Origin of the sequence: Bacillus sp. T33-2, from assembly GCF_002860205.1 — a bacterium.
In the GTDB taxonomy this organism is placed as follows: Bacteria; Bacillota; Bacilli; order Bacillales; family Cytobacillaceae; genus T33-2.
On record NZ_PGVB01000022.1, the window covers coordinates 57,672 to 115,342 of the forward strand.

The window sequence follows — 57,671 nt, forward strand, 5'->3', positions numbered from 1 at the left end:
CATTTTTTCAATACGGGACTTTTGCCCTTCTGTAACAGGCTCGCTGGTCTTTTTCCTTGACAGGACGATCGTGATTTTGCCGGTGTCAAGGTGCTTTTGTGGTATTCCTGATCTGGCAAGACGGTTTAGCTTGCGGTTTACTTCCCAGAGGAACACGCCTTCGACTGTTTTCAGGGAATGTTTTATTTGTGAAATTGTGGTTTTGTATGTATCCCTTTTTTGCCTGAAATCATTCATCTTGTCCGTTTTCAGCTTAACGAAGAATCCTTTAAATGCCTCCATCTTTCCGTTCGGTCCGGAGCTGGGGGCAGCCGCTGTATTTTTTACATCCTGTAACATTGTTCGCCTCCAAATAAGTATTCCCATATATAATTATACGAAATCATTGATGGTTTTTGGGGGTTGTGGCGAGACTGCATTATTTGCCAATTCGCAAGATCCATGTGTTTGTCCTTCATTTTTTCGGCAAAAGCTTGAATAACCTGCGTGTGACAGTATCCCGCTTTTCACTGGTTCTTTTCTTTTTAATATATTGGTCAATCAAATGATTCAACCTGCCCAATTGGAAAGCGTAGTCAAAAATAATCGACCCGATGACGACCAGACGAAGCTTTTCTCCCTGGTCCGCCCGATATGCCTCCATAACTTCTTCCAGAAATGAGCCGCTGTCCTGGATCATTTCGTCCTCATTACCTGGCTGGTTGGCCTTGATTTTGCCATCAAATTTCAGCAGGATCATTTCGTGGTAGGAAATCAATTGCTCCAGCTGGCGGTCAAACAGCAGGCTCGCTTCCTCATCAGGATTGGTCTGGAAAAAATGGTCCTCTATTATATCTAATAGCTCGAGCCCCTGTTGCAGGCAGGTAAGCATCTGTTTGAACACGACAATTTCACGGACGTCCAATGGCTTCAGTTTCGAAATTTTTTCGCGTTCTTCATCAAGGATCTTATACAAATCTTCCATTCTTGATATATCGCTTCTCAGCTTGTCCCATTGTTCCCTGAATGATTTTTCCACCATTTCATTTGAAATTGCAGTACGCAGCAGCAGGGACATATTCCGGAACGTTGATTCAGCTTTCTCCATAAAGTTCTCTTTATAATTTGGAGGCGCCACAAGGATATTTACCAGGAACGCAGAACCCATGCCCACCAGGACCACAACCAGCTTTTCTGCTGCAGCCAGGAGCCCTTCATAGGCAGGAGCGCTCATCATCACCAGGACTGTAATTAACGTCAGGGAGATTGCACCCTCCATGTTAAGCTTTAAACATACCAAAATAACGATGATCATGACTAGGCCAATGATGATCGGGCTATTACCAAAAACATAAATCGATGCCAAGGCGATTGCAGCTCCCAAAACATTTGCCTGCACTTGTTCCAGAACCTGTTTCCATGACCGGTATATTGACGGCTGGATTGTAAAAGTGGCTGCGACGCCCGCAAACACTGGCTTTTCCAGTCCCAGCCATTGAGTGATATATAATGCCAGCACAACTGCCAAGCCTGTTTTTAATATACGGGGGCCAAGAGTCACCAAAAGCCTGTCCTCCATTCCTTACAAAACATCATCCAAAATTGGCTGCTCATATTTTTGCCTAAATTGCCGTTTGGGAAACAAACACGTCCAACCGAAAAGGGTCGTGCTTCACAGGAATGCCAGGTCGGTTGTGTTCGGATTTATTCTATTCGACGATTAATGATAGTACCCATTGAGTTATCCGCATCTTAATAAGCAGCGGGAAGCCCGTGCTGCGTGCCTGGTCTGCGTGCAGTACTACAGTACCCATTTCCTGATTGCTTGAGCAACTCCACTCTCATTGTTCGTCCCAGTTACCCAATCGGCTGCTTCCTTTACTGCTGGCTGCGCATTACCCATCGCGATCCCGAGCCCTGCTTCTTTGATCATTGCCATATCATTCAGGCTGTCGCCTACAGCCATTACATTGTCCATCGAGATGCCAAGCAATTCGCATACATTCCGCAGCCCTTTTGCCTTATTAATCCCAATCGCGTTCACTTCTATGTTGACCGGGCTGGAATTGCTTATTTCAAATGCCTGCCGTGCCGAAAGATCGTTCATGATTTTCTCCCGTATCAAATCGTCTTCGATATTGAAACCGAATTTCAGCCACTGCTTTCCATGGAAATCCTCTGGCATCTCATCGTGCCAGGTGCCATCTGTACTGATCGCCCAGAACCCTGTTTTATGTTCTTTTGAAAGATCCCACATCCATTGCATATGGTCTGTACTGACCTGATTTCGTTCTACCAGCTCACCTGACGGGCCCCAAATCTCGCTTCCATTCACGGTAACCAAGTATGAAGAGAGCTCAAGGGATACGGCGTAATCACGGCAAGTATTCAGGCTTCGGCCTGTACTGAGTACGACAGTGGCCCCTTTTGCCTCTGCCTCTTTGATGGCTGACTTGTTCTCTTCAGAAACTTCGTGATGATCATTAAGAAGAGTTCCATCCATATCAAGTGCTATCAATTTTACGTCTGCCAAATGTTTTTCCACAACAGTACCTCCCGATTAAGTAACAATCTATAATGTCTATAGTTAAAATATCATAACTTGACGAATTCTGCTAAAGCAGGGACTTAATGATCGCCCGCATCCACTCTCTAGCCAAGTGATTAATATCCAAATTGAGCAGATACAATTCCAATGCGTATCCGCAGCACAATAAATAAACCACTAAAACGCCTGGATCTATCTATTCATCCAAGCGTTCCACTCATTTATATGTGAATAATGTTAATTTTACTGGTTGACATTAAGGTTCAAGCTTTCGATTGCTTGCCTCACTGTAGCAAACGTCTTGATCGACGAAAAGTCGATTCCCTGCTGCACCGCAGTTTGAGCGACTTCCGCCCTCAGACCTGTAGCAATCGAATTGATCCCTAACAAACGCAGCACGTTATGGATATCAAAAATATGCTTGGCAACAGTTTCGTCAATCGTGATGATTCCGGAAAAATCAATGATCAAGCATTCTGTCTTGAGCTGGGCTACCTTTGGAACGGCCTTCTCAAGGATTAGGCTCGCCCGGTCATAATCTATCGACCCAACAAGTGGCAGAACGGCAAGTCCGTCCTGGATCGGGACTACTGGTGCCGATAATTCCATAACCTCTTGTTGCGTCCTTTTGATCGTCTTTTCTGTCTGGCGTTCAAAAGCGAAAATCGTTTCGTTCACGCTTAAATCAAGCATATAGTTGAGCCGCTTATTAAGCCATAACATGTCATCAGCAGTTAAATCATGCAGTTTCCACACCTCTGAGATCTTATCGACAAATACCAAACGGGTCGCGGGATAGCGAGTAATGACATCAGAAATTCTTCCCCCCCGGGCCGCTTCTCGCTCACCATTGGCCCTGCTCCATTCTACCAGGCCCTCTGGATCTTGTTTTCCATTTCCCATGAGTGATTCACCTAAAAATCCCAGGAACTCGGCGTACACTTGCTTTGCTCTGGCAATGTCGGAAGCGGGTATATCCATTTCAAGTTTCCGGATAATTTCTTCTGTAATTTGAATGGCTAATTCAGGGGCATGTTCTTTAAGATAGCCTGCAACAGCAGATATTGAGCTCAAACTTTACACGTCCTTTATGCTACTGAATGTTTTTTCTTTTTGTCCAATCTATTTTAGCGGAAACAATTTCATTAAATCAAATTATAACCAACAGGGGAAACAAACGACTGCACTGTAATGGGTCAAAGATAAAAGCCTGCCGAATTCAGCAGGCTTCATGAAGTCATTCCAGCATTTTAGTCGTGTGATAGTTTGCCATGAAGCTTTCAACAGCTTCCTCGGCAGTACCATTGGCATCGGGTATTTGAACAATCACCTCATTACGGTTCGGAATCGAGGTAACACTTGTATTTTCGAACCGGTAGATCGCGAGCTGAAGCCGCAGGTCATCTGCAATGATGTTTGCGTCGAATTGATCTTTCAGCAAATATCGATAATTTCTCAAGATAATACCATCCCTTCTTTTGGCTGTGATGGTATTATCGTTTCTCATTCTTCATTAATATATGAATGCATAAATATTATAGATGGATGCTCTTGCAAAGGTTTGCCATCTCGATAGCTGAAACAGCGGCATCCCAGCCTTTGTTGCCTGCTTTTGTGCCGGCCCTTTCGATCGCCTGTTCAATTGTTTCAGTCGTCAATATGCCAAAAATGACTGGTATTCCGGAATTCAGGGATGCTGCTGAAACCCCCTTTGCTGTTTCATTGCAGACATAATCAAAATGCGGGGTTGATCCACGGATCACTGTTCCTAATGTAATGATTGCGTCATACTTTTTGCTGCTTGCCAGCCTCTGTGCGACCAGCGGGATTTCAAATGCACCTGGCACCCATGCAATGTCGATATCTTCTTCACTTACACCATGCCTCTTTAACGCATCCTGTGCGCCGCCAAGCAGCTTTCCAGTAATGAATTCATTGAAACGGCCGACCACAACCGCCACTCTTAATCCTGATCCAACCAAATTCCCCTCATAAATGTTTCCCATTTTGTTTGCCCTCCTGAATTTTCTTTTTATTTAAAGTGAAGCAAGTGCCCCAGTTTTTTAAGTTTTGTTAAAGATGAAGCAAGTGCCCCAGTTTTTCAAATTTTGTCTTCAAATAATGTTCGTTATCTACCCGTGCTGCCATCTGGATCGGTACACGTTCGACGACTTCCAGTCCATAGCCCTTGAGCCCGGTGATTTTACGCGGATTATTGGTCAAAAGCCGGATTTTTGAAATTTCTAGATCTTTCAATATTTGCGCACCAATCCCGTATTCTCTCAGGTCCGCCTTGAACCCAAGCTTTTCATTGGCCTCAACTGTGTCAAAGCCTTCCTCCTGCAGCTTGTAAGCCCGCATTTTATTCAACAGGCCAATCCCGCGCCCTTCCTGCCTCATGTAGAGGAGGACGCCCTGGCCTGCTTCCTCTATCTGCCTTAAAGCGGAATGAAGCTGGGGTCCGCAATCACACCGGTAAGATCCAAATACATCGCCGGTCAGGCATTCTGAATGGACGCGCACCATCACTGGCACATCCGGATCGATATCACCTTTAACCAATGCGACATGCTCTTTGCCATCGACAACATTGGAGTATCCAACCGCTTTGAAATCCCCATATTCAGTCGGAAGCTTTATCTCCACTTCCCGTTTCACCAGCTTGTCTGTACGGTTCCGGTACTGGATCAAGTCCTTTATTGTAATCATTTTTAAATCGAATTGGTTAGCTATTCTTCTCAATTCAGGCACTCGGGCCATCGTTCCGTCTTCATTCATGATTTCACAGATGATGCCTGCCGGAGTTGCACCGCTCAATTTGGCAAGGTCAACTGCCGCCTCAGTGTGTCCAGCCCTTCGCAGGACGCCGCCAGCCTTCGCAACAAGTGGAAAAATATGCCCAGGCCTTTTGAAATCGGACGCAATTGAGTCGGGGCTGATTAATTCCCTGATTGTCGCAGCACGCTCGTGCGCCGAAATTCCTGTTGTTGAAAATTTATGGTCAACACTGACGGTGAACGCAGTGCCGTGGGGATCAGTGTTGAGGCTCGCCATCGGGCCAAGCTCAAGCCTTTCGGCAAGCTCCTGTTCAATCGGCACACAGACAAGCCCCCTGCCGTGTGTAACCATAAAATTGATGACCTCAGGTTCAGCCTTGTCAGCAAGCGCAATGAAATCTCCTTCATTCTCGCGGTCTTCATCGTCACATACAATGATGATCTTCCCGTCCCTTAAATCCGTTATCGCATCTTCGATAACATCGAACATATCCATCTCTCCTTATATAAATCCATTGTCCTTTAAAAATGCCTCTGATAAATTCGATTTTTGAGTGGCGTCCGGTCTCGCCGTCCGGCTGTAGAGAAAATGGCCCACATATTTGCCGATCATGTCACATTCTATATTCACAATATCCCCTGAGCCTTTTGAGCCAAGAATGGTTTCCGAGAGTGTATGGGGAATGAGCGACAACGTAAACCTTTTGTCCGAAACGCCAAATACGGTCAAGCTCGTCCCGTCCACGGCCACCGAACCTTTCAACACGATGTATCTCATGATATCCGGGGAGGTTTCGATTTCATAATAGACAGCATTTTCTACCTGTTTCCTGGATACAATAACCCCTGTTCCATCGACATGCCCTGTGACGAAATGGCCGCCAAACCTGCCCCCGGAAGCCATGGCCCGTTCAAGATTGACTCGTGATCCCCGCTTCAGCTGGCTGAGGCTCGTTGCCTTCACAGTCTCAGGCATAATGTCGACAGTGAATTGACCTTTAGTAAACGACGTCACAGTGAGGCATACTCCATTTACTGAAATGCTGTCACCGAAATGGACATCCTCCAGAATTTTACGGGCATTAATTGCCATTACAATTGCGTCACCCGTCTGGCTGATATTAGAAATAACCCCTGTTTCTTCAATAATACCTGTAAACATATCAAGCCTCTCCTTGCGTTTTCCTGGCAATGACTCTGATGTCACCGCCCAGTTTAGTCACGTCAACTATTTCAAGCCCAACCGCATCGCTCATCCTGCTGATCCCCTCTCCGCCAAAGGAGCCAGGTGCCTCCCTGCCCCCCAGCAGCTTTGGGGCAATGTAGGTAACGACTTGATCGAACGCGTTGTTTTTCAAAAAACTGCCATGGACCTCGGCCCCGCCCTCTACATAGAGAGAAGTTATCCCCCGTTGGCCCAGCTGTGCCAGTACGGCGGGCACCTCGACTTCTTCAGAATCAAGTTTAATGATGACAACCCCTTTGTCGATAAAAGCTTTTTTTAGGCGAGGATCAATAATATTACCTGTCATAATCCACACAGGAGCCTGTCCATCCGTAACGAAGTGTGAGTCCAGGGGCGTGCGGAGCCGTGAATCCAAAATAACCCTCACTGGATTTTTGCCACCGCCCCCCAACCTGGTTGTAAGGCTGGGATTGTCCTTTATAATGGTGTTGACTCCAACCAGGATCGCATCATGCCGGTGGCGGAACTGGTGGACATCTTCACGTGCTGGTTCACTAGTGATCCACTTGCTGTCACCTGTGGCCGTTGCCGTCTTCCCATCAAGCGTGACTGCTGACTTCAGCGTTACATATGGAAGACCCGTCTTTATGTAGTGGAAAAAGACACGATTTAATTCAGCTGCTTCCTGTCCAAGCAGACCGACCTCGACTGCCAGACCTGCGCGCTCCAGCTTTTCGAGTCCCTTTCCCGCCACCTCAGGGTTCGGGTCGGCTGTTGCTATGACTACCCGTTTAATTCCGGAATTGATGACCAGGTCGGCGCACGGAGGAGTCCTTCCATAGTGGCTGCATGGCTCCAGTGTCACATAAAGCGTGGCGCCTTCGGCGTTTTCTGCCGCCATCCGCACCGCATGGACTTCAGCATGTGGATCCCCAGCCTTTAGATGGGCACCCATTCCCACAATTTGATGATTTTTGACAAGTACAGCACCGACAACCGGATTGGGTGATGTCTGTCCTGCAGTTCCCTTTGCCAGCTGCAAGGCAAGCTTCATGTAGTCTTGATCATTCATCTTCATTCTCCTTCCCAATCCCAACAAAAAAGGACCCCAAAAGATCATTATCCTTCAGGGCCCTCGAATGTAAGCAAATTGAATACATATTCAAATAAGGGTTAGAAGAGGGCATACTTCCCCCAATGACAAACCCGCATTTTTTTGCTTATATTTTCCTTCTCCCATCCAGACTTTCACTGTCGGCCCTGGAGTTCCACCAGATCCACCGTTTAACAGGCAAATAACATCCGCAGCTTGGACAACACGTCCGCCACAGCAGGATAATGCCAGTTAACCGGGTCACGGACTAAGAAGCATTCGCTTCATCACCGCCGGTTGGGAATTGCACCCGACCCCGAAGGAATATGATATTAGATATGATTATAACTAATCCGGTGTATAAAGTGAAATTTAAAGATTTATATTATTATAAAATAGCAAAATTGACTGTTATTTTACAAAAAACGAAGACAAGCCACCTCCACTTGACTCCTTTTATCCCTATACAGAAGGCAAAAACGGGAAATTTCCTTAACACATATTTATTTGTTATACTATTATAGTAGCTTTTGATAGGTCAACGCTGGTAAAATAGCAACAGCCAGTTTATTCCTTAACAATTTTGTCACAAATTTTACTGCTACTTTATGTTATCATCATAAGCGTAGTGGAAACCTCACTCTATTGTTCTTTTATTTGTCGATTTGTTTAGCTTTTTGCCAAATCGGCTTTATTTTTGGAAAGTTTGTGAATATTTGAGCATCGTTCCCTAGTGTTTTACAAATCGCTTTCACAATATTTTCTGACTCACGAACATATGAGCAAAAAAATGATTCTAGACCCGAATGTGAAGGAACAACACGGGTCCATTAAAGAAAGGGGTACTTTTATGAAGTTAAAATGGGGTTTTCTTGCGGCGATTTTTACCATCCTCACAGCATTGACAGGCTGTGAACCTTTAATGGTACTGGATCCAAAAGGGCCAATGGCTAAAACGCAAGCTGATGACATCATGTTATCCATTTACATCATGTCATTTATCGTCCTTGCTGTCTTTGGAATCTTAATATTTATGTTGATTAAATATCGCGCTTCTAAACAAAGCAAAGATTATGAGCCGCCTCACATCGAAGGAAGTGCGCTTGTTGAAGCAATTTGTATCGGGATCCCGATTCTGATCGTCGCTTTCCTTTCCATTGTGTCTGTTAAATCCAACTATGAAGTTGAGGCAACACCAAAAGGCTATGAAGATAAAAAACCGTTGGTGGTTTATGCTTCATCGTCTAACTGGAAATGGCATTTCAGCTACCCGGAAGAAGGAATTGAGACAGTTAACTATCTGTACATCCCAACGGACCGCGCCCTTGAATTTAAACTTTATTCACATGGGCCTATTACAAGCTTCTGGATCCCTCAGCTTGGAGGACAAAAATATGCAATGAGCGACATGGTCACCACGTTACACCTTGCAGCTGACGTCCCTGGAGAATATTTTGGACGAAATGCAAACTTCAGCGGTAAAGGAACAGCTGAAAATACGTTTGACGTTAAGGCAATGCCTCAAGCAGAATTTGACGAATGGGTAAAAGAAGTGAAAGAAACTGCCAAGCCTTTGACAGAGGAAAAATTTGATGAACTTCTGGAGCCAGGACATCTTGGTAAGTCAACCTACATTGGAACCCATTTAGAATTCAGCCCACCGCCATCAGCTGCTAATGGCGGACATGACCATGGATCAGATGGTTCGGACGAACATTCAGATCATGAACATGCTGATCATGAATCACATGAGTCTGGCAACCATTCAGAACATGATCATGAATCACATGAGTCTGATGAACATGACAACCATTAATACATTTTAAGTTTCATAACAACTAGTTTCATTGGAATTAAATTTTCCGAGAGGAGTCGCAAAAGTATGGAATTTTTTGAAAGATTCGCCATACCTCACCCAAGCCCTGCGATTTACGCATCAATGGTGGCTATTGGTCTTACGATGATCGCGATCATCGCAGGATTGACCTATTTTAAAAAATGGGGTTATTTATGGCGTGAATGGTTAACAACAGTGGACCATAAACGTATCGGTATTATGTATCTGCTTTCCGCATTACTGATGCTATTCCGCGGTGGTGTCGACGCGATTATGCTGCGCGCCCAGCTTGCCGCCCCTGATAACAAACTGCTGGATGCACAGCACTATAATGAGATTTTCTCAACTCACGGCGTTGTCATGATCCTGTTTATGGCCATGCCATTCATCATGGCCTTCATGAATATGGTCATACCTTTACAAATCGGTGCCCGTGACGTTGCGTTCCCGCGGTTGAATGCATTAAGTTTCTGGCTGTTCTTCTTTGGCGCTATGCTATTTAACATTTCTTTCGTCATTGGAGGCTCCCCTGATGCTGGCTGGACTTCCTATTTCCCGCTTGCAGATAATGAATTCAGCCATTCTGTAGGAACGAATTACTACATGATTGCGATTCAAATTGCCGGTATTGGTACATTAATGACCGGCATCAACTTTACGACTACCATCCTTAAAATGAGGGCACCTGGCATGACTCTGATGAAAATGCCAATGTTTACATGGTCATCCCTTGTTGCGAACATTATCATCGTTTTTGCTTTCCCTGTATTGACAGTGGCACTGGCGATGGGTACGATGGACCGTCTGTTCGGCACTAACTTCTTCTCAATGGACAATGGCGGCATGGACATGCTTTGGGCGAACTTGTTCTGGGTTTGGGGACATCCAGAAGTTTATATCTTAATTCTGCCGGCATTCGGTATTTACAGCGAGGTTATTTCAACCTTTGCACGCCGCAATCTTTATGGTTATAAATCTATGGTTTTTTCCATGGTTATCATTGCAGCCTATTCATTCTTGGTATGGGCGCACCATTTCTTTACAATGGGACAGGGACCGCTGACCAACAGCATCTTCTCGATCACGACTATGGCGATCGCCGTTCCGACCGGAGTGAAAATTTTCAACTGGCTGTTTACGCTTTGGAAAGGGAAAATTGAATTTACGACTCCAATGCTTTACGCAATCCATTTCATCCCGCTATTCACAATCGGCGGTGTTACCGGGGTCATGCTTGCCATGTCAGCGGCTGACTATCAGTACCATAATACAATGTTCCTTGTAGCTCACTTCCATAATGTAATCATTCCAGGTGTAGTGTATGCCATGCTAGCCGGCCTCACTTACTACTGGCCAAAAATGTTCGGCTTTATGTTGAATGAGAAAATCGGAAAATGGACAGTCTGGCTGCTTTCGATTGGCTTTGTCCTCGCCTTTATGCCAATGTACATTACCGGCCTGGATGGCCAGGCACGCCGTATGTACACATATTCCGAATCAACTGGATTTGGGCCATTGAACATGGTATCATTCATCGGTGCCGCTATTATGGCAGTTGGTTTTGCATTGATCGTCTATAATGTTTACTACAGCTTCCGTTATGCGTCCCGAGACATCAGTTCCGACCCTTGGGATGCCCGCACTCTTGAGTGGGCTACACATACCCCGGTGCCTGAATATAACTTTGCCGTATTGCCGCAGGTGCATTCAAATGAAGCATTTTGGGATGACAAGAAGAAAGGCCATGTGTTATTTAAAGACCAATATGAAAAAATTCATATGCCAAATAACAGCGGATTACCGTTTATCATGGGCTGCATTTTCTTTGTATGGGGCTTTTCATTCGTATTCGGCCTGTGGATTCCGTTGATTCTAACAACTATCGGCATATTTGCTTGTATGGCCCACCGGTCTTTCGAAAAAGATCACGGCCATTACATTTCTGTTGAAGAAATTGAAGAAACTGAAACAAAATTGCGAGGTGCTAAATAATGAAAATAGATAGCTCGCTCCCGCTTGAATATGGTACTGAAGAAAATCGCTTAAAAATCCTGGGTTTCTGGATTTTCCTTGGTGCTGAAATCATGCTTTTCGGAACACTGTTCGCTGCCTATTTCACATTGGTTGACCGTACGGCTGGCGGGCCTACTGGAGCAGAAATCTTTGAGATCACTCCAGTGCTGATTGAAACCCTTGTACTTCTTACGAGCAGTTTTACCATTGGCCTTGGCATCCATGCAATGCGCCTGGGTAGGCAAAAAGCGATGATGGCCTTCTTCGGCATCACGCTCCTTCTCGGCCTTGGGTTCTTAAGCGTTGAGATTTACGAGTTCGTTCACTACGTCCATATTGGAGCAGGGCTTCAGACGAGTGCGTTTACTTCTATCCTGTTAACAACACTTGGGACACACGGAGCGCACGTTACACTTGGACTTTTCTGGGGACTATTCATCATCCTGCAAGTGAAAAAACGCGGATTGACTCCAGAGACAGCCAATAAATCATTCATTTTCTCGCTTTACTGGCACTTCCTGGATGTTGTCTGGATCTTCATCTTCAGCTTCATCTACCTGAAAGGAATGATGTAACATGAAAGAACTATTCCCTGCAAAACAAGTGATGGGGTTTGTGTTTTCTTTAGTGATGACGGCCGCTGCCCTGCTGGTTTACTTCATGGACATGTCATTTGCGTCCGGGATGACTGTCCTGCTTGTAACAGCATTCATACAAGCCGGCCTTCAGCTGGTTGTATTCATGCACGCTGGCGAAACGAAGGATAAAGGCGCCATCTATACGAGCGTTTACTATGGAGTATTCGTCGCGTTAGTAACCATATTCGGTACATTGCTAGCAATGGTCTGGGATATGTAATAAACCTAAAAGGAGTGCCTATGACGGCACTCCTTATTTTTGTTTCAATGGAGTAACTTTCACTCCTTTATATCTTTTTTCAAGCATTTCTTCCGACGCTGCAAAAAACATGCCTATCAGAAAAATAAAAACAGCCCCCATAATCGTTCCAATGCCAATGCCTGTAGGAGCACTGTATTCGCTTACAAAATAACCGAATAAAAAAATGGCAATTCCAAGAATCAAAACAATGCTGCCAACCACCTTTACCGCATTCACGAATTTCCCATGTGACGACGCCATTTCAAAATCAGCCCCTTTTTAATTGTATTTATCCTGTTCACAAAATTGTCAAACTTTTATGTTTATGTTTATTTTACCAAAAACAAATCAGAATTTACACATAATATTCACAAAAAGTTCACAAAATTTATAATTTAATGAAGTTCATTGGTGTTTTTGCTTGACTTATTTTGTGTATTTTACCGAACAAAAATTCCGCAAACATTCCACTTTATACAGCCAAAAAATTTATAAAAAAGGAGCTGCCAAAGCAACCCCTTGTCAAATCTTTTGCTGGAACTGGACGCTGTGCAGCTGGGCAAAAATTCCATCTTTTTTAAGCAATTCATCATGGCTGCCCTCTTCTGCGATTCCGTCCTCGGTAACGACGACGATCCTGTCGGCATTCCGTATTGTGGCCAGCCTATGAGCGATAATCAATGTTGTCCTGTCTTTCGATAGCTCTGCGAGCGCATTCTGGATGATGACCTCTGTTTCTGTATCAAGAGCGGATGTTGCTTCGTCCAAAATAAGAATCGGCGGGTTTTTCAAAAACATTCTCGCTATCGCAATCCGCTGCTTTTGCCCTCCAGACAGCTTCAGCCCCCTCTCGCCAATCTGCGTTTCATAGCCTTCAGGAAGTGAATCAATAAAAGCCTCCAGGTGCGCCCGGTGTGCGGCCTCGTAGATTTCTTCGTCGCTCGCATCCAATTTTCCATATGCCATGTTTTCTTTTATTGTGCCAGTGAACAAAAAAACATCCTGCTGCACGATACCTATTTGGGAGCGCAACGATTCCTTTGTCATGTCGCGGATATCGATTCCGTCAATTGTTATCCTGCCGGCGTCAACGTCATAAAAACGCGGGATCAGTGAGCAAATTGTGGTTTTCCCCGCTCCCGACGGGCCAACAAAAGCCACAGTGTCTCCTGCATCAATGCGCAAATCGATCCCTTCCAGGACAGGCTTATTTGCATCATAGCTGAAAGTGACATCTTCAAATAAAATATCACCGCGGAGGAATGGAACTTGAATCGCATCCTCTGAGTCTTGTAAATCAGGCTCGGAATCTATCAGCTCGATAAACCTTCTAAATCCTGCCATCCCTTTTGGATACAGCTCCAGCAGGGCACTGATTTTGTCAATCGGTTTGAAAAGGACATTGACGTAGAGCACAAAGCCGACCAGTTCCCCATATGACAGCTCGCCTTTATAGCTCAGCCATGCGCCGACGACGAGGACAACCAGCACCATCAGCCTTGTCATCATAAAAATACCCGAGGAGCTGAACGACATAATCTTATATGCTGCCAGTTTCGCAAGCCGGAATTTTTGATTGTTCACATTAAATCTTTCAATCTCAAACTTTTCGTTTGTGAACGACTGGACTACCCGAATGCCGGAAACACTGTCTTCAACCCTGGCGTTCACATCAGCGATATCACTGTACATTTCTTTCCAGGCACCATTCATTTTGATATTGCAGTATGTAATGAGCCAGATGAGAAACGGTACAATCAGGATCGTGACAATTGCGAGCTTCACATTAACCGTCAGCATGATCCAGAAGGCGCCGACAAACGTCATTATGGCGATGAACATGTCCTCCGGGCCATGGTGGGCCAGCTCTCCGATATCAAACAAGTCATTTGTTATCCGGCTCATGATATGGCCAGTTTTGGTATTGTCGAAGAAACGGAACGATTGGCGCTGGACGTGGGTGAACAACTGTCGGCGCATGTCCGTTTCAATGTTGATGCCAAGCATATGCCCCCAATAGTTGACTACATATTGCAGGAATGTGCTGAGCAGGTACAGGCAAAGCAGGCCGGCACTGACAGACAAAATTGCCTCCCAGTTTTCACTTGGCAAAAGCGAATCTATGAACCACTGGACAGCCAGCGGAAACGCCAGCTCAAGCACTGCCACAACAATGGCGCTGCTAAAATCAAGCATGAACAGTTTTTTATGCGGAACATAATACGAAAGAAACCTGCGAATCATAGGTGTTTCCCCTTTTCTATAAAACTTTGTTTCATGAGAACTTGCTGAACTTTGAGCTGCTCATTCCAGTGTAATTAATCTCCAAAAGAATAAGTGAAATAATCCAAATGCAAAATTGAATAAGGCTGCAATCTTGACCATCACCATAGTTTCCCCTCCCAATGAATCATTATAGTGGTTATTGCTCTAATCGTTTTTCATTCGCGACGAATTCACTTACACTAATGATCTTTAAAATCAGGTTCGAATGCCTTCGCCAGCATTAAAGTTTTTGGTGCATCTAATTATTTGATCCTCTGACTGCCCGGTTTTAATATGCTTGAATTTTATGTAAGGGTTACAGAATAATTTGTTTCCCCTAAGAACCTCGTCCAATCCATCCAATTCACCAGTAATATAATGTATCAAAAGCTTCTTCAGAGAGGGTTTGTTATGTTAGCAAAGAAAATAATAACCACAGGTTTTGACTTCATAGGCACTCCATATGTTTTTAATGCCCGTCCTTATCAAACAGAAAATTTTGATTGCAGTTCATTTGTTCAGTATATATTTTATGTCCATGGAATCAATCTCCCCAGAAATTCCCGCCAGCAATTTCAAGCAGGCAAACTTGTTCCTTTTAAAAAAATGAAAAAAGGCGACTTGCTTTTCTTCACGACGAGTAAACGAAATGATAAAGAAGGGATTGATAAAGTCGGGCATGTGGCGTTGTATATTGGCAACAATAAAATTCTTCATACGTACCGCCAAGGAAAAAAGGTTACCGTTTCAGATTTAGAACCATACTGGAATACGAAATTTATTGGTGCAAAGAGAGTTTTATGAAAAAGTGTAAGTAATATATTACTAATGTACCGGAAACTCTCTCATAAATACAATCAGTAAATTTCCATTTAATTCCTTTTTTGTCAGCGCGGTGTGGTTAGAAACCCCTCCGATGAAACTGATTCTTATCTTGGAGGTTTTCTCCTTTAAACAATCATCTCTCTACTGTCCACATATTTATTTAATAAGTTGATCATAAAATAAATATCTTTTCATATATTTATTAGTAATGTGCCTTGCAGCAGTATTTGGAACAGCTTCGGAAAAACAATTATACCACCACCAGGCCACAGGCAAGGGACTGAGGATACGGGGTGAAGAAAATATGGCAATAAGGCCACCGTTGTTGAAAAGAGGAGACACGATTGGATTAGTTACACCCGGCAGCCCTCTTGATGCAAATATTATTAATGCCAGAGCACAAACATTGAGAGATCTGGGCTTTAATGTAATTTTCGGAAGGCACGTTTATTCATATGAAGGCATCGTAGCTGCACCGGCCGAGCAAAGAGCCGAAGATGTAATGAACATGTTCAGGGATCCGAGAGTCAAAATGATAATGCCAACGCGAGGAGGGACAGGGGTTCAGACCATTCTTCCGTATCTGGATTATCAAGTTATTAGAGAGAACCCTAAAATTGTATCTGGTTATAGTGACATAACAGTACTGCTGAATAGCTTGTATCAATTCAGTAATTTAATGACGTTCCATAGCCTGATGCTTATTGATTTCAGGCCAGAGACACCTGCTTATAATTTTAATCAATTCTTTGAGGCAACCTCGACATTGGTTTCTCCCAGAACAATCCAAAATCCACCGGATATGCCTCTGAGGAGTTTAGTACCAGGAAGTGTGACTGGCCCAATAGCGGGTGGCAATATGACTTCATTAGTCAATACTCTTGGCACTCCATATGAGATTGATACAAAAGGAAAAATACTCTTTTTAGAAGAAATCCATACACCTTCTACAACGATTTTTCGGTATTTAACGCAACTGTTGATGTCCGGTAAATTCCAGGATTGCCTTGGAATTATCATGGGACAATGTACGGATTGCCTTGTTTCTTATCGGACAACGTACCAAGACTTAATTGATCAGTTGTTAATCCCGTTAGGAAAACCTCTGATGGTCAACCTTGCTACAGGCCATGGTTTGTATAAAGCTGCTATCCCAATAGGTGCCACTGTAAATCTCAATACTACAGAAAACACATTGACTGTGTTATAACAAAGTGTTTCTTTTGGATATGTAATACTTTATTTACATCTATTTGCCAATCTGTTCTTATAACCATGAAAATTGGCAATTCCAGAGCCGACAGTAGCAATGCTATTTAATGAACGAACATCGGCGATATACAACTTGTCTCTAGATTGAAAATCAATCCTATTTTTGTCTGATGCCCATTGATAATTTGGTGTTATATTTGATGATACTTTGATATGTTTATCTTGATGGATGTTGTAAAGCCAAAGCTCGCCTTCATACAGGGGAATGTCAGCTTTTTTTCTCCTTTAAAGATAGGCAACCCAGCTCACATCAAATGACCACTTTGGATATCCAGCAGAATCTCCCTTCGAGATTCTTTTCTCGCTCTCTCCGATTTTCATCCATAAAGTATCGTTTTTGACGTATGCTTCCTTTAAGATTACTGTTGATTCTCCTGACGCCAATGAGAATGACGTAAGCAAGAACATGCAAACAGCCAAACAACAGAAAATTTGTTTCATCTAACGAACTTCCCTTCATTTTCTCATACGAATACCGTCCGTTATTATTCCCCATATATTCAACTGTTTTCATTTAGGATCAAGATTACAAATCGAAAAACTCCATATGTTTCTTTTCATGTTTATAATATTCTAATCTATCTTGCAATGTACCTGTATGAAATTCAAACTTATGCCCGTCAGGATCTGTAAAATATACAGATTTTTTATCTTTTTCATCTCTTTCACGGCCTGGAAGGATGTTCACATTCAATTCCTTTAGCTTCTTGTACATACAATCAAAGTCTGCTTCGTCTATTGAAAAAGCGATGTGGGTGTACGATTGGCTAATTTCCGCACGAGGGATGTCCTCTTCCACATTCAGGGCAAGCCACATCCCATTCAAATCAAAATACGCCGTGCTCCTTCCCTTAACCAGCAGCTTCGCATCAAAAACATTTTGATAGAATTCTATAGAACTCTCCAAATTTGAAACTGAAAATAAAAAATGATTCAAACCCTTTATTTTCATCATATCACCTCAAAATAGAATCATAATATTTTCATTATACAGCGGATCTTCCCCCCGAACGCAAACTGCACCATTGATCCGGCGAATAAAAGATCAATGATGCATGTGGTTCAATAGTTATTGCACGATAATTTTTAATTGCATATTCCAACTTCAAGCAGTGTTCTGTTCAAGAAAAAAGAGATGTTTTAGCTTTTTCCGTGCCCTGTAAAATCTTGTTTTCACTGTACAGGGCTTCACGTTAAGATGGCGGGCTATTTCCGCTTCTGTTAAGCCATGCCTTATTTTTAACATCAGCACATCCTGCTGCTCGAGCGTCAGTCTTTTTATGACAGTATTGATTTGCCCCATTAAATAACCTGTTTCGACCTCCTCTTCTACGTCTTGCGTCATTTGGATGCCTAAACATTCAATCATGGCAGCCTCCATCGGTATCCCTTTCTTTTTCTTTTCCCTCCGGATAAAATCGATCGCGGTCCTGGCAGCGATGGATGACAGCCAGGCGCCCACTTTGCTTTCATCTTCTATCGTATCCGCTTTTTTAAAAGCTTTTATAAAAGTTTCGTGCACGACATCTTCTGCCTGATGTTTATCCCTTGTGATCGAATAGCCTATGCAAAATAGACGTTTATAATATAGGGAATACAACTCTGAAAAATCGATTGTCCTCTCCATGTTTCTCTCTCCCTTTGTATTCTCGAATATCTTTCTATCAGGATCTACTCATCCTCTGCCTGCAATACAATAGAAACTTTAAATAAATCACCATCCGCTTCAATGTCCAGGCTGCCATCGTGAAGGTCAACAATGGATTTCGCAATTGCAAGTCCCAGCCCTGATCCTTCCGTATGGCGTGATTCATCCCCTCGTTTGAACCGTTCAAACAATTCACCAAGGTTTTCACTGAGTTCATATTTCGAAACATTCTTGAAAGTGATCAATGCCTGGTCGTCTAATGTTTTTACGGAAATATAGACGCGTGAATTCTCCAGCGAATATTTAAGAATATTGCCGATCAGGTTATCAAAGACCCGCCAAAGTTTTTGTCCATCGACAATTGCGTACACTGGCTTTTCCGGATTGGCTACCCGGAAATGAAGGGTTGAGGTGCTTATGGTATTATCATGTTCGGCTAGTGCCTGTTGCAAAAGCTGGACTAAATCAATTTTTTCTTTTGCCATCTGAATGTTGCCGCTCGCCATTTTTGATACTTCAAACAAGTCTTCAATGAGCATTTTTAACCGCTTCGATTTCCTGTCAATGATTTCAAGATAGGCTTTGCGGTCGTCTTCTGATAAATCAATTGTCTTTAAAAGTTCAGTGTAAGTGATAATGGATGTCAATGGTGTCCGCAGGTCGTGGCTTACATTTGTGATCAGCTCTGTTTTTAGGCGTTCGCTCTTTGCCTGCTCCTTTTGCGACACTTTCATCCCTTGCTTCAATACATTTATTTTGCCTGCGTGCTTTGCGAGCACGGACTTCCCTGTCACCGGCAAGTCGGGCCCCAGATTTCCCGCAGCCAGTTCATCCGTTTTCTGCATGATCCGGTTAAAATAACTTACTTGTTTTACCATGAAGACTGCCAACGGGATGCCCAAAAGCGCCAGCAGCACGATGAACAGGAAAAGAAATATAGGATCCAGCATGATCATGGCAGCCGTCAGGCCCAGACCAAACACTAATGCAAAAACGGCGATTAACTGTGTTCCAACACTTAGGTTGAAGAACGATTCCTTCACACTCTGCCATGCTTTATTCCACAGCCCTTTTTGCCATTGTGATTTAATGTTCCGCCAGCTTTTAAATTCCGGGGCAAGCAATCTGCCTTGTAACAGCGCAAGTCCGCAAAAAATCGACGAAATGGCAAGAACGATAAACATTACCGTACCGAAAACGACTGGATTATTATTAATTGAATGAAACCGGACTGTGACCATCATCAAACATGCCACTGCGCCAATGCTTATTAATAGGAAAAGAACCAATCTTGAATCAAATGGTAGCCTGTTGTAATAAGGCCGGACATTTTCAATAACAGCCGGGACAGCCTTGCTCTTTTTCATGAGAAAATAGAACAAAATAAGGGCGCCAGCACTTGCAACGGTATAGGCGAGCAAAATCAGTTGCTCCTGTTTATAGTTTTGGTGCGCGTCAGTGATCCAGCTCGGTTGAGGCATTGATTTTGCGACCCCAATCCGTCCTTCAAACGTCCCTTTTATTTCTGAGACTAATGCGTCCTTGATTTCTTCACTTCCAACAAAGCCATAGCCATTATTCATTAAAAAGTCTGTCGGTATTGAAAAGTGTTGATAAAAGAGCATGTTTTTCCCGTTAATAAAGGTGCCAGCTGAATCATCTTTTGATCTATCAACATTCGTATACACTTTACCTGTTGCACTGTTTTTAAAATGATATTGAAATGAGTCTTTGTACCGTAAAAACTCCGGGCGGTAGTTTTCCCTCTCCCTGTAATAATCTTCTATTCTCTGTTCCTTTTCTTTGATCACCTTCGGCCGGACATGCTCGTCATTTTTGAAATTATTGGTAATATCCTCTATCTTCGCATCGCGTTCCTGTGTAAAGGCATCGGCAGCCTCTTGATTATCTGTTGCCTTAGCCTGCTGGATTTGGGGTTCATATTGATTTTTAATATTAGTAATTTGTGTATTTAAATCCCCATAACGAAACCGATGCTCATTAATATCTTCTTCGGTAACAGTAATGGCCCTTTTTGCTTCCTCCAGCGTTAAATCGTTAAGCTCGAACATGCCTACATAATGAGCGAATTGTTCTATCTCACTTTGAAATGCTGGAGTATGAAAATAATCGCGATGGACATAATCGCTCCCAAAAGCAAACAAAGTCAAGATCCCGCTGATGCCAAACGTGAACATGGCAGCCCATAACCAAGCTATGAAGCTATTTTTCCATCTTGTATCCAATTCCCCATACCACCTTCAGATACCTCGGATTTTTCGGGTCAATCTCAATTTTTTCACGGATTTTCCTGATGTGGACCGCTACTGTATTTTCCGCGTTGTAGCATGGTTCCTTCCATACCCGTTCATAGATTTCATTGATGGAGAACACCCGCCCGGCATTTGTCATAAGCAGTTCAACAATCTTGTATTCGATCGGAGTAAGCTTTACTGCTTCCCCATGGACCCTAACCTCTTTCGCTGACTGGTCCAATGTAAGGCCATTGAGGTCAATCATCTTTTTTATACCTTCATATGTACCTAAAGCCACGTACCTTCTCAGTTGGGACTTCACGCGGGCTACAAGCTCCATCGGATTAAACGGCTTTGTGACATAGTCATCCGCCCCAACCTGGAGGCCCAAAATCTTATCTGTATCCTCGCTTTTAGCACTTAAAATGATGATCGGAATATTTTGCTTCTCCCGGATTTTGAATGTGGCAGAGATTCCGTCAAGCCGGGGCATCATGATATCTAAAATGATTAGGTGGACTGGGTGTTCATTTAAAACTTCCAAGGCCTCAATCCCATCCTTCGCTTTTAGGACGGTGACCCCTTCATTTTTCAAGTATATTTCAATAGCATCCCTGATTTCTTCTTCATCATCGACGACCAGTACAAAATAATTGTCCATGTTTCAGCCTTCTTTCAAGCAGCATTTACCAATAACTAAATAATAAACTGTAAATCTTAATATCAAGTCAGAGAAATTCTTAAGAATTTCTTAAGTTCGCATTGTAATTTTAACCGCTATAAATTGCTCGATATATAAAAACTGCAAAGTTAGTAAACATAGTGTCATGATGAAAAGCATGATAAATCGTTTGCGCAAACATAGAAAACATCGCAGAACTCGGTTTCCGCCAATTTTCCTAGTGTTAGAGGAAATAAAGTTGCTGATCTATCAGTTTTGTTCATTTCTTCATTAAGCCTATCGAAGAAATTAATACGATGATCCCGTTAACAATATAAACACCCGAAAAAATTACAGCCATAATGCCAGCACCCCACCCACTTTCATCAAAGATTAGAACAAAAAATAAAGTTCCAAAAAAGATCAGTGGAGTGATGAGCAAAAAGACAATGCCCGCCCCTAAACGTCTTTTCAAATTTCCTTGTGAGTATTTAAAAGTAAAGTAATTAATTACAGTGAAAACAGCAATACCTAATACAATCGTTAATAGTAATCCCATCTCATCAGACACAAGCCGCACCCCAGAATATTTCATTATCTTCGGTAATGACGAAGTAAACAGTGATGTGTTGACACGTCACTTACTACAGATCCAGTAAACTAATAAATGTAAACAACACCATTATTAGTGTAATTTTACACTTTTATTTCCGTGATTTCAATAACAAAAGGATTGATACTGTAACCCCAAGAAAGTTTCTCTCTCACAAGTCCGCTGATTTTAAATCATGATGACATATGATTGCACAAAAGATCACTCTTTTTTTCAATAAAGAATTTTTACTATGAAAGTAATGGGAATGGACACAACGCTGATAGAGGATAACGGGGGGATGTTGCTGGTGACTGGTCAAAGTCTGTGCAGCGAATAAGAAGAAGGTTAAACTGTATATTTCTTTCCTGCTTCGTGAATGTTAACCTCTGATGACTATTTTTGTATGGAGGTTTCTTTATGGACGGAATGAGAGTAAGATTTGAAATTAAAAATTTATACTTGAGAGTCGGCAATGTCACCCGTGACAATGAAAGCTATGTATTGCTAAGAGCATTTGACGATACCGATAATGAAATCGTTCTAGAATTGACCCATGAACAGGCAGGGTTTCTGGAAGATCAGTTTTATGCAGCGAACCGCAGATGGGAACAACGGATTTCTTCGCCGGTGACAGTACCTGCGCAACCGAATGTCTATAGCTATCAAAATGAATACGGCAGTAATCAATATCCTCCTGTAAATCAATATAGTGCACGACCTGTCCAAAATGCATCGATGCCCAATCAAAACCCATTTATACTGTGACGTCATGATTATGGGTGCAAGCTTTTTCATACAGGCTAGATCCTCTACCATTGCTCGCCAAAACACTGGAACATATCTGAATCATTGCAAAACAAAAAGAGCTGGAATGGAAGTGAACTGCACCTGCAAATTTTAGACTGTGTCTAAAATCTGGGGTGCAGTTCAAAAGCAGCTCTTTTTTATGTGTCGGATGATTATCTTCTTATTCCAAAGTGGCGGAGTGCTTGTTTTAGGTCGCTGAATGTTTCTAGATGGCTGAGATCAAATCCCAAATTTATGGCTGTTTGGGCTACTTCCGGCCTGACTCCGGCTATTATAGAGTTTATTCCCAGTAAACGGATTACATCTGTTAACTGATATAGCTTGTGGGCAACTGATGTGTCTATATTGTTCATACCGGATACATCTATTACAAGATGTGCTATATTCTTTTCAGCACATTTTCCCGGAATGGTTTCAAATATAGATTCCGCACGTGCCTCATCAATAAGGCCAATCAGAGGTAAAACTGCAACATCGTCCATAACTGGGATTATTGGACTGTTTATTTCATCAATGAGTTCCTGCTGCACAAGCAGCTTCTTCCTGGTTGCTAAGTAATAGCTCCTTGAAAATTGATTTGTTAATGTGTCCAAGGTTGTATGATAGACAGAACTCCACCTCAGAATATCCTGTTTGTGAATCTCTTCATGTTTTAATATGTATTCTTCGACAAAGTTCCAAATGACCCTTCTTGTCCTGCTGAGCGCTTCCAAAACTTCAAAGATGGGGGTGTCAAATTCCACTCTGCTTTTGACCACCACTTCTGTCCACTGCTCCATTTTCCGATTGAAAACTTCTTTATTTTCCAAAAAACCGCAGGCAATTGTATCAATAGTGTACATATGCTGCTCTTTCAATCTTTTCTGAACTGAAGCATCCGCATCTTTGGAATAGATGGAACCCTGTTTATACTCCCTTTCATTAAACCAGCGTTCACTGATGGTGTCTGAATTCTTTATAATAAAATTGTACAGCGCTTTATCTTTATCACTCATTGTTTTACCCCCGACAAACGTTTAATCATACCCATTATATCTTTTTATTTCACTGAAAATAAAGGAATGACCCTTCATTTGCCAAAAGAAAAGGAGCCGCGACAGCAGCTCCCTCTTGTCGTTGATATTCCTGTTCTCTATGTAGGGCTAATCGAGATCACTCATATTCTCCCTGCCCTATAACGACCCTTCTATTGTTAATTTGCCGGCGTAGTTTGGATTGCTTACAGTAATCGTTTCAATATTTTTTGTTACTTTTGTGGTGTATGTATAGTCCCCATAACAATACGGATAGCGAAAGTTCTGTTTGTCTCCACCACAATTGTAGGTGTTCGGTTTTTTTTGTACTTGCATCATAGAGAAATTTTTGGCGATCTCCTCTGTATGTTTCCCTCCGTTTGCCGCTACATAATCGATATAGCCTATTCCCATGTTATAAGCTTGGATAATCGTTTGGAAATCAACTTTTTTCTGCTGGCCATAAGTGACTGTACGCTGAAAATGTTTAACACCTTGTTTGATGCTTTGCTCTGGGTCATTGATGGTGTTGGGAGGCAACCCGGCAGATTCTGAAGCTTGCATTGGATCTCCGCCCTTCCCCTTACTTTCCTGCTGCATAATTGCAGATAGCACCACCGTATATTCTTCAAGATTGACCAATTTCAATTCTCTTTGGAGCAGAGGTGTATATTTTTGGACGTCACCAGCCAAAACGTGTTCAACAGGTGAAAATGCTTTTTCCTGATCTTGAATAAATAATTGTATTGATTTATCAATTATGATAAAGGCGAACAGGACTGAGAATACTACCAGGACAATATTAAAATTTCGTTGAATTTTCTTCTTCTGTTTAGGACTCTTCGGTGTGCGTTTCATATGCTCTCTCCAATAATCTTCTCTGTATCACATTATAATAGATTCATTGTGTACAAAGATATTAAAAATACTTAATTGAAAAGTTTTGGCGAATAATATAAACGTCATAAATAACAGAACATCTGGATTAATGATTCAACTTATATAAAGATTAAGTTGAAGGAGTTGGTCATTATGGATTCTCGGTCTGCTGTCCTTTATTGGAGATGTTCTAGCGGCATGGGCAATGGCCTGGGGTTTTGTCCATGTTAAATTTGAAAACAACTAGTTTTCTTCTTCATTCGGGATAATCATTTTTTGGTTAGTCTTTTTTTGTTAGCAAGCTGCCAGGATATTCAAGTATGAAAACAACTCGGTATATGTTTTCATCCGGACTAATGCAAGCTACGTTAGTTTAACAAGAAAAGCCGCTGGAATCGGTGATGCCCCCTAATTAAATAGGTTCGCAATAATGATGAAAATAATAGTTGAAAAAAAGAAACCAATAAAGAAATAACCAAAATACCTTAATGTTTTAGGCAATGATTTCAGATCTACATCAGTCGGGTAACCCTCAATGGTTCGCATATGTTCCATGGCATCGTTAATGGATTTTTTATCGGCCTCGCATAACCCTCCTCAATCTCCAAATCCACCTTCATCCATATTATACCATTCAACAGAATGATCAGAATAGCATTTGTATCTGGAATACCGCTTTGTGTTGAGATTTTTTGCAATTTTAAAAAAGTGAATGAATATCTTTTTATATCATGTTAGATTCGAACTGTACAAAAATTAATACAGAAAGGAAAAAGATAATATGAACATTAAAGTCGAAACTGTTCCAAAATATCGTATTGGGTATGTGCGGCAAGTCGGTCCATATGGTCCTGTCAACATCCAAGCAATGGAAAGGTTAAAAACATGGGCTAAGGAGAACAATCTACTTGATGAATCGGCAATAATGCTCGGAATCCCGCAAGATAACCCGAAAACGACAATTCCTGAAAACTGCAGATATGATGCTTGCATTGTAATTCCAGACGATTGCCAAATTGATAGTTCAATTAGCGAAGCTGAACTACCAGCTGGAGATTATCTTATTTTCAAAGTAAAACATACAGCGGAAGATATTCAAAAAGCATGGGCTGAAATTTTACCAGCAATACAAAACCGCGGATACCAAATTGACGATAAACCAATAATTGAGAGATATAGTAGCGAGATGATTTACAACCATTTTTGTGAAATATGTGTACCTGTAAAACCATTATAGATTTGATTTGTTTACCAACGAAAGCCGGGGTAGTTTTTCGTCCCCGGCGATTTAACATTATAGTGGCAGTAATGTTTGTTTCTTCTCTGTATTCGTGATCCAATAAGTACACTGGAGGGTTATCGCCCTCATTTATATTGATGGCATAAGGTTTTCCAATGCCGATTTCTACTCCAATACAAATATCACCCTTTTCTAATACTGCACATCCTGGAACCGCTAAAGTACATTCCTCGATTATATTTGCAGATTAAACTGTTCTTCAACTTCGGCCTCAACAGGAACAATTAAAGTGCTGGAACAGATAGGCATGTTCAGGATTAATGATGTAAGCCAGGGAGGAATAATATCACCCAAATTCGATTTGGTTTCATGTATTTCCCTTTCAGTAGCAACCCTTGTTGTGATTCCACATCTGTTAATCATTTCTTTAGCTGCTGCATATAACGTAGTGTTCACCTATATCTCCCCCGCAAGTTTCATGAAATTCTGCGCCAGCAGGCAGCTTTACTGGATACACTTGTTTGCTTGCCCTTTGGCTCAGTTTCCCTTTAACTCACTCAGTCAGTCAGTCAGTCTGGTTTCTATTACTCAGTTACACTATAACTTAATAGAATCATCAAGCTCTGAAACCGAATGTGGATCGAAAAAAAGCCAATCAGTAAATTTGGCGTAATCTATATTAAAGTAGCTTTTTGTGAACCGCATGAATTCTTGTGTCGTCACTTTTTTGTAAGAATACGTTTGATAATAGTCAGATAAGAACTGTAAAGCCACCATGTCCGCGCCACACGGTTTGATTGCTTCCCATAACAATATAGCTGGCTTGGCCTGTACATGCCCTACTATCCCTCCTAATGAACCTAAGTAATTTTCAATCGGAAGATTTGACTTAAAAGCATTTTCTCTTGGCTCAATAAACTCGTAATATTCACTTGCAAAAGCAAAGCTTTCCTGTTCACTTTTCTGTTTTTCGGAGAGAAAGAACAGTGAAGTGCTTAATTCTGACAATCCGTCATTTAGCCAGGCATCTGTATGCCGGTCAATGTTGACAGGCCCATAAAACCATTGTTGGGCTATTTCGTGTACTAAAGCATGCTCTAAGCTTTCCTCCACGGAGATATACTGGTTTTCTACAGGTTTGTTACTTCCGGGTAAAACAATTACACCGGGATAGTTCCCTGTTTGGCTATCAGTTATAACCAAATCAAGCTGCTTATAAGGATATTTCCCTATATTATTTTCAAAAAATGCGAGCGCTTCTGACGCTGTCTGAATCATTCCATCAATCTTCTCATGATGTTGCGGCATGGCAAAGGCACGAAGCTGGATATCATTGACCTTCGTTTCTTTCATGGCGTGTCCATCGAGAAGCATGATAAACATTTCCTTCAGCTGTGTACCTGATACACTGCCTTTGCTTTTTGCACCGGGTGGATCGGAATCGGAAGAAGAAACAAGCTGGAGGTTTTTAGATAAGTCATAGCTTAATTCAATGGGTGAATGATCCACCGTATATGAATCTTTTTCCTTGATATATGGATTAAAGATCCATTCATTTTGGAAATTTGGAAGCATGGGATGCCATTGGAGTAAATTATAATTCCCATTTTCACGCAATAAATAAGGAATAGAAAACGTGTAGTGTATATCCGCAGTGGCTGATTGCCCGGTTTGGATTGCATTTTGAAGAGTCAATATGAGAGACTGTCCGGTAAGTTCATACTGTACAGGATTGCCGTTAACTTTAACTTCTTGAAGATTTATTTCTCCACCACGCGTGTTTTTGAGGCATTCATCCACTGCCCACGAAAGCACTTTCCTGTAACATTTCTCTTGGGACATTTTAAGCATCTGGTTCGGGTGGAAAAAAAACATGATTTGCATCCAGTTCTTATCAGAAGTATTTTTAATCTGTATAGAAGCATCTGCCTCAAATTGATTATCCCCAGTCATTTTCAGCTGCAGCTTGTATTCTGCATTACTCCCAGTTTTCATTTCCTCTGGTTTAAAACCTGCTTCAAGGCCTGGTGTCCGTAGTGGCGGTTCAGCTGTCGCGGTGGATTCTTCTGCTTCTGTTGCCGTTTCAGGGTTTGTAATCTTTTCTGAAAGCTGCGGTCGTTCATTTTCCCCCTCTGTAACGGCAATTAGAACAGCTGCGAAGATCCCGGTCACAAGAAGGAAAAAAGCCGCTAGAAGATATCTGTTCCAAGATCTTCTTTTTGTGGGCGTATTCCTTATTTTTATCGTTTCTTTTCGTTCTGGAGTTGGGTTAAGTGCACTCAGGTCTTGATTAACCAAATCAAATTTCCCCATAGATATCCCCCTTCTACAGATTACTAGCCGCCATATTTATTTAGTGTAAGGCTGCCAATGTCTTCATAACCCTCTACTAATTTTCAGCTCCACTGCTGATCAAGTCTATTTTCTATTCGAGTCTGGATAGCAACAGAAAGCGAAAGAACCGTTAGAATGCAATAAAATCCGCATTAACATGAATATTTTACCATTTATAAGGTATAAACAATTAAGATTTCACAATATTCATATAAATAAGGCCGATTCAAACCTATAAATATTTGACCGTCTAAGTCCTCAGCCTAAATATCAATTCCAACTACACTATGGTCTTTTTCATCACTAACTATAATCACTCTTTCTGGAAAATACACTAAAAAACTGGTTCAAACCTTACTCATTTCATTTAAAAAACATTTGAATCCATTCTTATAATACTTGTTTCTCCATTGTCTTCAGGTGCAGGGATGAGTTATTGCTTGGTTTTCAACAACATCTTAGCACCAGTGATCAGGAATCCTGACATGAGGTGGCAATTTAGTGCTTACATCGCCCTCAGCCGAGTTCACTTGCGCCTGGGTTAGAAAGATACTACCTGTGAGATTGGCACCACTTAAATCAGCGTCCCTGAAATCGGCACCAATAACATCAGCATGTCTGATGTCAGCTTCTCTTAGGTCCGCTGCTATAAGCAATGTTCCCCTAAAGTCAGCTCCCCTAAGGTCGGCTCCTCTTAAATTTGCCCCTATAAGATCACTTCTCTTGCTTATTTTATTGCGATGATTTTTGTTTTTCTTAGGCGGTACATGTGCGCGTACTAGCTCGCTTGTGCGCATTAGTAATTCATTAACTACCACTCTGTGGGCTGGAACATTTAAGCTGATGATGGATTTTGGACTAAGATTAGTCAGAAATACTGTCTCTTCTATTACGGCCTTTAAATCACTGTAAACTGGTTGAGTTTCTTCTAAACCAATCGCTTCATTTAAGTAATAGAGCATTTCATGAAGCTGCTGCATGATCGGAAATACATCAAACATTTCCTTCGCTAACGATGGGTTATCCCGCCAATCAATTCCATCATAGGTAACTTGCGATACCTTTTGGCCTGCACCAAAACATTCATATACAGCACAGCCACGGAAACCTTTGTTTCTGAGATCATGATGAATACCACAACGATAATCTGGTTGCAGGTTTTGGCAAGGAATACCTCCATCTTTATCAAACGCAAAGTCCGCAGATTTTGCATATGGCAACGACACACAGCACAGGCCAAAACAATTTTCACAGTCTGCACTTAAATCATTTCGACTTTTATCGGTATTTATTAGTTGATTAGGCAATACTTACACTTCCTTTAATAATGCAAGATGAATAAAAATGTTTCTTCTCACATTATAGTAGCATTAGACAATTTGCTCAGACAAAGTGTCCTGCCCTTCTACATGCATGAACCGTTGTAATACTATGAAATTAAATCACTGAGCCGGATTCTCCAAATCATATGGTCATACCCCAAGCCCCAATAGTCCTGCAATAAATAATCTGGTTCTCCAAATTTCTTTTTCCAGATTTTTTGGGCGCTTCTATATCCACTATCCAAACAAAATTCACCTATGCCCCGTTTATGCAAAGAACGATAAATTGTGTTCAATAGCAAATTGCCAACCCCTTGCCTTTGGTAATCTGGATGGACAAAAACCGTACCTACCTCAACAAGGGCTGCTAGAGCATTATTTGTGCAATGGCTGATGAGGTTGCTGGCCGGACCGTATTCGATTGAACCAATGATTTTATCACTATCCAAAGCAATTAAAAAATAACGGTCTTCCCCTTTACTTTGAAAGTCACGTTCTAGGTATATATGCTTCTCTTTGATTTCCTCTTCTATATCATCCAGCTTATCACCTATGCCTTCTTTAGCAAAGATGTCAGTGATCACATTCCTGAAAAAGGTGTGTAACTCTTCAACGTCCTCAATGCTTGGTCTTCTGACCTCAACTTTTGGCACCTGGAGCACCTCCAAACTTTTCACAGAACATATTATTTATATATCATTCCCGGTTAAAATAGGCGTCACATTTGGAGCTCTATCTTCAAATAGAAATGACAGTAAAGCATAGCAGTGCTGACACAAAGCTGGCCTATCCTGCAAGCTTGGATGCTTCGATCAGCTGTTTCTTTACTGAAAATAACCACTCTTGTTCCAGCTTTAAAAACCCTAATCCGTCATTTGCATCTCCAATTTCCTTTTGTGCCGTTTTGACTATATTTCAGTGCTTCTTTGTAGTTATAGGAGTTGCGATAACAACCCCTTGTGGTTCACATATTATTAGCTGTCCATCCTCGTTTGATAAATCCGACAGGGTATTTCTTCCATCACTTCATAAGTAATTCGCCGATTTGCCCGAAGGTTTGCATATCATGGGCAGTGATTTTTTCGGGGGAGAGTGCATATAAAGTGTCGCCGATGTACAGAAGGCGGTTTATGCTGCTTTCCCATTCGTCGTATGCAGCAGTATTTTTACCATGCGATATTTTCGACTTCAAGTTAAACCCGCTTTCAAGGTCGATGTTATAAATGTACGCACCCTGAAATGCAAAGGTTTGTTCGAATTCATTGTTCTGCTGGTTATGATAAACGGTAACCGGAAAGGCGAACAGGTTTTTATTTTTATTGAAAAGCAGGGCTTTATGATCTTGGTTCAAAGGAGAATAAGTCCCTCTTCCGCCGATGATTTCAGTGAATTTCTCTTTGGGATTCGACATGTCGCTGACATCAAACATGGAGATTTTCACACCGTCCGTCAAGATTCGCGTCCCTGAGCCGAATCCTTTGTCTGCAATCACTTTAGTGTCCTGGCCAAATCCAATTATATGGTTTTCGTCATACGGGTGAAGGTAATTGCTGAAGCCGGGAATTTTCAATTCGCCCAGAACCTTTGGTCTTGCTGGCTCGCTCGCATTGATGACAAACAACGGATCCGTTTCTTTAAACGTTACCATATATATGCGGTCGCCCATGAATCGGGCAGAATATATCCGTTCTCCCCGCGCCAGTTCCTCCAGCTGTCCCACCGGCTTTAAGTTTCCGTCAAGAATATATAGCTGGTTGGACGACGGCCTGCTCTCATCCCATGCATAGCCCTTCGTCGTCACAAGCCGGAAATGCCCTTCGTGTTCATCCATGGAAAACTGGTTCAGTACTGTACCCTGTACCTCTGCTGAACTGTGAAACTTCACGTTCATTCCATCGACGGAAAATTTATAGATATTCGTGTCCGGGGCCACCATGCTGCTCATGTCCCGGTTTGGCTGCGGGAAATGATTTGTGACTGCAAGATACAAATTGTCCTCCGACATATACATTTGGTCTCCGCCACCAAGATAAGTTGTTATATTGGCCTTCTTCTTTGGTTCGTCGAGATTAAAAGCGGCAATCATGATATAATTTGCCTGGCGGGAATCAGGGATGTACTGGATTTTCCTATATTCGACGGTCTTGATTCCGGTACCATCAGCAGTGTCAGAATATTTAGGGCGGATGTCGATATCTTCATCCTGTTCCAAAAGCCAATAATCCGGATACTGGTTGGAGACCAGATAGACGGCGCCTCCAATCTTTCGTGCAGAAAGATATGACCCTTCCAAATCAATTTCCCTGATCTGCGCCGGTTTTTCAGGATTTTTCACATCATATACAATGGCCTTTGTGGATTGATGCATTGGAGCGATCTTCATAGAGTCATCGACCATTTGGTCAATGGGCTTATTTAACTCTTTATAGCTCTGGCCAATAACCAGCAGTTTATCGTCATGTAAAAACAGTTGTGAGGGATTGAAGAATTGGTCGTAAGGGATTTGGGACAAATGCTTCATGTCGCCCGCTGGAAGCGCTTGGATGATATCAATTTTATTGTTCACAGCCTGGAAAATATGTTTGCCGTCGGTTTTGACCATATCTGCTTCGTCCACTCCCTGGACCTGTACATTTGTCTGGGACACATCGTTATTTGCAACAGAGTCGGATTTGGCAGATTCTGAGCTGAACATCGCCCCACTTGATACCTTTGCATCCTCACGGCTGGCAAAAAAGCCGGTGTCCTGCTTCTTCTGTTCTTTTATCATTGTCAGGAAATAGTCGTTTAAATTGCTTTTCGAGCCTATCGAAGGCAAAGTATCCTCCACTACAAAGGGCACACGTTTAGAGGAAATCAAGCCCCTTCCAAGCACCGATTTGATGCCTTTTTTAATATGGAGCAAATAAATTTTTGAATTCGATTCGTAACCTTCTTTTGGAGGGCTGATGTAAATAGTCTTTTTGTCATCACTTAGTGTTAATTCGCTGCTCTGCTTTACCCCTTCCTCATTGGTCACATAAACAAGGCTGGGCTTGATGCTTTTTTCATCAATTTTCTCTGTAAAAGTTACCCTCCATACTTTATTGGGTAAAACAATTTGTTTTTCATCATCGTCCCATGCATTCACAATCTTAAGCTGCGTCAGAGAATAGAAAATGATTACTGCTGCAAATAAAAGCAATAGTCCGGTGACGGTTACAATTTTTTTCATCCCAATCCCTCCTACTCCATTAGACGCATTATTTTCTCTAACGTTTCGGGGGGTTAGGCAACTTTTTAAAAAAGGAGCAGCCTTCACTTTGAAGATTGCTCCCTAAATCGTTATTTAATCCATTCCAATATTTCGATCCGGTTGCCAAACGGGTCGTTTACGTAGAATCGTTCTGCCCCAGGCAAATTATTGTCTTCGATGATTTCAATATTGTTTTCTTTTAGATGTTTCATTAATGCTTTAATATTTTCGACCTCGAACGCAGGATGGGCTTTCCTTGCCTGTATGAACGGTTCTTCAATTCCGATATGTATCTGCACTTTGCCTATACCGAACCACACCCCACCCCGTTTTTTTAATTCCTCGGGCTTCTCTATTTCTGCGAAACCTAGTGTATTGCCAAAAAACTCCCTCGCCATGTCTTCAGAACCCTTCGGAGCCGCTAATTGAATATGGTCGATCGCTTTGAAAGAAAACTCCATAAGTTTTACCCCCAGTTACCTTTTTCTTAATTGTAGCGTTACAATCCGCATTAGAAAATTATGAAAATATTAATAAATATAATAAGAATCTCTTATGAAACATTTATTTTCAAGGATACGTGATTATCTGGAATCAATATTTATACTGGGAAATGAAATGGTAAACATTGTGCCCTTGCCGAGCTCGCTTTCTACTATTATCTTTCCTTTCATTGATTGAACAAGCTGATAGGAAATGGTGAGGCCGACACCGGTGCCTTTTTCTTTTGTGGTGTAAAAAGGTGTTCCAAGGTTTTTTAGCTGGTTTTTTGTCATTCCCTTGCCACTGTCTATGATGTCGATGTTGACCAATCCTTCTTTTTCAAAGACATTCACGCAAAGCAATCCACCTGTATCCATCGCTTCGATGCCATTTTTTATGATGTTGACCAACACCTGCTTTATTTCATCTTGATTCCCTTTGATATACAGCGAATCGGCTATGGCAGTTTTTATTTTTATATTTTGTATATTGGAATAAGATGTCATCAATTCAACAGTCTTCCTCACTTCAGTTGATATATCCACACATGTCAGTTCTTCATTTTGCGGTTTTGCCAGTGACAAATAGTCATTAATGATAGATTGAGCGTGATCCAGCTCATTTAACGCGATGTGTATATAATCTCTGTGGGAACTATTCAGTTTGGTGTCACTTGTCATTAACTGTAAAAATCCTCGGACTGTGGTCATTGGATTTCTTACTTCATGGGCTACGGAAGCCGCCAGTTGGCTGATAACGTTTAATTTTTCCGCTCTTTGCAGCTCCTTTCGTATTGCCACCTGCTGATTGATATTTTCAATCAAAAACACCACTGTCAACAGGCATATCCAAGTGATTGTATAAAAAATGATTGCAAATAGAATTTGGTTGTTGTGGTCAGTTACAATAAGGGCAGCCAGTTTCGTCACGAGAATTACCCCCAACAATAGAGTGACCACGCCTGCTTTCTTTGTCAATCCGAATTTTTCACATCGCCGGACAAAATAAAGCAGGACGATGGTTGCAACTGAATAATTGACCAGACTGACGTAAAAACCTTCTCCGCCGATAAAATACCGGTAAGCAAACATAGTACCAATTGTGATGAATCCCGGGACTGTTCCTCCGTATATAAAAGAAATGCTAACAGGAATGATCCTGAAGTCATACCTGTACCCATCAGAAAATTCAACAGGGAATGACATTGTAATTAATAACATAACCAGGACGAAAATTGTCAGGCTCAGTTTTGACTTCTTTCGCAAGCTGTTATACTCGTTTACGAACAAGTGGTATATAAGCATTGGAAGAATTGGAAACAACACAATTAATATTTGGTATAAGACATGCTTTGAATCAATAAACATCAATAAATCCCCCGCACCATAGTTGAAACTTCATATCTTTATTTTCGATAAAATTACGTAATCCCCTCCTGTTATTCGACCAATTTCGGAAAAAGCTATCATCATAATCCATAATCATATGGTAAGCTGGAAAATAGTAACACAAACTAATATGTTGTTAGTTAATTGTTTGGAAGGATACAAAAGGCAATTGAATTTACATAAACCCCTGCCGAATGGATAATTATCCGGTCTCAAGTATGTTGGACACTGTATGGAGCATATGATTTGATATTATTAGGAAAAAACCAGGGACTTATCACCTGTTAAAAATACATAATTTATACTTCATGAGAGAAGGAACAGCAGAAATGAATATTCGCACCAAATTATTTATTTTATTGGGAACATTAATTTGTTCTTTGATCTTCCTGGGCACATTTTCAATTCTGGAGTTAACATCAACTGATGCACAAAATGCAGAACTGAATGATGACATCCAGGCGGAGAGCCATTTGAAGCACGTACAATACCGTCTTGCCGGAATCTCAAATGACGAGAGGGCATTTCTTATCCAAGGTGACCCAGACTTTCCCGCACAAATGCAGGAAAAGGCTGATGATACTTTAAAATCTATACAGTATGTAAAAGAGCATGCGTTAAGCCCAGAGGAAAAGAAAAGAATCGCAGAAATAGAAGAAGCTTTTAATACATATTGGGATGTCAGCAAGAAAGTAGTCGAAGCATATGATAGCGACAAAGAGCTTGCCCACTCCCTGCATTTTGGACAAGAACGGGAAATTCGGAAACAGCTGCTTGATCCTAAGATTAATGAATATATCGAAAGTCTTGGAAAAGAAGCACAGGCAGATAAGGAAAGAATGGCAGAAAACCGGTCACAATTTATCATTCTATCAATATCGTTAACGGCTGCCATGTCGATTCTTGGTATCGTCTTTGGCTTGATCATCATCTATTCCATCGTTAAACCTTTAAAACAATTGATTCACCAAATGAAAGAAATCTCTGAAGGTGAAGCAGACCTCACAAAACAAATCATCGTTAAAAACAAGGATGAACTAGGAGAAGTTTCGCAGTCATTTAATCATTTCATACAATCTATAAGAGAAATAATCGCGAATATAAAATCTTCTTCTGAACAAGTAGCTGCATCATCTGAAGAATTTTCTGCCAATGCAGAACAATCGAAAAGAACATCTGAGCATGTCGCATTTTCCATGCAGGAAATCGCGGCTGGCGCAAGCCGTCAGAGCAGCATGACCGAGCAGAGCAATATCTCCCTCAGAGAATCCGCGGTGGGATTGTCCAATATCACCAGCTTTACTGCTGATGTAGCCGCAATGGCGACTGGGGTAAAAGAAAAGGCTGAAATCGGGGCTTCCTCGGTGAATAAGATCGTAAACCAAATGCAATCCATTCATTCATCAGTTGAAGGTGCGGCTGATGGCATTGTCTCACTTCCAAATTCTGCTTCAAAAATCAGCAATATTACCGCCCTAATCAACGAAATTGCCGGGCAGACAAATCTTCTGGCACTGAATGCAGCCATCGAAGCGGCCAGGGCCGGTGAACACGGAAAAGGGTTTGCGGTCGTTGCTGAAGAAGTAAGAAAACTGGCAGAACAATCCAGTAAGTCCGCAAATCAAATCAACGAAATCGTAGTAGTTATCCAAAGTGAAACTGAACATACTGTAGATGCCATTGAAAATGTAAAAGAAGATGTTACCTCCGGCCAGGTAATAACAACAGAAACATCTACACAATTTAATGATATTCTTGATTCAATTGAAATGGTGTCATCCCAGCTTCAGGAGATTGCAGCGACAGCCCAGCAGCTCGCTTCCGGATTTGATATGGTCACAAGCTCTGTTGCGGAAATCTCTTCCTTAACAAAGGCAACTACATCCGGTTCAGAAGCAGTTGCCGCCTCAACACAAGAGCAATTGGCCTCCTCAGAGGAGATCTTGAATGCGGCCAATTCGCTCGCATCTTTGGCCGAAGAATTACAGAGCGTGATTAGGCGTTTTAAAATATAATGGCAAATAAGACCGTCTTAGCAGGCGGTCTTATTTTTATTCTTGAAATCAACCACTCTTATCATCTCTCACTTGCAGGCATCTTATGTCACCCCCGGTTTATGCGATCCTTTTAGATCAACGGATATGTCATCTCATACCGTGGATTAATATAGCATGGCGGCCTTGGTGCTATCTTCGGCATAGGCCAGGCATGGTTGATGTAATCCATCCTTACTTTTTCATTGGAGTGGTTCACTAACAATAATCTTACTTCCGGATTAAATTCGAATCGCAAAGCTGTAGCCTCCTTAACTTTTTATCCTGCACTTTAACCTATTCAAATCCCTTATACATGTTGCGTGCTTTTATTCCCCATAGAAACACCATGGCCATACAAGTGGATTTATGGTCCATGCACTGCGCCTGCCCTTGTAACATAAGGTAAACAGAAAGTTTTTCATTTATTTAGGAGGTCGGCCATGAACCAATATAATAATATGTATGCTATGCCTCAAATGAACCAGGCAAATCAAATGGAACTTCAACAGCTTCAGCAAACGCAGCAAATGTTTGAAGCGAACAGAGTGAACGAGCCCTATCCAATGTATCCGAATTACGGAATAATAAAGCGTTATGAAGAAATCCCCATTAATCTCCCTGAACAACGTCAGCTTCGCCATCCTGGCGTGGAATCACTGATGGTGCCCAGGCCAATAATTGAAAACCCTAATTACCATGGAACAGGAAAATTACAAGGGAAAGTGGCGTTAATCACCGGGGGAGACAGCGGGATTGGGGCTGCAGTAGCAATTGCGTTTGCCAAGGAAGGCGCTGACGTAGCCATTGCTTACCTGGATGAACACGAAGATGCGAACCGGACAAGAACAAGGATCGAACAGTTGGGACAACGCTGCCTGTTAATGCCGGGTGATTTGCGGGAAAAAAGGCAGTGCATCGCCATAGTGGAACAAACAATCCGGGCATTTGGACGCCTCGATATTCTTTGCAACCACGTCGGTATCCAGTTCCAGCAGCCAAGTCTTACAGACATAACCGATGAGCAGTTTGATGATACTTTTAAGGTAAACATTTACTCCCATTTTTACGCAACGAGAGCGGCGCTCCCTTATTTAAGGCCAGGAAGCTCAATCATAAACACTTCTTCAGTGGTAACATATGTTGGGGAAAGGCAGATGATTGATTACACAGCCACAAAAGGCGCGAATGTAGGCTTTACGCGCGCACTGGCGAAAAACGTTGTAAGACAAGGCATACGTGTTAATGCAGTTGCCCCCGGCCGGATTTGGACTCCGCTCATTGCAGCCAGCTTCTCATCAGATCAAATCGCGGTGTATGGAGCCTTCAATCCGATGCAACGGGTGGCCCATCCATTTGAGCTTGCCCCAACATACGTATATTTGGCTTCTGACGATTCACGCTTCGTAACAGGCCAGGTCCTGCATGTGGACGGCGGGGAATCTACGCATTCTTAATGATTAAATATAAAGCGTATAAAATCAACCGGTTTCTTTTTCAGCTGATGCATTCATATAAACAAATTAAAAAGCTGCCGAAGCAGCTTTATTTGTTTATATGGAAGTTAAGCTAATTGTTTCCGTCATGCAGCAACATCCCTTTTACGGAATACACCAAATGCCAGTACATGGAAAATGGCGAAGTACACGATCAACATGACAATTGAAAACATGAGTGTCATGCCTTCAACAGGCGGGACTCCGTCGAAATAAACGTTTAGGTCGGTATTGGCGAACAGGAAGTATTTCGCCCACTCGAAGCGGCTGGCAAGCAGCATTGTAATGGTTCCACCCATGAATAAAAGGAATAGCGAAAGCCCGATGGCAAGGGATCCATTCCGGAATACAGCTGAAATCATGAACGCCATTGTCGCCACCATTACTATATCTACGGAAGCTAATAAATATTCTCCTATTAACTGAACAAAAAGATTCCTTTCCACTACTTCACCGTTCGCGTAAGCCAGGTGAGGAACCGGATTGTCAGGAAGCCCAAACAATATGAGTCCGACAAGGGCTGAAAGTGTATACAGAATGGTCAGCAGCAGTACCCCAAAGAGCAAAACTGTAATATATTTTGAAAGGAGTATTTTAGAGCGGCTGATCGGCCTGACAAGGAGCAGCTTGATCGTTCCCCAGGAAAACTCTGAAGCAACAATTCCAGCCGCAATGATGATGACAAATAATCCGACAAAACTAATGGCGTCCTTTGCCTGGCGGACAAACGACCAGACGTGACTGTCTGTTTCAGGTGCTATATCGTGTTTGATTTGGTATTCTTTGATCGCGATTTCCCGTTCATAATACTGTTTCAAGCCAGCATTGTTTTTACCCACTTCATTTAATGTGGCGCGGTCAGTTTCGAGCTGTTTTCCCAGCTCCTGCTTCCACTGCGGGTTTTCCTTTGGAGGATTTTTATGTTCTTCATATTTATTTACCCCGCCAATAGCAAGAACGATCAGTACAATCAAGCCAAGCATGACAAGCGTGCCAGGTCTTCTGAATATTTTCGCCCATTCATTGATAATTAATTTGACCATCGTTTTCTCCCTCCTAATTTGCCGTCACTTCAAAGAAACGGTCTTCCAATGTTTTGGATACAGTTTTTACACCAAATACATCAACATTTGATTCTATTAATCTTTTAATGATAAGCGGGATCTCTTCACGTTTTGCTTCAACGGTAAACCCAGTTTCGGTGATGGCTGCATTCCATTTGCCGCCCAACCATTTCGCAGCCTCGCCCAGCGGCCCGGTTTCGAATGTGTAAACAACCTGATCCTTGCCTGGCATATCGTGGACCTGCTGCACATCAACCAGTTCACCTTCCTGGATGATGGCAATCCGGTCACACATCAGTTCCATTTCGGATAATAAATGGCTCGAGACGATGACACTCATTCCCTTTTCCCTTGTCAGCATCCGCAAATGATCCCTAATCTCCCTGATGCCTGCAGGATCCAGTCCATTTGTCGGTTCATCTAGGATCAGCAGCTTTGGATCATGAAGCAGGCACTGTGCCAAACCGAGACGTTGCCTCATTCCCAAAGAATAGGTTTTGACTTTGTCATGTATCCGGTCGGCCAGCCCCACTAGCTCGACTACTTCGGTTATCTTGTCTTTCGTAATTCCGTCATGCATCCTTGCATATTGAAGCAGGTTTTGGTAACCTGTCAGGAATTTGTACATTTCCGGGTTTTCAACGATGGCTCCAATATTTCTGACAGCCCCCTCAAAATCTTTTTTTACGCTCTTTCCACAGACAATGATGTCCCCTTCAGTGATGCCGATTAAGCCGACAATCATTCTGATAGTGGTAGTTTTACCTGCTCCATTCGGGCCGAGGAAACCAAATACCTCCCCTTCTTTTACGGAAAAACTAAGACCTTTGATGATTTCTTTTCCTTTAATCGTTTTTTTGACATTTTCAAGCGATAGTACAGCTTTCATCTTTAAACTCCCTCCTCAGTTTGTGTCACTAATTTTTTAAACCATTGGAGAACAGACAGTCCCTGTTCTTCCCGCAATGTTTCCACTACCTCCTGGCCAATGACAGAACCGTAATAGATGGCAATAGCTTCATCAAGCAAAGGTTCGATTTCATTGATTTCATGGGTGGCGATTATTAAAATTTGATTCTCAAAATCTATATATTTAAGCAAGCTTTGCACTATCGAATCCCTTACCATCGGATCCAGGCCGGAAAATGGTTCGTCCAGCAGGATCACTTCCGTGTTTCGTGCAAGCGTTGCGACTAGTTTAAGCCGGCCCCGGTTCCCTTTGGACAGTGACTTTACTTTTTCCATTGGGTTCAATCTCAGTTCTTTAAGTAACTCTCCTGCCTTTTCCCGGTTAAAATCGGCAAACTGGCTGGCAACGTAATCGACTGTCTCTTGAACGGTGAACGTGTCATAGAACATATCGAGTTCAGTTAAATACGCAACTGCTTCACAGGTTTTCCTGGAAACTTCATTTCCGTTCACTGTCACGGTGCCATGGTCAGGAAAAACCAATCCTGTGATGAGCTTTAATGCAGTCGATTTCCCGCTGCCATTAGGTCCGAGCAGGCCGTATATCCTGCCCTTTTTGAAGGTAAGGCTGACATCTTCCAAAGCAATTTTTTTTCCGTACCGCTTGCTGACATTTTGAAGCTGAACCGTCATTTCATTGGCCCTCCTCAAGGAATCGCTGAAGCTGCTGGATCATTTGCTGCCTGGGGATGCCGATTTCTTCCATCTTTTGGACAAATGTGCTGATAATTTCAGATTGAAGTGAATGCTTTATATCATCCATGAGTTCTTCATTTTCTGAGACAAATGTTCCCTGGCCTCTCCTAGTTTCCACAATACCCATCCTTTCAAGTTCACTGTAGGTTCTTTGTATCGTATTTGGATTGACTCCCATTTGAAGCGCCATTTCCCTTACCGACGGCATTTTGTCGCCGGGCTTTCTATTGCCCCGGATGATATCGACGATGATTCTCTCGACGATCTGCATGTATATAGGTTTCGATGATTGAAAGTCTTCGACCATTTTTCACACCTCAACTTTCCTTTCAAGAAGTCTTGCCGAAACGTAAAACAGTATAAATGCCAGGATGATATAGTAAAAAATTGGGATAACTGGCATTTCACTTGATTCAAAGAAGGCACTCCATTTCCCTTCTTCATATTTCAGTGACGCATCGCTGATCATCTTAATTTTGTATTGGGAAATCCACTTCTTGACTGGTGCGATTTTAACTATCACTGTTTCAAACAAGTTATAAGCGATAAAAATAAGGACGATCACGATCCAACGGAACGGCCGCAACCGTTGCGAGCTTTTTAAATATTGGAAAACTGTCCAAAGAAAAGTGGTCCAGCTGGTAAAAAAGAAACCCATCAATATGATCAGCAGATTGATATAGCCCATCATCTGCAGGAAAACTGACACGCTCAGCTGCTCAAATGCCGAACGTCCAAACCAAAATAAACTGACAGCTTCATACATGGATAAAATCAGTTGAATGCCTACTTGGTAGGAGAGAATCACTGCGTACTTTGACAGCAAAAGCATATAACCCGGCTGGGGACTATAAAGCCAGAGCTGGTTTTTTGCTTCTATATTCAGCATCACAAGCATCATGATGGGCGCAAATGCGAACTGCGCAACCACGAGCAAAACGAACACGGGTAGCGTCCCTACCGGCTGGGCCCAATAGGCAGACAGCCCCAGCCCTAAAGCCATACAAATTAAAACTACAGCCAGCCATATTAAAAACATTACTCTCGAAATCCGGTAATCCTTTTTCAGTAAACCTTGTATCGGACTCATCATTGTTTCCCCCGTTGTATTAGTGTTCTATTTAGATAGTACACTAATACATTAGTAGGGTCAATATCAAAATTGTAAAAATATCCAAAAAACCCTCCCATCTGGGGGAAATCTTATATATCAACGGAACCTTAAACTACCTTATTGATTCATGTTAAGATAAGAAATATGGAAAATAAGCAGAAAAGGGTGTTTACAATGCCTAAATTTATTGTGGTTGGCGCGGGAATCCTGGGGGCGTCCACAGCATACCAGCTGGCGAAGCTTGGAGCAGAAGTCATTATTGTCGATCGGAAGGACAAAGGACAAGCGACAGATGCAGCTGCTGGCATCGTGTGCCCCTGGCTATCCCAGCGGCGCAACCAGGCATGGTACCAGCTTGCGAAGGCGGGTGCCCGTTTTTACCCGGGCTTGATACAGGAGCTTGAGCAGGACGGGGAGACTCAAACCGGGTATGCCCAAGTTGGTGCTTTAAGCATACATAATGAAGCAGAAAAACTCATTAAGCTCGAAACCCGTGCTTTGGCGAGGAGAGATGAAGCCCCGGAAATCGGTGAAATCACCAGGCTTTCTGAAGAACAAACGAATAGATTGTTTCCTCCACTTGCAGAAGGATATAAAGCGATCCATATCAGCGGTGCCGCACGTGTTGATGGACGTGCACTCCGCGATGCGCTGTTGCGGTCGGCACAAAAGAATGGTGCCTCCCTTTTCCGCGGGGATGCCCGCTTGGCGTTTGATGGCACCCGCATTACTGGTGTTATTGTGGATAGGCAGACGATGGCTGCCGATGCAGTCATTGTCTGTGCAGGCGCATGGGCTAATCAGTTGTTGGAGCCATTAGGTGTCGACTTTAATGTGACCTTTCAAAAAGCCCACATTGTGCATCTTGAATTGCCAGATGCAAACACTGACAAATGGCCCGTCGTGATGCCACCAAGTGATCAATATATTTTGGCTTTTGACGACCATCGAATTGTCGCAGGTGCCACACACGAAAATATCGACCACTTCGATACCCGAATTACAGCGTGCGGCTTGCGGGAAGTGTTTGATAAAGCGCTGGAAACAGCCCCCGGCATGGAGAACAGCACTTTTATAGAAGCAAGAGTAGGGTTCCGCCCTTTCACCCCTGGGTTCCTCCCCGTCATCGGCCCGCTGCCAGGCTGGGAAGGGATATTAGTTGCAAACGGGTTGGGTGCATCCGGTTTAACGATCGGTCCCTTTCTTGGATCACAGCTGGCAAAGCTTGCTCTTGGATTGGAGTTGGAGATGGATTTGGAAAATTACGCTGTGGAAAAGGCATTGAAAGGCTGATAAAGTACCATCAAAACTCGAGAAAAAATATCTTTTTTCAATACATAAAAAATCTTCATGGAATTCATACTAACTGATGTTGCAAAAAAAGGAGGGAAAGAACATGCCAAAACCAATTGGTGTACATGAAACGCTTGAGCTTCATGAATTGCTGATGTTCAAAAATGTATGCACCACTAAGTCTGCGACGATGAGCGGATTAGCGCAGGATGATGAACTGAAAAGCATCCTGAACCAGGACGTTACTGTGTCCAGACAGCATATCGAGCAATTGAAAGGGATTTTATCATAGGGAGGAATGGGCAATGAATGAATTCATGCAGAACATTACTGGCACTGACGGGATGACAGATGAAATCATAGCGACCGATTTGCTCATCTCGGCGAAAACTGGCGTAAAAAGCTATGCAATCGCACTGACGGAATCTGCGAACCCGGAGGTTAGATCCGTCCTCAGGAGTCAGCTGGATGATGCACTGACTCTTCATGAACGAGTATCGACTTATATGATTTCAAAAGGGTACTATCATCCGGCAGATGTTGTTGAACAATTAAAAGTCGATATGAATGCGGCTAGTACTGTATTAAATTTCACAGAAAATAAATAACCCCGAACACTCTTTTGCAGCCACACTATACCTAGTGTGGCTGCTATTATCATAATGCAAAAGGGCTGTACCTGACCACAGCCCGAATGCATTGCTGCTTTCAACTATTAAAATGAAACCGGGTACGAAACATCATCGACATTTTCCAAAACATCGTTTAACTCTGGATACATATTGAGTTCGAATTGAATAACATCATTTTCTAATTGCCGTAACAACGATTCCCTGTTTGACGCATCCATATTGGACTGATTCACTTCGCTGATGACGTCATTCACTTTATAAATATAAAAACCAATTGGGTGATGTTCGGTCATATCACTTTTTCCTTGTGAATCATGGAGATGGCGAAGGTATGCATAAATTTCCTCCATATCCTGATAACCCCTGATAGTGCTTTCTCCTCTTATTCTTAACAAATATTTTTCCATATGCCGCCTCCTTAGTACAGAACAATTTCATCTATTAGTTTTATCATCGGCGTTATAATTAAACATGATGTTTATTTATGATTTATTAAAAAACGACTCTTCGGACCGAAGAACCGTGAAATAATTTATTATGTAGGCAGATTATTAAAACGCAAAATATGTAAGGGTTTAGCTAACTATTATCTCAGCTTTCACTTGAAAAAACTAACCGGTCACTTACAAATATGCGGCATTGTACCGTGAACCAGTATGCACCTATTGAAACTTTAATGTACTCTGTTTCGTTTTCACCAGTGCGAATTCTTCCGTAAAGACGGGATTCAGATTTATAACCGATTCGTTCATCCTGGAGTTCGCCATCCACATACAGCTTCTCAGTTTTCCAGGTGTTCTCTACCCGAATTGTGTGCATCTTGTATTTTGTTTCCCAAACAGTCATGATTTGATTGTCCCTCCATTAAACTCTTATCTTTCTAATTTAGCATATTTGAAGTTTAAACAGCAGAAAATAATAAAGGCAGCCGACCCATTTCTGGTCCGGCTGCCTTCGATGTATGATATTTAGAATTATTCTTCTGTAGTTTCTTCTTCGGTACCTTCTTCTTCGGTACCTTCTTCTTCAGCGCCTTCTTCTGTACCTTCTTCAGTTGTGCCTTCTTCAGTGCTTTCAGTTTCTTCAGTTTCAGTTCCTTCTGTTTCAGCGTCATTGGAGCAGCCTGTGGCAACACCTACTAACATGAAAGCGGCCATTAATGCTAAAAGCCATTGTTTTAGATTTTTCATTTTCATCCGTCTCCTTTGTCTGTTTGAATTGGTGTTACAAGACTATCATACAAAGTTTCCAGAAAAAAAGAATACGATTATCCGATTCTTAACCAATGTTAACTGTTTCTTTAAATGCGTTTAACGGTCTTTAAAAATGTTTATAATATTCAATCACTTCTTAACGTATTTTTAACAGAATTCAAATCAGTGCAAGCGCAGTTAAGTTTTCTGGATAGTAAGGTTATTAGCGCACGAAAAAAGGCCAGAATCTCAGAATGTGGTTCCTATTGCGGTCATTGGCGCATAATTATGGATCGGAAGCGGGAGAATTGGTTCCAATTAGCATTTTCGAAACATGTTAAAGCCACACAGCAAAAAAGAGAGAGTGCACCATGTAGTGTGTCACTCTATCACGTTGCCCCCTATTTCTGTTTTTTCGGAATCACCACGCCAAGGTCATAATTTGAGGGAGCATCCACCAGAGCATGATCTATTTTCGTGATTCTGCTTTCCATCTTAGCTGCAAATGGTCCTGTATGTGTCTTGATATAACTGATGAGCGCATCCAAATCAACCGGACCAGTATCTTGAATTTTACTGTTTGAAAACGCTGAAAAATCGTCTTTTCCGGCTGCCAGAAAACTGTTGACTGTCACAGAATATTCCTCTTCAGGCTGTATTTTTTCGCCATCGGGCAGATATATATCAACTACTTTCTGGCCGGCTGGCAAATCATTAGACCATGTGTATTTCAGTCCGGAAATTTGCAGCATACGCTTTTTTGGAGACCATTGCTGATTGAGCACATCGCGCACTTGAGACCCTGACATTGTTATTTTGACTAAGTTGTTTTCAAAAGGCAGGACCGTAAACAATTCACCCCATGTAACAGGTCCAACGTCAATGTCTGCGCGGATTCCTGCCGACTCGATAAAAGCAAAATCAGTATCCATTTGTTTTCGCATACTGTCAGCAACCACTGTGCCTAAATCGGATTCACCAGCTTCATTTTGCTCCCTTGATAACTCAGTCCCAGTGTACCCGATTGGTCTATTGATCGTATCACTCACGTCATCCTGATATGCAGCGATCATATCTGTCATTGTTCGGTCTGGTTCCATAGAATCCTGGTAGGTTACAATGATTTCAGCATGCTTCTGGACGATATCCCCTGTCACCGAATCGATGACAAGGTCCACATCCGCGAAAGCAGTACCAGCGGAATAGGCTTGAACTAAAAGTTTGCCATCCACAACAGAGTTTAAGTAGGCATGGTTATGGGCACCAAAGATGATATCGACTTCATCGTCCACTTTGTTGGCAATATCAACAATTTCCCCGTTTGGCTTTGTACCGTCCATCTCCGATTTGCCAGGATTATGCGCAAGAACTACAATCGCCTGCACATCCTGTTCCTTCAGCTCTTTTGCATATTTATTAATGGCTTCTGCTTCGTCAGTAAAATTCACTTCTGCAACTTTATTTGAATCTAATATATTGGGAGTATCTGAAAATACGACACCAATAAACCCTATTTTCTTTCCCTCGACCTGTTTAATGACGTATGGTTCCAACACCGTCTTTTTAGATTCTGCATATATCACGTTAGCAGCTACATAAGGAAAATTGGCGCCTGTAAACACGCCGTACATTTCCTCAGTCTGGGAATGCCTGCCTCCGTTTATGAGTCGCTTCATTTCAGGGACACCTTGATCAAATTCGTGATTTCCAAGCGTACCGGCATCAAATCCAAGTTCATTCAGGAAATGAATAGTAGGCTCATCCTGCAACAATGCTGACGTTGGAGAACTGCCTCCAACCACATCGCCAGAGTGTATCAAAAGTGTATTTGGATTTGTGCTTTGCCGCTGCTTTAGATAAGCTGCCAAATAATCTGCTCTCCCAGCGAGCCGGTTGTTCACTTTTTTGGAAGTATCGATCTGGCCATGGAAGTCATTAATCCCCAGAAGCTGTACTTTGATGTCCTGGTTGACCGAATGGGTAGTTGAAAGGGGGAAACTCACTAAAAAAGCAATTCCCATCATAAAAAATAAAAGTTCAGATGCCTGTTTCTTGAATTTGTCCTTTTGCGTTTTCATTGGAGCCACACCATTCCTTTTAATAGATTTGTTGACCAAATCCGTTCCCTTCAACTGGCCTCCTTTTTCAAATGGAATCTGCCAAAGCGGCTGCTCAAAAAGTTCCATGCATCTTTAATCCAGTGAAACCGCTTCTGTTTAAAAGTATAAATACAGATTTTTAGACAAAATTATGTAAAATGTAATTTTATTGATAATTTTTTTAAAACCATCATTGCTTTTCTACGAGTTGTGTTATTGTCAGAAACTAATCCTAAGAAAACAGAAAAACGCGGTCCTCCCATCGAGGACCGCGTCGGTTCATTAATCATTTTTATGCTCCAAAAATGTCTTTTCAATCAATTTATGCCTGATCAGGTTCTATCCATGCCAGTAACATCGCCATTTACATTTAAGAGAAAAAGCGGGCCTTCCAGTTCTTACACCGGTTGAAGTGTACGATGGGGCATTGAAGGCAGTTCGACTCTTATCTGGTCCTCCGGCCGTGCGATGCCGCCTTCCAGCACGATTGCCATGATGCCTGCCTTGCGAATGAGTTTCCCCTCACTATCCCTGTCCAGCACAGCGGCCATGAGGCCATGCTGAAACTGGTCTATCTGCTTGCATGGACTTCTCAAACCGGTCACTTCTATAACTGCAGTTTCCCCTATATGCAGCCTAGTTCCCGTCGGGAGTCCAAGCAAGTCGACACCACATGTCGTTATATTTTCCCCCAGCTGTCCTGCACACACATCAAAGCCCTGCACTTTTAATTCATCAAATAACTCAGAATGAATAAGGTGCACCTGCCTTAAATTTGGTTCGTCTGGATTCCTGGCTACCCGGTAGCGATGTTTTACTTTTTCACCCAGATGGGCATCACCCTCGACTCCAAGCCCTTTCAACAATCTGATACAGGCTTCATTCTCCTTGCTAAACGTATGTTTCGCACTGATGCTTACTGCTGTTACTGTTCCATTGTTCATTGCAAACCTTGCCTCCACGAAAATAACCCCCTTATATCACTTAAATAAAAAACTGGGACATCCAGGCAATATATTGAGCCCCGGGAATAAACAGCAGCTGTGCGAGAAGCGTGCCGAAAAACCTGGAGGTGATCATTAAAATGGACATTGCCTTAAGTTTTGTGTAGCTGCCTTTGGAGTTCACTACTTTATCCGCCAGCACTGATATTTTCGGGTCCACGAAAACGGTCAGCAGGATAGTCGCAATCCCATTTATTAAACCGGAAGCCATTATGGCACTTGCTCCCCTCTCCGGAACCAAAATTGCCGCATAAAGTGCAGATAATACACCAATCGTGTACACAGCGGTCACAATCATATTCACTAAAAATAATCTAATAGGTATGTCTTTTAGTTTTATTTCTTTTAGATATGTAATGTTTGGCAGATGGATATGTTTTAAACCCCTCCGAATGTATTCAAAAGTAATACCTTTTTTTACTAAAACCGGAATGGATCCACCCTGTTCGGATAAATGGACAATGGCCCTTGAGAAGATTGCCACAAAAGTGGGAAGCAGGATGATTCCGGCTACAGTGCCAGCTGAGGACGCACCGATGATTACCCTGAACTGTTGCTCGACGAATGCTGCTGTGTTCTCTTTCGGGGCAGTATCAACCAATCCGCCGGTGAATGGCTGCTGAAACGTATTCGCCAACCGTGAAACGACTACCATCATATTGAATAAGGATAAAGCGGTGGCGATCATTTTTACCCGAGCTCCAGAAAGCCTCACCGCATATGCCAGTGTTTCTATGCAATGGATGATTAAGATAAAAAGTGCAATGTAAACTACTTTGGCTGTTAAAAATTCCATAAGATCTCCTGGTGGATATAATAGAATGACTATATTTCCCATTATACATTAATTCCGGGCTGCAATGCTTGGAGCTTGCGCATACGGAAATCAATGTTAAGCTGCACAGTGGTTAAGTTCTTGTTATGAAGAAGTTGATGATTGCTGCTGCAAGGTTTGGTAACGCAAAAAAAAGCAATTTTGCACCGTTTCGTATCCTCCTGGACCGGTCCTCATTTGTTTCTGAGTAAAAATTCTCCCTCATTTTATCACCGTTAAGAAAAGCTCCGATAAAAAAACCCGATAATAAAACTGACGCTAAACCAATTGCTCCTGATATTTTAAAAATATCACTGGAATCACCGCGAATGATCAAAACAATGGTAACCGACAGGGAAACAATAAGTCCTGCACTAAATGCTTTTTTTATCTGACTGCAGACCTCACACTTTTTTATTCTTTCGCAAGGCTTAACAGCTCATGGCAATCATTTCTATAAGGGTTGCACTTTGACATTTTTCCACAATAGGCGATAATAATAATTCATCCAAAAAAGACATCAGGAGGATCACAGATGACTCGAAATCGGAAAAAGCAATGGCCGAAATTAAAGATTTCCGAAATTCTTCAACATGCTTTAAACACTGCGTTGATATTATTGGCCATTACTTTATGTATATTGCTTGGGAAGGAAATCATTTATTTCATTCAAGTAGCTATTTTCAGTCCGGAAATTGAAATTAAATATGAACTGCTTGAACGCATTCTGAATTTCTTCCTCTACTTTGAATTCATTGCGTTGGTGGTCAAATATTTTCAGGAGGACTACCATTTCCCGATCCGCTATTTTCTGTATATCGGTATCACTGCATTGATACGTCTCATTATTGTAAATTATCAAAATCCGGTACATACCCTTTTATATACCTTCGCTGTTCTCGTGTTAATTATCAGCTTCTACATTATGAATTCGGTCACAGCGCGGAAGGTAAAGTATTAGTTTTTGATTGCTTATTCGAAAATCCCCTATATCGTTTGCCGCTCAATTAGTTTGACCGATATTTCTTCATGGAAATTGCCGTTTTCATCGATTGCCTGGAGAAATAGTTTTCTGCCAACCTCTACGAGCGGTACGTCAATCGTCGTGATGTTCATGATTTTTGAAATCGGCTGATTGTCAAAACCCATTATTGCCAGATCATGTGGTATGGAGATATGCTGTTCACGGCAGCAAGTTAAAATTCCAGCGGCAACCTGGTCGCTGGAAACCAGCAAAGCATCAGGCGGGTTGCTCATTCGTTTTAATTGCTCAACGACCTGCTCCCCGTCTTCAAAATTGAGACAGTTATTAAATACATAATCTGGCCGGAACGTCTCATTGATGTTGAGCAGGAAGTCCCTGTATGCCATTTCCCTTTGTCTGCTATTGGTTCCTGTTTGCCTTCCTATGCAATAACCAATTTTTTTATATCCTTTTTTATATAAATACTCTAAAGCAAGAGAAAAACTCTTGTAGTGGTCAATGAAAGTCGACGACACCTGTCTTCCCCTCGCATCTTCACATACAACAATCGGAGCACAAGCTATGAATTCCTCTATGATGCTCCATTCACAAATCCTTGAGCAAATAATCAATGCATCAATTTGTTTATGCTGCAGCATTTCCAACGCTTCGATTTCCCGCTTTTTCTTATAATTGGTCTGAAACAGAACCAGCTTATAATTGTTTTTTACTGCTTCACTGGCGATCCCCTCGACTAACAACCCAAAATAGGGATGATTTGAAAATGGGACAGCCACTCCGATAAGGAAGGTTTTCCCCTTGCTTAAATGGACAGCGTTCAGGTTCTGTTGATAACCGGTTTGCTCCATCGCGCGCTGGACTGCTTCCTTTTTTTCAGCTCTTACATAGGGATGGTTATTGATCACACGCGAAACGGTTGTTACTGATACACCGGTCATTTTCGCGATATCCTTTATGTTGGCCATGATGTCACCTCTCGGAAAAAACTTTTTCTTGCTCTGAAACGCGTTTCATAATTTACGATGTCCGTACGAAAAGGAGGAACGCTATATGGTCACATTAATAGGTATATTGTGCTTAGTTGTATTGTGCAGTTTAATCTTAATTCTGTCTTCGGTAGCTATTTCGTTCGCTGGAAGAAAGCAGTCTACGAAATCTAGCAAGGATCCATACAGCTATTTATTCGACGTGTATGGTTGAAAATTTTAATAATTGCCTAGTCATCACAAAAATAAGGAGGACAATCTTTACAGTGGTAAGAAAAATCAATACCCATGCGATTAGGCCGCACGCACCAAAGTTTGATACGTGCTACACCTGAATTTGGCTCGTTTCAATTTCTGATTTTATTAGGAAGATTTTTAACATGTGGATCCCACCGATTAATTAGCATGGAAATATGTTACAATTTTAAAAATCTTTAGTCAATATAAGTTCCGCTAACTTTTATATCAGTGATAAAATATAAATTATTAATAAGTTCTAGGGGTTAATATTATGGAACAAATCGACCATCAGTTTATACGCCGCATTCAGCTAAAAAGAACTAATGTCCCTTCATTTAACGAATATCCCTTTAATCTGCCAAGCATAGTATCGCTAAATGAGCTTTCATTACACCCTAATGTTACCTTCATCATCGGGGAAAATGGGATGGGTAAATCGACACTGTTAGAGGCGATTGCAGTCTCCCTCGGCTTTAATCCAGAAGGCGGTTCATTCAATTTCAACTTCGAAACCTTTAAATCACATTCCATCCTGGAACAATACATTAGGGTCATCAAAGGCGCGGCCAAACCTGCAGATGGTTTTTTTCTCCGTGCTGAAAGCTTTTACAATGTGGCGTCAAATATAGAAGAAATGGACAATGACCCTGACAGTCTAAGTCCAAAAGTTATTGATTCCTTCGGCGGTGTTTCACTACATGAACAGTCCCATGGCGAGGCTTTTTTCGCTACTTTTATCAATCGCTTCAGGGGAGATGGGATTTATATTTTGGACGAGCCCGAGGCCGCACTGTCCCCGTTGCGCCAATTATCCATGATTACGAGAATACATGATTTAGTCAAACAGAACTCCCAGTTTATCATCGCCACACACTCGCCGATCATCATGTCCTATCCCGCTTCAACAATATTGGAGCTCACTGAGGATGGTATCAGGGAATCAACACTCGAAGATACGAATCACTTTAAAATTATGAAGCAGTTTTTTGAGGATAAGGACCGATTGCTTCATCATCTATTGAATGATTAACACAATTTATAAAAGAAGAGCCGCTTGGCAATACTCGTCCAGCGGACAATTTTGAGGCTGCCTGGGCCTCCTTAAAAATTGTGGCTGCTTTCGCCTAACTCAGCATGTTTTGTTGTCATGCATTGCAGCCAGTGAATACCGAAGGCCGAAAAAACTCCCGCACATGTACCAATGATCCAATTCATTTGAGGCATATGCTCAAAAATCCACCCGCCAACACCTTGACTAATACCACCACCAATTGCCATTGCAAGCAATGAGAAGCCAAAATAGCTGGCAGAAAATTGTGGTGGGGCAAGTTCTGAAGTATATTCATAAGAGGTTGGTTCCACTAGCATAATACCAACAGCATAAGTACAGAAACCGCCCCAAAAAATGAGAAAGCTATCTGACATGCCAATTAGTAACATTCCTGCTGCCATGATGACCATCCCTGCTTTCATGACCGATAATCGTGAATATCGTTTAGTGAATTTTTGTAAAGGATATTGAAAAAAAACAATGATTATCCCATAAACGATAAACAAACCAGACGCAAGGGATGAGTGATTAAACACCTTGGCAGCATGCAAAGGAATCGTCAAATACAATTGCATAAACATAAACCAAAAACCAATCATTGCAGCTGTGAAATACATAAACTGCCGATCCGATTTTACCCTGTCCCATGAATCCTTAAAGGACTGCTTGGGAACCTCAACTTTTTCTTCAGGTAAAATAAAAAAGGTGATTGCCCCACTTACAACAAAAATCCCCCCGCATATTATGGATGAGTAGAAAAATTCAAACTCCAACAGAATGCCACCTAATATCCCGGCACAAATGATCCCCGAATGGCGAACAATTTTATCCAGTGCAAAAATCTGACCCCGTTTAGCAGGCTGGCTAAAAACAGACATAGCTGCCTTGCTTGTCGGCTCAAACAATGAGCCACCCATGCCTGCAATGACTGCCGCAACCAATAATTCCATCGGTGAAGTGCAAAATGAAAATGATAGAAATCCTGCTCCTCTTAAAATCATACCGGCAGTAATCAGTAACCGATAATCAAACCGGTCACCTAGCATACCTGACAAGAATGATGTCCCTTGCTGTGTCAACTGGCGAACCATAAGCACAACTCCGGCTATACCTGCAGAAAGTTGCAGGTTTCCAGTTATATACGTAGTCAAAAATGGAATAAATGCAAAAAAACTGACATTCATAAGAAATGAATTCACTAGTAATAAACGAATGGCTTTCATCATGGCCTCACCTTTCATTTTTTTAATCTATGAAAAGGTTACCAGTACCATTGTCATTTGTATAACGAATAATTATAATAACATTAATTAAAAAAACTAATGGAAGGATGAATGATGTGGAAATTCAGCAGCTCCGTGCATTCTTGTCGGTTGCGCAAACGAAAAATTTTACGAAATCTGCAGAATTAATGTTTATCTCACAATCAACCGTTACAATGCGTATCAAAGCATTAGAACAAGCGCTTGGGAAAAGATTATTTGAGAGGGATAATCGGCAAGTCCTTCTTACTCCGGCGGGTAAAGAGTTTTTGGACTATGCCAGGAGAATTATAGATCTTGTTGAGGAAGGGTCAAGAAAAGTAAATGTGGAAGAAACCTATGAAGACTCACTAGTGGTAGGAAGCCTGCATTCCCTATGGAATTATCTGCTGTTCCCGATCATGAAAGAGTTTCAAGGAAAGCACCCAAGAACAGCGCTTCGTTTCATTACTGGACACTCATGGGACATTGTCCAACAAATTCTCGACGGGGTCATTGATTTTGGAATCGTCCTTATCCCACCTACACTCTCGGAAATCGAAGTCCTGCCATTTAAGAAGGAAGAAATCAGGCTAGTGTCAAATATACATAGCGGTTTTACGGAAGAAATCGATTTGACGAACATAAATGACTTACCTTACATCCATATGGATTGGGGACCCAACTATAGCCGCTGGTTTGAAGAGAACATTGGCAAGCATACATTTTCTTTGATGGTCGACCATGCCTCCCTCTATGTCCAATATTTGCAAAGCGGTGACTATATTGGACTATTGCCATCGGTGATTGCGGACACTTTCATACAAAGGGGTGAACTTAAATCACTATCCTTTCGCTCAAAAACGAAGCCTCCCATCATTCAAAGCTATATCATTTATCCAAAGCGCAAATTAGATTTGATAAAGAAATTGCTTGAACATATGTTACAAGCCTGAATCCCAGGAACTCCACTCAAATTTTTGTATTGGGACCAGTCTTGATAGTAATTTTTTGAGGACCATACTCTTTTCGTAAACGTGAGTCAAGATAGAATGTACCAAATGGCAGCAAAGAAGCAACCAAAGCCCCAATAACCCAAATCAATGACCATCGATGCCTAAACCACACAATAAGGAGCATGATTGCAAACATGATAAATAATACACCGTGAGCCATCCCAAAAATCTGAACGAATAATGGCATATTGGCAAAGTACTTTAGTGGCATGGCAACAAAAAGCAAAATTAAATAAGAGATTCCTTCAAGAATTCCAATTAACCTAAAATAGTTGATGTCCGTTTTCTGCATCTGAATGTAACCTCTTTCAAAAAATTTGATTATTTCCCTGTTTAATCATATTAGACTTCCTATTACTAAAAAATCAATCAATTCGAATATTTCAGTATGACATTACGTGATTTTACAATGCATTAATGTGCTTCACCAAATCCACGTGATTTTTGCATCCATTATCTGTTCCCCAAATTTTAACTCATTCCAATATATCGTTCCCCTTGCTGGCGAATCATAGCAGTTCCAACGTTCGGCCACCCCTAAAGTAACATACCTAATTTCATGAAGTTGCTTCAATTGTAGAAGCTGCTTTGTAAGCATTTTCCAAAATAAAATCTCGATAGGTATTTTAATTTTCTGAATACTGATTAGAAACCTGTAATATATATAACCCTAATAAAGGAAATAATGAGTAAAGGAGCATGAAATTGATTTGCGTATGCGAGGAGCTTGATCCATTGAAATACAGTCTCCCTGGGAAAGTGGCCATTTTGGAAAGCAAGGAAACTGTTCTTAATGCCTTTGGCTTAAAGAGTGAACAGTGGTTAAATGTCTGGGACATCGACAGCCGCTTGCTGACTGTGTTTTACCGGTCATTAGATCCTGTGTACCAATGGTTTATTGTCGTGTATGATTATCAAACATTTTGTTTGGATATAGAGATGAAGGAAGCAATCATCTGGCATGAAATTGGACATATCGCACATCCGGTACATGTCGGAGATGCAAATCTGGATAGTGAAATCCGCTGTGATGATTTGGCAATTGAACGGGGATATAAGGACGGTTTAAAAAGAGTTTTGGATCTGACATTAAAAATGGCCAAAACCCTTAATAACGAATTATTGGCTAACATCACAAGCGAGCGGCAAACGAGATTAGCGCTATGACTTGTTTTTGCCTAGTCAGTAAAGAATGACACTGTGAATCTTTTTTCACATGTATAAACAGCAAATCCCCTGAAAAAGACGCTGGGCCCTGTCACATAAACAAGCATCTTTTATGGCAACATATCCATATATTCCTGAACTTAAAACAAAGGAGAATATTATGGACAGCAGACAAAAGATGCTGAATAAAATTGAACACATTCACATAGAGCTGACTGATCTTTGGGTGGATTACTGGAACAAATATTCCGGATTTAACACGTGGCAATTTTGGGTTGTTTTGGCTTTCTTGGTCATTCCATTAATCGCCCTCTATTTCTTTTTGGATAAAAGGAAAGCACTGTTGTTCGGGTTTTATGGATATAATGTTCATGTACTGTTTACTTATATTGATGTATTGGGAGGCAGCAGAGGGTTATGGATTTATCCATATAAAGTGTTTCCAATGCTGACAACGAGTTTTGCCCTTGATGTGTCTCTTGTACCCGTAGTGTATATGCTGCTATATCAATGGACTTTGAAGCACAAGAAAAATTATTATATATACTTCGCGCTGCTGTCTGCTTTCTTTGCCTACTTCTTTAAGCCGCTTCTTATAGAAGCGGGACTATTTGAAATGGACAGCGGAGCAACCTTAAACTATTTGTTCTTCGGTTACTTCACGGTTGCCTTATTTGCGAAAGTGGTCACTAATATTTTTCTTTACTTTGAGGAACAAGCAAAACAAACGGGATGATGGCGAAGCCACCTTTCATTTTCATAAAGGGTGGCTTTTTCTCATTCGTCCCAAGGGACAATGGTTAATTCAGGCCATAGCGCAGCCCATTTCCGGGCCTTTTTTTCGTAGATTTTTTTAGTGATTTGGACTTTATTTGGCCTTACAATCATGCCGAACAGGTCGTTCAGACCGTATGGCGCATATATTTCGTAATCCCCACCGATTGTTTTCTTGACTCCTAAAGCAGTTGCAGTTGTCGGCCAGGTATTGACCGCTCCTTCTAATGACGTGTAAGGACTTATTTTATATCCGAATTTATCTTCATACCATAGATGGACCCTTGCTTCATTTTTGACATCTACTTTATACGGAATTTTGCCAAGTTTTTCAGCAATTCTCTGTTCACATAGCCGCTCGCTTTCCGCGCTTAAATCCGCAGAATCAAAATATACTATATCCACGTCCCCAATTCCGTGCTCAAGGGGATATCCGGATAAATGGTTCCAAACTGTCTGCACAAGGCAACCTGCCCCTACATAATAATCACCAAACTCTGTCCCTGCTGCACTAAATATCTGTTTAAGGTGATCGCTTTGCTCGATAATCGTAATTAGTTCTTGGTATAAATCTTTTTTATATACTGTATTTGCGAAGCGCTCGGCAGCCATGGCACCCTCCTTTACCAAACGATCGTCCATGTCAATGATAAATCATTAAGGCGCAAACGGAAAGAACATGAAAGCAACAATGAATAGTCCAACATAAATTAAGCTGATATACAGAATTGAAACAAAACCTGTGAGTATAAATAAAGTCCATTTAACAGACTGATCGGAATGAAGTGCTCTTTTGATTAACCTGAAGTTTATCAAAATTAGCAGAGCGGCAGCGAGTATCAGATAAAAAGGAACCACCCATTTGCCAAGTGTTTCAGAAGCGCCACTGTCGAGCCAAACATCGCGATCCCCGTAGTAACCCGTTTGCGCTTTGATATATAATTCCCCAGCAACAAAAATGAGTACCATACCGCCATATATACCGCCAAACGAAAACTTCACTCTTTTTGTTGTTCCAATTAATAATAGAAAAACAACTATTAGATAAATTACCGCTGCGATTTCCATAGGATATCCCCTCTTTTAAAGATGTAAAATTACACTAATAATTTATATTCTCTCATATTATGCGAAATTCCTCTACAGCAAATATAAATATCTTGATTTAATTAAAACAATTTTTGACAATTTGTAATTATTCTCGCGAAAATTTATTGGAATCTCGCGTTCAAACGCAATTATTTCACGAAAGCACACATGAATTGCGCCA

General features: G+C 41.8%; 62 protein-coding genes, 1 pseudogene and 1 riboswitch (1 of these 64 only partly in view). Of the genes and pseudogenes, 19 read left to right on the forward strand and 44 right to left on the reverse strand.

The window, feature by feature from the left end:
- From CVD19_RS15545 to ribD, 9 genes are all read right to left on the reverse strand, one after another.
- Positions 1-339, reverse strand: partial view of a hypothetical protein gene (locus CVD19_RS15545; RefSeq protein ID WP_101583010.1) — the 5' portion only. The gene continues 126 nt to the left of window position 1, outside the view; only the first 339 of its 465 coding nucleotides appear in the window; its start codon is at positions 337-339; its stop codon lies off the left edge, out of view.
- 115 nt (positions 340-454) lie between these two features.
- On the reverse strand, positions 455-1,540 hold the full coding sequence (locus tag CVD19_RS15550) for an FUSC family protein (protein WP_101583191.1): 1,086 nt from the start codon (positions 1,538-1,540) through the stop codon (positions 455-457).
- A 240-nt stretch (positions 1,541-1,780) separates the two neighbouring features.
- A complete protein-coding gene (locus tag CVD19_RS15555; protein ID WP_101583011.1) occupies positions 1,781-2,524 on the reverse strand; it encodes a Cof-type HAD-IIB family hydrolase in 744 nt (247 codons plus the stop codon).
- Between the two features lie 246 nt (positions 2,525-2,770).
- A complete protein-coding gene (locus tag CVD19_RS15560) occupies positions 2,771-3,601 on the reverse strand; it encodes an STAS domain-containing protein (RefSeq protein WP_257985159.1) in 831 nt (276 codons plus the stop codon).
- A 163-nt stretch (positions 3,602-3,764) separates the two neighbouring features.
- Entirely contained in the window at positions 3,765-3,986 is a 222-nt protein-coding gene (locus tag CVD19_RS15565) for a hypothetical protein (protein ID WP_101583013.1), read from the reverse strand.
- A 76-nt stretch (positions 3,987-4,062) separates the two neighbouring features.
- Entirely contained in the window at positions 4,063-4,533 is a 471-nt protein-coding gene (gene ribH / locus CVD19_RS15570; protein ID WP_101583016.1) for a 6,7-dimethyl-8-ribityllumazine synthase, read from the reverse strand.
- 67 nt (positions 4,534-4,600) lie between these two features.
- A complete protein-coding gene (locus CVD19_RS15575) occupies positions 4,601-5,794 on the reverse strand; it encodes a bifunctional 3,4-dihydroxy-2-butanone-4-phosphate synthase/GTP cyclohydrolase II (RefSeq protein WP_101583018.1) in 1,194 nt (397 codons plus the stop codon).
- 12 nt (positions 5,795-5,806) lie between these two features.
- Entirely contained in the window at positions 5,807-6,466 is a 660-nt protein-coding gene (gene ribE, locus CVD19_RS15580; protein WP_101583021.1) for a riboflavin synthase, read from the reverse strand.
- Position 6,467: 1 nt separating this feature from the next.
- Positions 6,468-7,562 carry a bifunctional diaminohydroxyphosphoribosylaminopyrimidine deaminase/5-amino-6-(5-phosphoribosylamino)uracil reductase RibD gene (ribD, locus tag CVD19_RS15585; protein WP_101583024.1) on the reverse strand — a complete coding sequence of 365 codons (1,095 nt, stop codon included), beginning with the start codon at positions 7,560-7,562 and terminating at the stop codon, positions 6,468-6,470.
- Between the two features lie 152 nt (positions 7,563-7,714).
- Positions 7,715-7,911: riboswitch (FMN riboswitch) on the reverse strand.
- Positions 7,912-8,433: 522 nt separating this feature from the next.
- Here ribD and qoxA point away from each other — a divergent pair.
- From qoxA to qoxD, 4 genes are all read left to right on the forward strand, one after another.
- Positions 8,434-9,399, forward strand: coding sequence for a cytochrome aa3 quinol oxidase subunit II (gene qoxA, locus CVD19_RS15590; protein WP_101583026.1), 966 nt, complete (start codon positions 8,434-8,436; stop codon positions 9,397-9,399).
- Positions 9,400-9,465: 66 nt separating this feature from the next.
- Complete coding sequence (qoxB, locus tag CVD19_RS15595) at positions 9,466-11,412, forward strand: cytochrome aa3 quinol oxidase subunit I (RefSeq protein WP_101583029.1); 1,947 nt, start codon at positions 9,466-9,468, stop codon at positions 11,410-11,412.
- Positions 11,412-12,008 carry a cytochrome aa3 quinol oxidase subunit III gene (gene qoxC, locus CVD19_RS15600; RefSeq protein ID WP_101583032.1) on the forward strand — a complete coding sequence of 199 codons (597 nt, stop codon included), beginning with the start codon at positions 11,412-11,414 and terminating at the stop codon, positions 12,006-12,008. The genes qoxB and qoxC overlap by 1 nt, the downstream gene beginning before the upstream one ends.
- Position 12,009: 1 nt before the next feature.
- The gene (gene qoxD, locus CVD19_RS15605) at positions 12,010-12,291 is read left to right on the forward strand and encodes a cytochrome aa3 quinol oxidase subunit IV (RefSeq protein ID WP_101583033.1); all 282 of its coding nucleotides are present in this window, start codon (positions 12,010-12,012) and stop codon (positions 12,289-12,291) included.
- Positions 12,292-12,324: 33 nt separating this feature from the next.
- Here the strand turns inward: qoxD and CVD19_RS15610 are convergent, their stop codons facing one another.
- On the reverse strand, positions 12,325-12,573 hold the full coding sequence (locus CVD19_RS15610; RefSeq protein ID WP_101583036.1) for a hypothetical protein: 249 nt from the start codon (positions 12,571-12,573) through the stop codon (positions 12,325-12,327).
- 261 nt (positions 12,574-12,834) lie between these two features.
- Positions 12,835-14,556: an ABC transporter ATP-binding protein gene (locus CVD19_RS15615; RefSeq protein WP_101583038.1), complete on the reverse strand. Its 1,722-nt coding sequence runs from the start codon at positions 14,554-14,556 to the stop codon at positions 12,835-12,837.
- 432 nt (positions 14,557-14,988) lie between these two features.
- Between CVD19_RS15615 and CVD19_RS15620 the strand changes: the two genes are divergently transcribed.
- Positions 14,989-15,381 (forward strand): C40 family peptidase, encoded by a 393-nt coding sequence (locus CVD19_RS15620; protein ID WP_180953653.1) that lies wholly within the window; start codon positions 14,989-14,991, stop codon positions 15,379-15,381.
- 325 nt (positions 15,382-15,706) lie between these two features.
- Complete coding sequence (locus CVD19_RS15625) at positions 15,707-16,612, forward strand: S66 peptidase family protein (protein WP_101583043.1); 906 nt, start codon at positions 15,707-15,709, stop codon at positions 16,610-16,612.
- A 287-nt stretch (positions 16,613-16,899) separates the two neighbouring features.
- Here the strand turns inward: CVD19_RS15625 and CVD19_RS15630 are convergent, their stop codons facing one another.
- The 6 genes from CVD19_RS15630 to CVD19_RS15655 all read right to left on the reverse strand — a co-directional run bounded on the left by CVD19_RS15630 (position 16,900) and on the right by CVD19_RS15655 (position 21,809).
- The gene (locus CVD19_RS15630) at positions 16,900-17,115 is read right to left on the reverse strand and encodes a hypothetical protein (protein ID WP_101583045.1); all 216 of its coding nucleotides are present in this window, start codon (positions 17,113-17,115) and stop codon (positions 16,900-16,902) included.
- Between the two features lie 85 nt (positions 17,116-17,200).
- Complete coding sequence (fosM, locus tag CVD19_RS15635) at positions 17,201-17,626, reverse strand: FosM family fosfomycin resistance protein (protein ID WP_101583047.1); 426 nt, start codon at positions 17,624-17,626, stop codon at positions 17,201-17,203.
- Positions 17,627-17,779: 153 nt separating this feature from the next.
- Complete coding sequence (locus CVD19_RS15640) at positions 17,780-18,301, reverse strand: RNA polymerase sigma factor (protein ID WP_257985160.1); 522 nt, start codon at positions 18,299-18,301, stop codon at positions 17,780-17,782.
- Between the two features lie 44 nt (positions 18,302-18,345).
- Positions 18,346-20,568: a HAMP domain-containing sensor histidine kinase gene (locus CVD19_RS15645; RefSeq protein WP_308314877.1), complete on the reverse strand. Its 2,223-nt coding sequence runs from the start codon at positions 20,566-20,568 to the stop codon at positions 18,346-18,348.
- Entirely contained in the window at positions 20,546-21,238 is a 693-nt protein-coding gene (locus CVD19_RS15650; RefSeq protein ID WP_101583049.1) for a response regulator transcription factor, read from the reverse strand. The genes CVD19_RS15645 and CVD19_RS15650 overlap by 23 nt, the downstream gene beginning before the upstream one ends.
- Positions 21,239-21,518: 280 nt before the next feature.
- Entirely contained in the window at positions 21,519-21,809 is a 291-nt protein-coding gene (locus CVD19_RS15655) for a hypothetical protein (RefSeq protein ID WP_101583052.1), read from the reverse strand.
- A 441-nt stretch (positions 21,810-22,250) separates the two neighbouring features.
- Here CVD19_RS15655 and CVD19_RS15660 point away from each other — a divergent pair, with 441 nt between their 5' ends.
- Positions 22,251-22,598 carry a hypothetical protein gene (locus CVD19_RS15660; RefSeq protein WP_101583057.1) on the forward strand — a complete coding sequence of 116 codons (348 nt, stop codon included), beginning with the start codon at positions 22,251-22,253 and terminating at the stop codon, positions 22,596-22,598.
- Between the two features lie 194 nt (positions 22,599-22,792).
- Here CVD19_RS15660 and CVD19_RS15665 read toward each other — a convergent pair whose 3' ends face one another.
- A complete protein-coding gene (locus CVD19_RS15665; RefSeq protein ID WP_101583060.1) occupies positions 22,793-23,635 on the reverse strand; it encodes an STAS domain-containing protein in 843 nt (280 codons plus the stop codon).
- A gap of 177 nt (positions 23,636-23,812) precedes the next feature.
- A complete protein-coding gene (locus CVD19_RS15670) occupies positions 23,813-24,511 on the reverse strand; it encodes a lysozyme family protein (protein ID WP_101583063.1) in 699 nt (232 codons plus the stop codon).
- An 802-nt stretch (positions 24,512-25,313) separates the two neighbouring features.
- Here CVD19_RS15670 and CVD19_RS15680 point away from each other — a divergent pair.
- Complete coding sequence (locus CVD19_RS15680; protein WP_101583068.1) at positions 25,314-25,769, forward strand: AraC family transcriptional regulator; 456 nt, start codon at positions 25,314-25,316, stop codon at positions 25,767-25,769.
- Between the two features lie 237 nt (positions 25,770-26,006).
- On the opposite strand, the gene CVD19_RS15685 is transcribed toward CVD19_RS15680, so the two are convergent.
- From CVD19_RS15685 to CVD19_RS15715, 7 genes are all read right to left on the reverse strand, one after another.
- Positions 26,007-26,228, reverse strand: a complete 222-nt coding sequence (locus tag CVD19_RS15685; protein ID WP_101583071.1) for a hypothetical protein — start codon at positions 26,226-26,228, stop codon at positions 26,007-26,009.
- A gap of 141 nt (positions 26,229-26,369) precedes the next feature.
- Complete coding sequence (locus tag CVD19_RS15690) at positions 26,370-28,085, reverse strand: hypothetical protein (protein WP_101583074.1); 1,716 nt, start codon at positions 28,083-28,085, stop codon at positions 26,370-26,372.
- Positions 28,086-28,564: 479 nt separating this feature from the next.
- The gene (locus CVD19_RS15695; RefSeq protein WP_101583077.1) at positions 28,565-29,413 is read right to left on the reverse strand and encodes a pentapeptide repeat-containing protein; all 849 of its coding nucleotides are present in this window, start codon (positions 29,411-29,413) and stop codon (positions 28,565-28,567) included.
- Positions 29,414-29,535: 122 nt separating this feature from the next.
- A complete protein-coding gene (locus CVD19_RS15700) occupies positions 29,536-30,081 on the reverse strand; it encodes a GNAT family N-acetyltransferase (RefSeq protein WP_101583079.1) in 546 nt (181 codons plus the stop codon).
- 368 nt (positions 30,082-30,449) lie between these two features.
- Entirely contained in the window at positions 30,450-32,642 is a 2,193-nt protein-coding gene (locus CVD19_RS15705; RefSeq protein WP_101583082.1) for a beta-propeller domain-containing protein, read from the reverse strand.
- 110 nt (positions 32,643-32,752) lie between these two features.
- Positions 32,753-33,124, reverse strand: coding sequence for a VOC family protein (locus CVD19_RS15710; protein ID WP_101583084.1), 372 nt, complete (start codon positions 33,122-33,124; stop codon positions 32,753-32,755).
- A gap of 123 nt (positions 33,125-33,247) precedes the next feature.
- On the reverse strand, positions 33,248-34,513 hold the full coding sequence (locus CVD19_RS15715; RefSeq protein ID WP_101583086.1) for an ATP-binding protein: 1,266 nt from the start codon (positions 34,511-34,513) through the stop codon (positions 33,248-33,250).
- A 350-nt stretch (positions 34,514-34,863) separates the two neighbouring features.
- Here CVD19_RS15715 and CVD19_RS25920 point away from each other — a divergent pair.
- Positions 34,864-35,610: pseudogene (locus CVD19_RS25920) on the forward strand (HAMP domain-containing protein); the annotation flags it as partial.
- A 120-nt stretch (positions 35,611-35,730) separates the two neighbouring features.
- Positions 35,731-36,549 carry a methyl-accepting chemotaxis protein gene (locus CVD19_RS25925; protein ID WP_374702899.1) on the forward strand — a complete coding sequence of 273 codons (819 nt, stop codon included), beginning with the start codon at positions 35,731-35,733 and terminating at the stop codon, positions 36,547-36,549.
- Positions 36,550-36,661: 112 nt separating this feature from the next.
- Here CVD19_RS25925 and CVD19_RS24860 read toward each other — a convergent pair whose 3' ends face one another.
- Positions 36,662-36,826 (reverse strand): hypothetical protein, encoded by a 165-nt coding sequence (locus tag CVD19_RS24860; RefSeq protein WP_180953655.1) that lies wholly within the window; start codon positions 36,824-36,826, stop codon positions 36,662-36,664.
- Positions 36,827-37,064: 238 nt separating this feature from the next.
- Here CVD19_RS24860 and CVD19_RS15725 point away from each other — a divergent pair, with 238 nt between their 5' ends.
- On the forward strand, positions 37,065-38,024 hold the full coding sequence (locus CVD19_RS15725; RefSeq protein WP_374702900.1) for an SDR family oxidoreductase: 960 nt from the start codon (positions 37,065-37,067) through the stop codon (positions 38,022-38,024).
- Between the two features lie 125 nt (positions 38,025-38,149).
- On the opposite strand, the gene CVD19_RS15730 is transcribed toward CVD19_RS15725, so the two are convergent.
- Genes CVD19_RS15730 through CVD19_RS15750 form a run of 5 tightly spaced genes read right to left on the reverse strand, consistent with a single transcriptional unit; the run spans position 38,150 to position 41,882 of the window.
- Positions 38,150-39,106, reverse strand: coding sequence for an ABC transporter permease (locus tag CVD19_RS15730; RefSeq protein ID WP_101583091.1), 957 nt, complete (start codon positions 39,104-39,106; stop codon positions 38,150-38,152).
- 13 nt (positions 39,107-39,119) lie between these two features.
- Positions 39,120-40,016, reverse strand: coding sequence for an ABC transporter ATP-binding protein (locus tag CVD19_RS15735; RefSeq protein WP_101583093.1), 897 nt, complete (start codon positions 40,014-40,016; stop codon positions 39,120-39,122).
- Positions 40,017-40,018: 2 nt separating this feature from the next.
- On the reverse strand, positions 40,019-40,729 hold the full coding sequence (locus tag CVD19_RS15740) for an ABC transporter ATP-binding protein (RefSeq protein ID WP_101583095.1): 711 nt from the start codon (positions 40,727-40,729) through the stop codon (positions 40,019-40,021).
- Between the two features lies 1 nt (position 40,730).
- The gene (locus CVD19_RS15745; protein WP_101583097.1) at positions 40,731-41,099 is read right to left on the reverse strand and encodes a GntR family transcriptional regulator; all 369 of its coding nucleotides are present in this window, start codon (positions 41,097-41,099) and stop codon (positions 40,731-40,733) included.
- 3 nt (positions 41,100-41,102) lie between these two features.
- The gene (locus CVD19_RS15750) at positions 41,103-41,882 is read right to left on the reverse strand and encodes a hypothetical protein (RefSeq protein WP_101583100.1); all 780 of its coding nucleotides are present in this window, start codon (positions 41,880-41,882) and stop codon (positions 41,103-41,105) included.
- Positions 41,883-42,080: 198 nt separating this feature from the next.
- Here CVD19_RS15750 and CVD19_RS15755 point away from each other — a divergent pair, with 198 nt between their 5' ends.
- From CVD19_RS15755 to CVD19_RS15765, 3 genes are all read left to right on the forward strand, one after another.
- A complete protein-coding gene (locus tag CVD19_RS15755; protein ID WP_101583204.1) occupies positions 42,081-43,199 on the forward strand; it encodes an NAD(P)/FAD-dependent oxidoreductase in 1,119 nt (372 codons plus the stop codon).
- Positions 43,200-43,302: 103 nt separating this feature from the next.
- On the forward strand, positions 43,303-43,491 hold the full coding sequence (locus CVD19_RS15760; protein WP_101583102.1) for a hypothetical protein: 189 nt from the start codon (positions 43,303-43,305) through the stop codon (positions 43,489-43,491).
- A 13-nt stretch (positions 43,492-43,504) separates the two neighbouring features.
- On the forward strand, positions 43,505-43,807 hold the full coding sequence (locus CVD19_RS15765; protein WP_101583105.1) for a spore coat protein: 303 nt from the start codon (positions 43,505-43,507) through the stop codon (positions 43,805-43,807).
- Between the two features lie 107 nt (positions 43,808-43,914).
- Here the strand turns inward: CVD19_RS15765 and CVD19_RS15770 are convergent, their stop codons facing one another.
- The 7 genes from CVD19_RS15770 to CVD19_RS25930 form a co-directional block, all read right to left on the reverse strand.
- Positions 43,915-44,238 carry a hypothetical protein gene (locus CVD19_RS15770; protein WP_101583107.1) on the reverse strand — a complete coding sequence of 108 codons (324 nt, stop codon included), beginning with the start codon at positions 44,236-44,238 and terminating at the stop codon, positions 43,915-43,917.
- 184 nt (positions 44,239-44,422) lie between these two features.
- The gene (locus tag CVD19_RS15775; protein ID WP_257985161.1) at positions 44,423-44,677 is read right to left on the reverse strand and encodes a hypothetical protein; all 255 of its coding nucleotides are present in this window, start codon (positions 44,675-44,677) and stop codon (positions 44,423-44,425) included.
- Between the two features lie 128 nt (positions 44,678-44,805).
- Complete coding sequence (locus tag CVD19_RS15780; RefSeq protein WP_101583112.1) at positions 44,806-45,021, reverse strand: hypothetical protein; 216 nt, start codon at positions 45,019-45,021, stop codon at positions 44,806-44,808.
- Between the two features lie 404 nt (positions 45,022-45,425).
- Entirely contained in the window at positions 45,426-47,210 is a 1,785-nt protein-coding gene (locus tag CVD19_RS15785; RefSeq protein ID WP_257985162.1) for a bifunctional metallophosphatase/5'-nucleotidase, read from the reverse strand.
- Between the two features lie 311 nt (positions 47,211-47,521).
- Entirely contained in the window at positions 47,522-48,085 is a 564-nt protein-coding gene (locus CVD19_RS15790) for an MOSC domain-containing protein (protein ID WP_374702897.1), read from the reverse strand.
- Positions 48,086-48,107: 22 nt separating this feature from the next.
- Positions 48,108-48,923: a lipid II flippase Amj family protein gene (locus CVD19_RS15795; RefSeq protein WP_101583114.1), complete on the reverse strand. Its 816-nt coding sequence runs from the start codon at positions 48,921-48,923 to the stop codon at positions 48,108-48,110.
- Positions 48,924-49,035: 112 nt separating this feature from the next.
- Positions 49,036-49,278, reverse strand: coding sequence for a DUF5316 domain-containing protein (locus CVD19_RS25930; protein WP_101583117.1), 243 nt, complete (start codon positions 49,276-49,278; stop codon positions 49,036-49,038).
- Positions 49,279-49,476: 198 nt separating this feature from the next.
- Here CVD19_RS25930 and psiE point away from each other — a divergent pair, with 198 nt between their 5' ends.
- Positions 49,477-49,902, forward strand: coding sequence for a phosphate-starvation-inducible protein PsiE (psiE, locus tag CVD19_RS15805; protein WP_101583119.1), 426 nt, complete (start codon positions 49,477-49,479; stop codon positions 49,900-49,902).
- A 26-nt stretch (positions 49,903-49,928) separates the two neighbouring features.
- Here the strand turns inward: psiE and CVD19_RS15810 are convergent, their stop codons facing one another.
- A complete protein-coding gene (locus tag CVD19_RS15810; RefSeq protein ID WP_101583122.1) occupies positions 49,929-50,891 on the reverse strand; it encodes a LacI family DNA-binding transcriptional regulator in 963 nt (320 codons plus the stop codon).
- 532 nt (positions 50,892-51,423) lie between these two features.
- Here CVD19_RS15810 and CVD19_RS15815 point away from each other — a divergent pair.
- A complete protein-coding gene (locus tag CVD19_RS15815; protein ID WP_101583124.1) occupies positions 51,424-52,182 on the forward strand; it encodes an AAA family ATPase in 759 nt (252 codons plus the stop codon).
- 71 nt (positions 52,183-52,253) lie between these two features.
- Here the strand turns inward: CVD19_RS15815 and CVD19_RS15820 are convergent, their stop codons facing one another.
- Positions 52,254-53,426, reverse strand: a complete 1,173-nt coding sequence (locus CVD19_RS15820) for an MDR family MFS transporter (RefSeq protein ID WP_180953656.1) — start codon at positions 53,424-53,426, stop codon at positions 52,254-52,256.
- 116 nt (positions 53,427-53,542) lie between these two features.
- Between CVD19_RS15820 and CVD19_RS15825 the strand changes: the two genes are divergently transcribed.
- Complete coding sequence (locus CVD19_RS15825) at positions 53,543-54,400, forward strand: LysR family transcriptional regulator (RefSeq protein ID WP_180953657.1); 858 nt, start codon at positions 53,543-53,545, stop codon at positions 54,398-54,400.
- 16 nt (positions 54,401-54,416) lie between these two features.
- Here the strand turns inward: CVD19_RS15825 and CVD19_RS15830 are convergent, their stop codons facing one another.
- Entirely contained in the window at positions 54,417-54,752 is a 336-nt protein-coding gene (locus CVD19_RS15830; RefSeq protein ID WP_101583132.1) for a DUF3817 domain-containing protein, read from the reverse strand.
- A gap of 443 nt (positions 54,753-55,195) precedes the next feature.
- On the opposite strand from CVD19_RS15830, the gene CVD19_RS15835 reads away from it, so the two are divergent.
- Complete coding sequence (locus CVD19_RS15835) at positions 55,196-55,627, forward strand: hypothetical protein (protein ID WP_257985163.1); 432 nt, start codon at positions 55,196-55,198, stop codon at positions 55,625-55,627.
- A gap of 160 nt (positions 55,628-55,787) precedes the next feature.
- Complete coding sequence (locus tag CVD19_RS15840) at positions 55,788-56,363, forward strand: CBO0543 family protein (RefSeq protein WP_101583137.1); 576 nt, start codon at positions 55,788-55,790, stop codon at positions 56,361-56,363.
- A 41-nt stretch (positions 56,364-56,404) separates the two neighbouring features.
- Here the strand turns inward: CVD19_RS15840 and CVD19_RS15845 are convergent, their stop codons facing one another.
- Both CVD19_RS15845 and CVD19_RS15850 read right to left on the reverse strand, forming a co-directional pair.
- A complete protein-coding gene (locus CVD19_RS15845) occupies positions 56,405-57,013 on the reverse strand; it encodes a nucleotidyltransferase family protein (RefSeq protein WP_180953658.1) in 609 nt (202 codons plus the stop codon).
- 45 nt (positions 57,014-57,058) lie between these two features.
- Complete coding sequence (locus tag CVD19_RS15850; protein WP_101583142.1) at positions 57,059-57,469, reverse strand: hypothetical protein; 411 nt, start codon at positions 57,467-57,469, stop codon at positions 57,059-57,061.
- Positions 57,470-57,671 lie beyond the last annotated feature (202 nt).

What these genes read in the sequence shown, in the direction of transcription:
- CVD19_RS15780 (WP_101583112.1), bottom strand. Translation starts at nt 45,021, where the DNA reads ATGAAAAATCTAAAACAATGGCTTTTAGCATTAATGGCCGCTTTCATG.
- qoxA (WP_101583026.1), top strand. Translation starts at nt 8,434, where the DNA reads ATGAAGTTAAAATGGGGTTTTCTTGCGGCGATTTTTACCATCCTCACA.
- CVD19_RS15810 (WP_101583122.1), bottom strand. Translation starts at nt 50,891, where the DNA reads ATGGCCAACATAAAGGATATCGCGAAAATGACCGGTGTATCAGTAACA.
- CVD19_RS15610 (WP_101583036.1), bottom strand. Translation starts at nt 12,573, where the DNA reads ATGGCGTCGTCACATGGGAAATTCGTGAATGCGGTAAAGGTGGTTGGC.
- CVD19_RS15640 (WP_257985160.1), bottom strand. Translation starts at nt 18,301, where the DNA reads ATGGAGAGGACAATCGATTTTTCAGAGTTGTATTCCCTATATTATAAA.
- CVD19_RS15770 (WP_101583107.1), bottom strand. Translation starts at nt 44,238, where the DNA reads ATGGAAAAATATTTGTTAAGAATAAGAGGAGAAAGCACTATCAGGGGT.
- CVD19_RS15820 (WP_180953656.1), bottom strand. Translation starts at nt 53,426, where the DNA reads ATGAAAGCCATTCGTTTATTACTAGTGAATTCATTTCTTATGAATGTC.
- qoxC (WP_101583032.1), top strand. Translation starts at nt 11,412, where the DNA reads ATGAAAATAGATAGCTCGCTCCCGCTTGAATATGGTACTGAAGAAAAT.
- CVD19_RS15745 (WP_101583097.1), bottom strand. Translation starts at nt 41,099, where the DNA reads ATGGTCGAAGACTTTCAATCATCGAAACCTATATACATGCAGATCGTC.
- CVD19_RS15705 (WP_101583082.1), bottom strand. Translation starts at nt 32,642, where the DNA reads ATGAAAAAAATTGTAACCGTCACCGGACTATTGCTTTTATTTGCAGCA.
- CVD19_RS15730 (WP_101583091.1), bottom strand. Translation starts at nt 39,106, where the DNA reads ATGGTCAAATTAATTATCAATGAATGGGCGAAAATATTCAGAAGACCT.
- CVD19_RS15630 (WP_101583045.1), bottom strand. Translation starts at nt 17,115, where the DNA reads ATGAAACAAATTTTCTGTTGTTTGGCTGTTTGCATGTTCTTGCTTACG.
- CVD19_RS15680 (WP_101583068.1), top strand. Translation starts at nt 25,314, where the DNA reads ATGAACATTAAAGTCGAAACTGTTCCAAAATATCGTATTGGGTATGTG.
- CVD19_RS15690 (WP_101583074.1), bottom strand. Translation starts at nt 28,085, where the DNA reads ATGGGGAAATTTGATTTGGTTAATCAAGACCTGAGTGCACTTAACCCA.
- CVD19_RS15785 (WP_257985162.1), bottom strand. Translation starts at nt 47,210, where the DNA reads ATGGAACTTTTTGAGCAGCCGCTTTGGCAGATTCCATTTGAAAAAGGA.
- CVD19_RS15665 (WP_101583060.1), bottom strand. Translation starts at nt 23,635, where the DNA reads ATGAGTGATAAAGATAAAGCGCTGTACAATTTTATTATAAAGAATTCA.
- CVD19_RS15755 (WP_101583204.1), top strand. Translation starts at nt 42,081, where the DNA reads ATGCCTAAATTTATTGTGGTTGGCGCGGGAATCCTGGGGGCGTCCACA.
- psiE (WP_101583119.1), top strand. Translation starts at nt 49,477, where the DNA reads ATGACTCGAAATCGGAAAAAGCAATGGCCGAAATTAAAGATTTCCGAA.
- CVD19_RS15710 (WP_101583084.1), bottom strand. Translation starts at nt 33,124, where the DNA reads ATGGAGTTTTCTTTCAAAGCGATCGACCATATTCAATTAGCGGCTCCG.
- CVD19_RS15615 (WP_101583038.1), bottom strand. Translation starts at nt 14,556, where the DNA reads ATGATTCGCAGGTTTCTTTCGTATTATGTTCCGCATAAAAAACTGTTC.
- CVD19_RS15845 (WP_180953658.1), bottom strand. Translation starts at nt 57,013, where the DNA reads ATGGCTGCCGAGCGCTTCGCAAATACAGTATATAAAAAAGATTTATAC.
- CVD19_RS15625 (WP_101583043.1), top strand. Translation starts at nt 15,707, where the DNA reads ATGGCAATAAGGCCACCGTTGTTGAAAAGAGGAGACACGATTGGATTA.
- CVD19_RS25925 (WP_374702899.1), top strand. Translation starts at nt 35,731, where the DNA reads ATGCAGGAAATCGCGGCTGGCGCAAGCCGTCAGAGCAGCATGACCGAG.
- qoxD (WP_101583033.1), top strand. Translation starts at nt 12,010, where the DNA reads ATGAAAGAACTATTCCCTGCAAAACAAGTGATGGGGTTTGTGTTTTCT.
- CVD19_RS15620 (WP_180953653.1), top strand. Translation starts at nt 14,989, where the DNA reads ATGTTAGCAAAGAAAATAATAACCACAGGTTTTGACTTCATAGGCACT.
- ribD (WP_101583024.1), bottom strand. Translation starts at nt 7,562, where the DNA reads ATGAATGATCAAGACTACATGAAGCTTGCCTTGCAGCTGGCAAAGGGA.
- CVD19_RS15830 (WP_101583132.1), bottom strand. Translation starts at nt 54,752, where the DNA reads ATGCAGAAAACGGACATCAACTATTTTAGGTTAATTGGAATTCTTGAA.
- CVD19_RS15775 (WP_257985161.1), bottom strand. Translation starts at nt 44,677, where the DNA reads ATGACTGTTTGGGAAACAAAATACAAGATGCACACAATTCGGGTAGAG.
- qoxB (WP_101583029.1), top strand. Translation starts at nt 9,466, where the DNA reads ATGGAATTTTTTGAAAGATTCGCCATACCTCACCCAAGCCCTGCGATT.
- CVD19_RS15765 (WP_101583105.1), top strand. Translation starts at nt 43,505, where the DNA reads ATGAATGAATTCATGCAGAACATTACTGGCACTGACGGGATGACAGAT.
- CVD19_RS15660 (WP_101583057.1), top strand. Translation starts at nt 22,251, where the DNA reads ATGGACGGAATGAGAGTAAGATTTGAAATTAAAAATTTATACTTGAGA.
- CVD19_RS15815 (WP_101583124.1), top strand. Translation starts at nt 51,424, where the DNA reads ATGGAACAAATCGACCATCAGTTTATACGCCGCATTCAGCTAAAAAGA.
- ribH (WP_101583016.1), bottom strand. Translation starts at nt 4,533, where the DNA reads ATGGGAAACATTTATGAGGGGAATTTGGTTGGATCAGGATTAAGAGTG.
- CVD19_RS15725 (WP_374702900.1), top strand. Translation starts at nt 37,065, where the DNA reads ATGGAACTTCAACAGCTTCAGCAAACGCAGCAAATGTTTGAAGCGAAC.
- CVD19_RS15750 (WP_101583100.1), bottom strand. Translation starts at nt 41,882, where the DNA reads ATGAGTCCGATACAAGGTTTACTGAAAAAGGATTACCGGATTTCGAGA.
- CVD19_RS15735 (WP_101583093.1), bottom strand. Translation starts at nt 40,016, where the DNA reads ATGAAAGCTGTACTATCGCTTGAAAATGTCAAAAAAACGATTAAAGGA.
- fosM (WP_101583047.1), bottom strand. Translation starts at nt 17,626, where the DNA reads ATGAAAATAAAGGGTTTGAATCATTTTTTATTTTCAGTTTCAAATTTG.
- CVD19_RS15575 (WP_101583018.1), bottom strand. Translation starts at nt 5,794, where the DNA reads ATGTTCGATGTTATCGAAGATGCGATAACGGATTTAAGGGACGGGAAG.
- CVD19_RS15840 (WP_101583137.1), top strand. Translation starts at nt 55,788, where the DNA reads ATGGACAGCAGACAAAAGATGCTGAATAAAATTGAACACATTCACATA.
- CVD19_RS15760 (WP_101583102.1), top strand. Translation starts at nt 43,303, where the DNA reads ATGCCAAAACCAATTGGTGTACATGAAACGCTTGAGCTTCATGAATTG.
- ribE (WP_101583021.1), bottom strand. Translation starts at nt 6,466, where the DNA reads ATGTTTACAGGTATTATTGAAGAAACAGGGGTTATTTCTAATATCAGC.
- CVD19_RS15715 (WP_101583086.1), bottom strand. Translation starts at nt 34,513, where the DNA reads ATGTTTATTGATTCAAAGCATGTCTTATACCAAATATTAATTGTGTTG.
- CVD19_RS15850 (WP_101583142.1), bottom strand. Translation starts at nt 57,469, where the DNA reads ATGGAAATCGCAGCGGTAATTTATCTAATAGTTGTTTTTCTATTATTA.
- CVD19_RS15795 (WP_101583114.1), bottom strand. Translation starts at nt 48,923, where the DNA reads ATGGAATTTTTAACAGCCAAAGTAGTTTACATTGCACTTTTTATCTTA.
- CVD19_RS15670 (WP_101583063.1), bottom strand. Translation starts at nt 24,511, where the DNA reads ATGAAACGCACACCGAAGAGTCCTAAACAGAAGAAGAAAATTCAACGA.
- CVD19_RS15650 (WP_101583049.1), bottom strand. Translation starts at nt 21,238, where the DNA reads ATGGACAATTATTTTGTACTGGTCGTCGATGATGAAGAAGAAATCAGG.
- CVD19_RS15740 (WP_101583095.1), bottom strand. Translation starts at nt 40,729, where the DNA reads ATGACGGTTCAGCTTCAAAATGTCAGCAAGCGGTACGGAAAAAAAATT.